The 55887-nt window shown below is 67.3% G+C and carries 55 protein-coding genes (1 of these 55 only partly in view); 22 read left to right on the top strand and 33 right to left on the bottom strand.

Annotation, left to right across the window (positions count from 1 at the left end):
- From gyrB to WFK61_RS11015, 3 genes are all read left to right on the top strand, one after another.
- Positions 1–1035, top strand: partial view of a DNA topoisomerase (ATP-hydrolyzing) subunit B gene (gyrB, locus tag WFK61_RS11025; RefSeq protein WP_336811592.1) — the 3' end only. It extends 1404 nt beyond the left edge of the window; the window shows 1035 of its 2439 coding nt (coding positions 1405–2439); its start codon lies off the left edge, out of view; its stop codon occupies positions 1033–1035.
- A gap of 19 nt (positions 1036–1054) precedes the next feature.
- A complete protein-coding gene (ybaK, locus tag WFK61_RS11020; protein ID WP_336811591.1) occupies positions 1055–1528 on the top strand; it encodes a Cys-tRNA(Pro) deacylase in 474 nt (157 codons plus the stop codon).
- Between the two features lie 236 nt (positions 1529–1764).
- Complete coding sequence (locus WFK61_RS11015) at positions 1765–3387, top strand: ABC-F family ATP-binding cassette domain-containing protein (RefSeq protein WP_336811590.1); 1623 nt, start codon at positions 1765–1767, stop codon at positions 3385–3387.
- Positions 3388–3395: 8 nt separating this feature from the next.
- Here the strand turns inward: WFK61_RS11015 and WFK61_RS11010 are convergent, their stop codons facing one another.
- Positions 3396–4325, bottom strand: coding sequence for a glutaminase (locus WFK61_RS11010; protein ID WP_336811589.1), 930 nt, complete (start codon positions 4323–4325; stop codon positions 3396–3398).
- 136 nt (positions 4326–4461) lie between these two features.
- Between WFK61_RS11010 and WFK61_RS11005 the strand changes: the two genes are divergently transcribed.
- Positions 4462–4977: a hypothetical protein gene (locus tag WFK61_RS11005; RefSeq protein ID WP_336811588.1), complete on the top strand. Its 516-nt coding sequence runs from the start codon at positions 4462–4464 to the stop codon at positions 4975–4977.
- Between the two features lie 3 nt (positions 4978–4980).
- On the opposite strand, the gene WFK61_RS11000 is transcribed toward WFK61_RS11005, so the two are convergent.
- The 3 genes from WFK61_RS11000 to WFK61_RS10990 form a co-directional block, all read right to left on the bottom strand.
- Entirely contained in the window at positions 4981–6174 is a 1194-nt protein-coding gene (locus tag WFK61_RS11000; protein WP_336811587.1) for a GGDEF domain-containing protein, read from the bottom strand.
- 143 nt (positions 6175–6317) lie between these two features.
- Positions 6318–7112: a class I SAM-dependent methyltransferase gene (locus tag WFK61_RS10995; protein ID WP_336811586.1), complete on the bottom strand. Its 795-nt coding sequence runs from the start codon at positions 7110–7112 to the stop codon at positions 6318–6320.
- 122 nt (positions 7113–7234) lie between these two features.
- A complete protein-coding gene (locus WFK61_RS10990) occupies positions 7235–7990 on the bottom strand; it encodes a Crp/Fnr family transcriptional regulator (RefSeq protein ID WP_336811585.1) in 756 nt (251 codons plus the stop codon).
- A gap of 183 nt (positions 7991–8173) precedes the next feature.
- Here WFK61_RS10990 and WFK61_RS10985 point away from each other — a divergent pair, with 183 nt between their 5' ends.
- A complete protein-coding gene (locus WFK61_RS10985) occupies positions 8174–8461 on the top strand; it encodes a hypothetical protein (protein ID WP_336811584.1) in 288 nt (95 codons plus the stop codon).
- A 75-nt stretch (positions 8462–8536) separates the two neighbouring features.
- Here the strand turns inward: WFK61_RS10985 and WFK61_RS10980 are convergent, their stop codons facing one another.
- The 3 genes from WFK61_RS10980 to WFK61_RS10970 are packed head-to-tail and all read right to left on the bottom strand — an operon-like array spanning position 8537 to position 10990.
- Positions 8537–10189, bottom strand: coding sequence for a sensor histidine kinase (locus tag WFK61_RS10980; RefSeq protein ID WP_336811583.1), 1653 nt, complete (start codon positions 10187–10189; stop codon positions 8537–8539).
- Positions 10189–10803, bottom strand: a complete 615-nt coding sequence (locus tag WFK61_RS10975) for a sigma-70 family RNA polymerase sigma factor (RefSeq protein ID WP_336811897.1) — start codon at positions 10801–10803, stop codon at positions 10189–10191. Before WFK61_RS10975 ends, WFK61_RS10980 begins: the two co-directional genes overlap by 1 nt.
- On the bottom strand, positions 10790–10990 hold the full coding sequence (locus WFK61_RS10970) for a NepR family anti-sigma factor (RefSeq protein WP_199084984.1): 201 nt from the start codon (positions 10988–10990) through the stop codon (positions 10790–10792). The genes WFK61_RS10975 and WFK61_RS10970 overlap by 14 nt, the downstream gene beginning before the upstream one ends.
- 257 nt (positions 10991–11247) lie before the next feature.
- On the opposite strand from WFK61_RS10970, the gene WFK61_RS10965 reads away from it, so the two are divergent.
- Both WFK61_RS10965 and WFK61_RS10960 read left to right on the top strand, forming a co-directional pair.
- Entirely contained in the window at positions 11248–12042 is a 795-nt protein-coding gene (locus WFK61_RS10965) for a response regulator (RefSeq protein WP_336811582.1), read from the top strand.
- A gap of 132 nt (positions 12043–12174) precedes the next feature.
- A complete protein-coding gene (locus tag WFK61_RS10960; protein WP_336811581.1) occupies positions 12175–13209 on the top strand; it encodes an extensin-like domain-containing protein in 1035 nt (344 codons plus the stop codon).
- 6 nt (positions 13210–13215) lie between these two features.
- On the opposite strand, the gene WFK61_RS10955 is transcribed toward WFK61_RS10960, so the two are convergent.
- A complete protein-coding gene (locus WFK61_RS10955; protein ID WP_336811580.1) occupies positions 13216–13446 on the bottom strand; it encodes a hypothetical protein in 231 nt (76 codons plus the stop codon).
- Between the two features lie 181 nt (positions 13447–13627).
- Here WFK61_RS10955 and WFK61_RS10950 point away from each other — a divergent pair, with 181 nt between their 5' ends.
- Both WFK61_RS10950 and WFK61_RS10945 read left to right on the top strand, forming a co-directional pair.
- A complete protein-coding gene (locus WFK61_RS10950; RefSeq protein ID WP_336811579.1) occupies positions 13628–14062 on the top strand; it encodes a DUF992 domain-containing protein in 435 nt (144 codons plus the stop codon).
- A 165-nt stretch (positions 14063–14227) separates the two neighbouring features.
- Positions 14228–14608: a response regulator gene (locus WFK61_RS10945; RefSeq protein ID WP_336811578.1), complete on the top strand. Its 381-nt coding sequence runs from the start codon at positions 14228–14230 to the stop codon at positions 14606–14608.
- 10 nt (positions 14609–14618) lie between these two features.
- Here the strand turns inward: WFK61_RS10945 and WFK61_RS10940 are convergent, their stop codons facing one another.
- The 5 genes from WFK61_RS10940 to polA all read right to left on the bottom strand — a co-directional run bounded on the left by WFK61_RS10940 (position 14619) and on the right by polA (position 21267).
- The gene (locus WFK61_RS10940) at positions 14619–16010 is read right to left on the bottom strand and encodes a sensor histidine kinase (RefSeq protein WP_336811577.1); all 1392 of its coding nucleotides are present in this window, start codon (positions 16008–16010) and stop codon (positions 14619–14621) included.
- An 80-nt stretch (positions 16011–16090) separates the two neighbouring features.
- Positions 16091–16516, bottom strand: coding sequence for a hypothetical protein (locus WFK61_RS10935; protein WP_336811575.1), 426 nt, complete (start codon positions 16514–16516; stop codon positions 16091–16093).
- A gap of 2 nt (positions 16517–16518) precedes the next feature.
- Positions 16519–16878 (bottom strand): DUF883 C-terminal domain-containing protein, encoded by a 360-nt coding sequence (locus WFK61_RS10930; protein ID WP_336811574.1) that lies wholly within the window; start codon positions 16876–16878, stop codon positions 16519–16521.
- A 117-nt stretch (positions 16879–16995) separates the two neighbouring features.
- A complete protein-coding gene (locus WFK61_RS10925) occupies positions 16996–18072 on the bottom strand; it encodes an AI-2E family transporter (protein ID WP_336811572.1) in 1077 nt (358 codons plus the stop codon).
- A gap of 150 nt (positions 18073–18222) precedes the next feature.
- Positions 18223–21267 (bottom strand): DNA polymerase I, encoded by a 3045-nt coding sequence (gene polA, locus WFK61_RS10920; RefSeq protein WP_336811571.1) that lies wholly within the window; start codon positions 21265–21267, stop codon positions 18223–18225.
- Between the two features lie 113 nt (positions 21268–21380).
- On the opposite strand from polA, the gene WFK61_RS10915 reads away from it, so the two are divergent.
- Entirely contained in the window at positions 21381–22028 is a 648-nt protein-coding gene (locus WFK61_RS10915; protein ID WP_336811895.1) for a nitroreductase family protein, read from the top strand.
- Between the two features lie 146 nt (positions 22029–22174).
- Here the strand turns inward: WFK61_RS10915 and WFK61_RS10910 are convergent, their stop codons facing one another.
- The 4 genes from WFK61_RS10910 to WFK61_RS10895 form a co-directional block, all read right to left on the bottom strand.
- Positions 22175–23113, bottom strand: coding sequence for an aldo/keto reductase (locus WFK61_RS10910; RefSeq protein ID WP_336811570.1), 939 nt, complete (start codon positions 23111–23113; stop codon positions 22175–22177).
- A 106-nt stretch (positions 23114–23219) separates the two neighbouring features.
- On the bottom strand, positions 23220–23780 hold the full coding sequence (locus WFK61_RS10905; RefSeq protein ID WP_336811568.1) for an AAA family ATPase: 561 nt from the start codon (positions 23778–23780) through the stop codon (positions 23220–23222).
- A 5-nt stretch (positions 23781–23785) separates the two neighbouring features.
- Positions 23786–25609, bottom strand: a complete 1824-nt coding sequence (typA, locus tag WFK61_RS10900; RefSeq protein ID WP_336811567.1) for a translational GTPase TypA — start codon at positions 25607–25609, stop codon at positions 23786–23788.
- Between the two features lie 153 nt (positions 25610–25762).
- Positions 25763–27112, bottom strand: a complete 1350-nt coding sequence (locus WFK61_RS10895) for a TAXI family TRAP transporter solute-binding subunit (protein WP_336811566.1) — start codon at positions 27110–27112, stop codon at positions 25763–25765.
- A gap of 50 nt (positions 27113–27162) precedes the next feature.
- On the opposite strand from WFK61_RS10895, the gene WFK61_RS10890 reads away from it, so the two are divergent.
- From WFK61_RS10890 to WFK61_RS10875, 4 genes are all read left to right on the top strand, one after another.
- Positions 27163–27846: a phosphoribosylanthranilate isomerase gene (locus WFK61_RS10890; protein WP_336811564.1), complete on the top strand. Its 684-nt coding sequence runs from the start codon at positions 27163–27165 to the stop codon at positions 27844–27846.
- Positions 27843–29060, top strand: coding sequence for a tryptophan synthase subunit beta (gene trpB, locus WFK61_RS10885; protein WP_336811563.1), 1218 nt, complete (start codon positions 27843–27845; stop codon positions 29058–29060). Before WFK61_RS10890 ends, trpB begins: the two co-directional genes overlap by 4 nt.
- A 29-nt stretch (positions 29061–29089) precedes the next feature.
- Complete coding sequence (locus tag WFK61_RS10880) at positions 29090–29803, top strand: SIMPL domain-containing protein (protein WP_336811562.1); 714 nt, start codon at positions 29090–29092, stop codon at positions 29801–29803.
- A gap of 135 nt (positions 29804–29938) precedes the next feature.
- The gene (locus WFK61_RS10875; RefSeq protein ID WP_336811561.1) at positions 29939–31855 is read left to right on the top strand and encodes a glycosyltransferase family 2 protein; all 1917 of its coding nucleotides are present in this window, start codon (positions 29939–29941) and stop codon (positions 31853–31855) included.
- Here WFK61_RS10875 and WFK61_RS10870 read toward each other — a convergent pair.
- The 3 genes from WFK61_RS10870 to WFK61_RS10860 form a co-directional block, all read right to left on the bottom strand.
- The gene (locus WFK61_RS10870; protein WP_336811559.1) at positions 31800–32441 is read right to left on the bottom strand and encodes an SCO family protein; all 642 of its coding nucleotides are present in this window, start codon (positions 32439–32441) and stop codon (positions 31800–31802) included. The two genes, WFK61_RS10875 and WFK61_RS10870, sit on opposite strands and share 56 nt — an antisense overlap.
- A 53-nt stretch (positions 32442–32494) precedes the next feature.
- Positions 32495–32671: a hypothetical protein gene (locus tag WFK61_RS10865; RefSeq protein WP_156367053.1), complete on the bottom strand. Its 177-nt coding sequence runs from the start codon at positions 32669–32671 to the stop codon at positions 32495–32497.
- 234 nt (positions 32672–32905) lie between these two features.
- The gene (locus WFK61_RS10860) at positions 32906–34339 is read right to left on the bottom strand and encodes an amidohydrolase family protein (RefSeq protein WP_336811558.1); all 1434 of its coding nucleotides are present in this window, start codon (positions 34337–34339) and stop codon (positions 32906–32908) included.
- Between WFK61_RS10860 and WFK61_RS10855 the strand changes: the two genes are divergently transcribed.
- Positions 34323–34583 (top strand): hypothetical protein, encoded by a 261-nt coding sequence (locus WFK61_RS10855; RefSeq protein WP_336811557.1) that lies wholly within the window; start codon positions 34323–34325, stop codon positions 34581–34583. The two genes, WFK61_RS10860 and WFK61_RS10855, sit on opposite strands and share 17 nt — an antisense overlap.
- Here the strand turns inward: WFK61_RS10855 and WFK61_RS10850 are convergent.
- The 4 genes from WFK61_RS10850 to WFK61_RS10835 are packed head-to-tail and all read right to left on the bottom strand — an operon-like array spanning position 34567 to position 39725.
- A complete protein-coding gene (locus tag WFK61_RS10850) occupies positions 34567–36156 on the bottom strand; it encodes an ABC transporter substrate-binding protein (RefSeq protein WP_336811556.1) in 1590 nt (529 codons plus the stop codon). The two genes, WFK61_RS10855 and WFK61_RS10850, sit on opposite strands and share 17 nt — an antisense overlap.
- A gap of 42 nt (positions 36157–36198) precedes the next feature.
- Positions 36199–37122, bottom strand: a complete 924-nt coding sequence (locus tag WFK61_RS10845) for an ABC transporter permease (RefSeq protein ID WP_336811555.1) — start codon at positions 37120–37122, stop codon at positions 36199–36201.
- Entirely contained in the window at positions 37122–38063 is a 942-nt protein-coding gene (locus tag WFK61_RS10840; RefSeq protein WP_336811554.1) for an ABC transporter permease, read from the bottom strand. Before WFK61_RS10840 ends, WFK61_RS10845 begins: the two co-directional genes overlap by 1 nt.
- A gap of 15 nt (positions 38064–38078) precedes the next feature.
- Complete coding sequence (locus WFK61_RS10835) at positions 38079–39725, bottom strand: amidohydrolase (protein WP_336811553.1); 1647 nt, start codon at positions 39723–39725, stop codon at positions 38079–38081.
- A gap of 324 nt (positions 39726–40049) precedes the next feature.
- On the opposite strand from WFK61_RS10835, the gene WFK61_RS10830 reads away from it, so the two are divergent.
- The 6 genes from WFK61_RS10830 (at position 40050) to WFK61_RS10805 (ending at position 47037) form a co-directional block, all read left to right on the top strand.
- Positions 40050–40628: a cupin domain-containing protein gene (locus WFK61_RS10830; protein ID WP_336811552.1), complete on the top strand. Its 579-nt coding sequence runs from the start codon at positions 40050–40052 to the stop codon at positions 40626–40628.
- Between the two features lie 111 nt (positions 40629–40739).
- Complete coding sequence (locus WFK61_RS10825; protein ID WP_336811551.1) at positions 40740–41603, top strand: helix-turn-helix transcriptional regulator; 864 nt, start codon at positions 40740–40742, stop codon at positions 41601–41603.
- 164 nt (positions 41604–41767) lie between these two features.
- A complete protein-coding gene (locus WFK61_RS10820; protein WP_336811549.1) occupies positions 41768–43960 on the top strand; it encodes a TonB-dependent siderophore receptor in 2193 nt (730 codons plus the stop codon).
- Positions 43961–43970: 10 nt separating this feature from the next.
- Entirely contained in the window at positions 43971–44810 is an 840-nt protein-coding gene (locus WFK61_RS10815; RefSeq protein WP_336811547.1) for an alpha/beta hydrolase, read from the top strand.
- Complete coding sequence (locus WFK61_RS10810) at positions 44807–45919, top strand: ABC transporter substrate-binding protein (protein ID WP_336811546.1); 1113 nt, start codon at positions 44807–44809, stop codon at positions 45917–45919. The genes WFK61_RS10815 and WFK61_RS10810 overlap by 4 nt, the downstream gene beginning before the upstream one ends.
- Positions 45920–45930: 11 nt before the next feature.
- Positions 45931–47037 (top strand): siderophore-interacting protein, encoded by a 1107-nt coding sequence (locus WFK61_RS10805; RefSeq protein ID WP_336811545.1) that lies wholly within the window; start codon positions 45931–45933, stop codon positions 47035–47037.
- On the opposite strand, the gene tam is transcribed toward WFK61_RS10805, so the two are convergent.
- From tam to WFK61_RS10760, 9 genes are all read right to left on the bottom strand, one after another.
- On the bottom strand, positions 47038–47823 hold the full coding sequence (gene tam / locus WFK61_RS10800; RefSeq protein ID WP_336811544.1) for a trans-aconitate 2-methyltransferase: 786 nt from the start codon (positions 47821–47823) through the stop codon (positions 47038–47040).
- Positions 47820–48599 carry a class I SAM-dependent methyltransferase gene (locus WFK61_RS10795; protein WP_336811542.1) on the bottom strand — a complete coding sequence of 260 codons (780 nt, stop codon included), beginning with the start codon at positions 48597–48599 and terminating at the stop codon, positions 47820–47822. Before WFK61_RS10795 ends, tam begins: the two co-directional genes overlap by 4 nt.
- A gap of 3 nt (positions 48600–48602) precedes the next feature.
- A complete protein-coding gene (locus WFK61_RS10790; protein WP_336811541.1) occupies positions 48603–49385 on the bottom strand; it encodes an ABC transporter ATP-binding protein in 783 nt (260 codons plus the stop codon).
- Positions 49386–49388: 3 nt separating this feature from the next.
- On the bottom strand, positions 49389–50432 hold the full coding sequence (locus WFK61_RS10785) for a FecCD family ABC transporter permease (RefSeq protein ID WP_336811540.1): 1044 nt from the start codon (positions 50430–50432) through the stop codon (positions 49389–49391).
- Positions 50433–50467: 35 nt separating this feature from the next.
- Positions 50468–51604: an ABC transporter substrate-binding protein gene (locus WFK61_RS10780; RefSeq protein WP_336811539.1), complete on the bottom strand. Its 1137-nt coding sequence runs from the start codon at positions 51602–51604 to the stop codon at positions 50468–50470.
- 173 nt (positions 51605–51777) lie between these two features.
- Positions 51778–52815 carry a phosphotransferase family protein gene (locus WFK61_RS10775; protein ID WP_336811538.1) on the bottom strand — a complete coding sequence of 346 codons (1038 nt, stop codon included), beginning with the start codon at positions 52813–52815 and terminating at the stop codon, positions 51778–51780.
- 4 nt (positions 52816–52819) lie between these two features.
- Positions 52820–54037 carry an acyl-CoA dehydrogenase family protein gene (locus tag WFK61_RS10770; protein ID WP_336811537.1) on the bottom strand — a complete coding sequence of 406 codons (1218 nt, stop codon included), beginning with the start codon at positions 54035–54037 and terminating at the stop codon, positions 52820–52822.
- Between the two features lie 8 nt (positions 54038–54045).
- Positions 54046–54792, bottom strand: coding sequence for an SDR family NAD(P)-dependent oxidoreductase (locus tag WFK61_RS10765; protein WP_336811536.1), 747 nt, complete (start codon positions 54790–54792; stop codon positions 54046–54048).
- A gap of 133 nt (positions 54793–54925) precedes the next feature.
- Positions 54926–55132 carry a CsbD family protein gene (locus WFK61_RS10760; RefSeq protein WP_336811535.1) on the bottom strand — a complete coding sequence of 69 codons (207 nt, stop codon included), beginning with the start codon at positions 55130–55132 and terminating at the stop codon, positions 54926–54928.
- A 159-nt stretch (positions 55133–55291) separates the two neighbouring features.
- Here WFK61_RS10760 and WFK61_RS10755 point away from each other — a divergent pair, with 159 nt between their 5' ends.
- Positions 55292–55627 carry a GIY-YIG nuclease family protein gene (locus WFK61_RS10755; RefSeq protein ID WP_336811534.1) on the top strand — a complete coding sequence of 112 codons (336 nt, stop codon included), beginning with the start codon at positions 55292–55294 and terminating at the stop codon, positions 55625–55627.
- Positions 55628–55887: the final 260 nt, after the last annotated feature.

The following is a 55887-nucleotide window of genomic DNA, read 5'->3' as shown; positions in this document are numbered from 1 at the left end:
GACAAGATGCTCTCGTCGGACCAGGTCGGCACGCTGATCACGGCGCTCGGCGCCGGCATCGGCCGGGCCGAGGCCGATCAGGGCGGCTTCAACCTCGCGAAGCTGCGCTACCACAAGATCATCATCATGACCGACGCCGACGTCGACGGCGCCCATATCCGGACCCTGCTGCTGACCTTCTTCTACCGGCAGATGCCGGAGCTGATCGATGCCGGCCATCTCTTCATCGCCCAGCCGCCGCTCTACAAGGCGGCCCGCGGCAAGAGCCATGTCTATCTCAAGGACGAGCGGGCGCTGGAGGAATATCTCGTCGACTCGACGCTGGACGGCGCGACCTTCCGCACCAGCGAGGGCGTCGAGCGCGGCGGCGCGGATCTGCGCGTCCTGATCGAGGAAGCCCGCAACGTCCGCAATGCGCTGGCGCAATTGCACTCGCGCTATGACCGCCGGGTCGTCGAGCAGATGGCGATCGCCGGCGTGCTGCATCCGATCAGCGAGGATGACGAAGCCAAGGCGAACGAGGCCGCCGCTTACGTCGCGCGCCGGCTCGACGCGGTTTCCGACGAGCTGGAACGCGGCTGGGAGGGCAAGATCAGCGAAGGCGGCTTCGTCTTCTCGCGGATGATCCGCGGCGTGAAGCAGGCGGCGACGATCGATGCCGGCCTGCTTGCCAGCGCGGAAGCCCGCAAGCTCGACGCAGCCGCGACCTCACTGCAGGAAGCCTATGCCAAGCCGGGCGTGCTCAGCCGCAAGGGCGACACCTTCACCGTCAACGGCCCGAGCGACCTGTTCGACGCGGTCTCGACCATCGGCAAGAAGGGTGTCTCGCTGCAGCGTTACAAAGGCCTCGGCGAGATGAACCCGGACCAGCTCTGGGAGACCACGCTCGACCGCGACGTGCGCTCGCTGCTGCGCGTCAAGAATGACCAGAACGACGAGGCCGACGATCTCTTCGTCAAGCTGATGGGCGATGTCGTCGAGCCGCGGCGCGAGTTCATCCAGACCAACGCGCTGAACGCGACGGTCGATATCTGATCGCCGCGACGACGGGACGATGGCCCAGACAACCCCCGCCACGCTGGCGCTGAAGCAGCTCGGAATCCGTTTCGAGCTGCACAGCTACACCTATGACCCGAATGCCGAGCGCGTCGGGTTGCAGGCGGCGGAGGCGCTGGGCGAACCGCCCCATCGCGTGCTCAAGACATTGATCGCGCAGGTCGACGGCAAGCCGGTCTGCATCGTGCTCGCCTCCGACCGCGAGGCCAGCATGAAGAAGGTCGCGGCGGCTTTCGGCGGCAAGGCGGCAGCGATGATGCCGGTGCCCGATGCCGAGCGCCTGACCGGCTACAAGGTCGGCGGGGTCAGCCCCTTCGGCCAGAAGCGCAAATTGCCGACGATTGTGGACGAGCCTGCCTCGTCCGAGGCGCTGGTCTATGTCAATGGCGGCCAGCGCGGCCTGCAGATCGCGCTCGCCCCCGCCGATCTCCTGAGCGCGGCCAATGCCCGCAGCGCCGTCATCTCGGCCTGATCACGGCCAATAGCCTTCCCCTGACCGCCTTCATCGCGTAGAGCGCTGTCCAATCAATTCATCCATCCCCCCCGTCATCCCGGACAAGCCGCGAAGCGGCGCCGATCCGGGATCCATCGTAGAGCTCCGGCGCCCTTCGATGGATCCCGGGTCAAGCCCGGAATGACGGCGCGGTTCCGCCAATCGCCGTCCAACGGTGGTCATTGGCGCCGCCCCTGCCAAGGTTCCCCATTTCCATGATCCGCCTCGAGAACATCAGCAAGCAGAACGGAAAGCAGATCGTCTTCATCGAGGCCTCGGCCGGGCTCCTGAAGGGCGAGAAGGTCGGGCTGGTCGGGCCGAACGGCGCCGGCAAGACCACGCTCTTCCGGATGATCACCGGCGAGGAAGCGCCCGACGAGGGCGTGGTCTCGACCGATCGTGGCATCACCATCGGCTATTTCAGCCAGGATGTCGGCGAGATGACCGGGCGCAGCGCCGTCGCCGAGGTGATGGATGGGGCAGGTCCCGTCAGCACAGTCGCGGCCGAGCTCGCCGAGCTCGAAGCCGCCATGGTCGATCCCGACCGCGCCGACGAGATGGAGGAGATCATCACCCGCTATGGCGAGGTGCAGGGCCGCTTCGAGGAGCTCGACGGCTACGCGCTCGACGGCCGGGCGCGCGAGGTGCTCGCAGGGCTGGGCTTCAGCGAGGAGATGATGGAGGGCGATGTCGGCGGCCTCTCCGGCGGCTGGAAGATGCGCGTCGCGCTCGCCCGCATCCTGCTGATGCGCCCGGACGCGATGCTGCTCGACGAGCCGTCGAACCATCTCGATCTCGAAAGCCTGATCTGGCTGGAATCCTTCCTCAAGAACTATGACGGCGCCGTGCTGATGACCTCGCACGACCGCGAGTTCATGAACCGCATCGTCGGCAAGATCATCGAGATCGATGGCGGCGCGCTGACCAGCTATTCCGGCGATTACGAATTCTATCAGCAGCAGCGGGCGCTGGCCGAGAAGCAGATGCAGGCGCAGTTCGAGCGCCAGCAGGCGATGCTCGCCAAGGAAATCGCCTTCATCGAGCGCTTCAAGGCGCGTGCCTCTCACGCCGCGCAGGTGCAGAGCCGGGTGAAGAAGCTCGACAAGATCGAGCGTGTCGAACCGCCACGGCGGCGCCAGAGCGTCGCCTTCGAGTTCCAGCCGGCACCGCGTTCCGGCGACGACGTCGTCAGCATCAAGAACGTGAACAAGGCCTATGGCAGCCGCAGCATCTATGACGGGCTGAACTTCCAGATCCAGCGCAAGGAGCGCTGGTGCGTGCTCGGCGTGAACGGCGCCGGCAAGTCGACATTGCTGAAGCTCGTCACCGGCACGACCGAGCCCGATGCCGGCACGGTCAATATCGGCGCCAGCGTCAAGCTCGGCTATTTCGCCCAGCACGCCATGGAGGTGCTCGACGGCGAGCGCACCGTGTTCGAGGCGCTGGAGGACCGCTTCCCGCAGGCCGGGCAGGGTTCGCTGCGCTCGCTCGCCGGCTGCTTCGGCTTCTCGGGCGACGATGTCGAGAAGCGCTGCCGTGTGCTCTCGGGCGGCGAGAAGGCGCGTCTCGTCATGGCGATGATGCTCTACGATCCGCCGAATTTCCTGGTGCTGGACGAGCCGACCAACCATCTCGACATCGCCACCAAGGAAATGCTGATCACCGCGCTCTCGAATTACGAGGGCACGATGCTCTTCGTCAGCCACGACCGGCATTTCCTCGCCGCGCTCTCCAACCGGCTGCTGGAGCTGACGCCGGACGGAGTCCATGCCTATGGCGGCGGCTACACGGAGTACGTCGCCCGCACCGGGCAGGAAGCGCCGGGCCTGCGCAGCTAATCGCTGCGCTACCTGGCGAAAACCGACCAGCCCGTAGCTTCGGTCAGGCGCTCCAGCGCCAGCGTGCCGAGCAGGGAATTGCCGTTGGCGTTGAGGCCGGGTGACCAGACCGCGATCGCGGCCTTGCCCGGCGCGATCGCCAGGATGCCGCCGCCGACGCCGGACTTGCCGGGCAGGCCGACCCGGAAGGCGAAATCGCCGGAGGCGTCGTAATGGCCGCAGGTCAGCATCAGCGCGTTGATGCGGCGCGCCCGTTGCCCTGAGACGACACGTGGCCCGCCGGGCTCGTAGAAGCCGCCATGCATCAGGAAGCGCCCGGCCATCGCGAGCTGGCGGCAGGTCATGGCGATGGCGCATTGGTGGAAATAGACGCCGAGCGTCAGTTCCGGCGGATGGGTGATGTTGCCGAAGGCCTTCATGTAATTGGCCAGCGCGATATTGCGGAAGCCGGTTGCCTGCTCGGCCCGCGCCACCGCCTCGTCGATGATGATCGTGTCGTCATCGGCGAGATAGCGCATGAAGCGCAGCAACTCGCCGATCGCGACGCGCGGCTCATGGCCGGCGAGGTTGATATCGGCGACGACGAGGGCGCCGGCATTGATGAAGGGATTGCGCGGCACGCCCTGCTCGCGCTCGAGCTGGACGATCGAGTTGAACGGCGTGCCCGAAGGCTCGCGCCCGACCCGGCGCCAGAGCGTGTCGCCGACCTTGCCGAGCGCCTGCGTCAGGGCGAAGACCTTGGAGACGCTCTGGATCGAGAAGGGCTCCTCGCTATCGCCCGAGGCATGGACCTCGCCATCAGCCGTGACGACGCAGAGCCCGAACTGGCGGGGATCGATGCGGGCGAGCGGCGGGATATAGGTCGCGACCTCGCCGCGCTCCTCTGCGCCGCGCATCTCCTCGGTGATGTCGCGGACCAGCCGCCCGATATCCGTCACGCTTTTCGCCCCGGCCGTTCCGTCCCGGCGCGACAGCCAAGCCCCAGCCTGCGCCTGCGGTCAAGCGCCGAGCGAAAGCCGTTGCAGCCAATGCGAAACTGCGGTGATCTGAAGCTCCGAAGCCGGAGGCCTCAACATGCACCGCGGCGCCGTCGTTTCCGCTTTGATCCTCGCCGCCCTGCCGGCCATGGCCCGCCCGCTCGAAGGCGAGCTCCCCTTGAAGCGGGACGCCTGCTGGGAGCGCACCTACGACGAGGCCCATCTCAAGGCGCATCCGCAGCAGAAGGTCACGAAGGTCCGCCTCGTCCACAAACCCGGCAACTGGCAGGCCGAGCCGCATGCGGCGCTCTATGTCGCTGTTTATTTCAACCTGCGCCAGCGCACGACCACCGGCCGCTTCGACTACCAGATCGGCGGCTTCTGCAAGCCGCAGGGCAAGGCCCTGCGCTGCGTTCCGGAATGGGATGCCGGCAACTGGCGGCTGGAGAGCGGCCCGCAAGGCGCACTCGATATCCGCAATGGCGGGATCACCGCCAACCCCAATCCCTATGATGCCGAGGAGATCGCCGACAACGCGGTAAAAATCCCGGCCAGGCCCGATGACGGGGTCTGGCGCCTGCTGCCGGTGACGGACGCTTGCGAGATCGAGTAGGTCTTACTGCAATCGCGGGTGGCGCCCGCCCGCGGCACGCGCGTCCAGGACGGAGCGCTGCCCGGCGATGACGCAGAGCGACTTGCCGCGTGATTTCGCCTGGTAGAGCGCCGCATCGGCGGCGGCCATCAGGCTGTTCATGTCGCGGCCGTGCTCCGGCGCGAGCGCGATGCCGACGGAGGCGCCGATATTGAGCTGGTGGCCGCTGTCGAGTTCGTAGGGTTCCGATATCTCCCGGACGATGCGCTCTCCGAAGCGCTGGAGCTGGACCCGCTCGGTCTGCTCGGACAGCACGACGAATTCGTCGCCGCCGATGCGGGCCGCGATATCGCTGCTGCGGACGAGGCCGCGCAGGCGCTCGGCAACGAGCTGGAGCAACGCGTCCCCCGCCATATGCCCGTAATTGTCGTTGACGGCCTTGAAGCCATCGAGATCGAGATAGACCAGCGCCAAGCCGCGCGGCGCGGTCTCGCTCTCGAAGCGGGTGGCGAAGGCTTTGGCGAGGCCCGTGCGGTTCGACAGGCCGGTGAGCATGTCGTGCCGGGCGTGGAAAGCGTTCTCGCGCTCGGCCTGCATGGTCGAGATCAGCATCGCGTTCAGCTTGAAGGCGGCGACCGTCATGCTGAAGAGATAGAGCGGGATCTGCATGAAGGTGACCAGCAGCATCGGCTCGGAGATGAAGGGCGTCGCGAGCACGCAAGGCCCCAGCGTCAGCCCGATCATCACGCCGGCCATGCGCGGCGCGGCGAAATTGCGGAAGCAGATGCCGCCGACCATCGCGGCGGCCGAGAGGCAGGCCAAAGTCGCCGCGACCCAGTCACCGCTGGTCAGGCAGAGGAAGGTGCCGGCCCCGATGCCGGCCGCCCAGGCAACGCCGAGCAGCAGGTAGAGATCGGTCGGCGTCGAGGCGCCGCGCGCGGCCCGGCGGCGGGCATGGATCAGCACGACGAGACGGATGCTGCAGCATATCAGCTCGAAGGCGCACCACAGCATGAAGGGAAGCGTCGGAATGCGCCAGGCGATCAGGAAGGAGACCGCGAGCGAGTTGATCACGCCGCCGGCGAAGATCGGCAGCGTGCCATAGAGGCTGCCGATCAGCGCGACCCGGATTTCGGGCGGGACATCCGGTCCGGCATCCGCCAGCCAGCGCGTCAGGCGCCAACGCGGTAAACTGTAGCGGAGGACTGCGCCACTCATCGGCTGTTAGGCTCCTCACTGGCAGGCCGGCCAGCAAAGAGCCGGCCGCGCGTGCTGCCTAACAGCGAGGTCTTACGATTCCGTGTGGAAACGGCGGCAATTCGCGGGGATTGCCAATGACGCAGCGTCAACCCGGCGAAAAATCAACGAATCTGGCGATAAACCCAAACCCGCGCCGGCGGGATGTTGCGCAGCACCCAATCGGACACGGAGGCCTTGAGCCCCGAGCCCTTGCGCGGAATCGGCGAGATCACCGAGTAGGTGAACTGGATGAAGGGCGCGCCGTCCACGAGCAGCGGAAAAACCTCGCGCACCAGCGCAGAGCGCGCAGCCGGCGGGCGGTTGAACAGCGGCAGGCTGGAGACCAGCGCGATCGCCTTCTCATTCAGGTGGCCGGAAAGCGTCGTCGCCAGGGCATAGGCATCGCCCTGCACCACGGTCGCCCGCGGGAAGCGCTTGCGCAGCAATTCGCAGAATTCGGGGCTGTACTCGACGAGGATCAGGCGGCTTTCGTCGATGCCGCGCTCGATCAGCGCCTCGGTCACCGGGCCGGTGCCGGGGCCGATCTCGATGACCGGGCCGGGCTGCCCGGGATCGACATAGGAGGCCATCCGCCGGGCAAGCGCCGGACTCGACGGCGTGACCGAGCCGGTGCGGCGGGGATCGTCGATCCATGACTTGATGAAGCGCGCCTCGTCGCCCAGCTTCGCCTTGGCCTCGCTGACGCGGTTCTTGAGCTTCTCCGCCTTGCTGCGGACCTCGCCCTCGACCTTGTAGCGGACGGCCGCGACCTTCAGCTTGGCCTCGGCCACGCGGTCGACGAGATCGGCGGCGGTGACGCGCATCTCGCCCTCGATCCGCGTCGCGACACGGGACTGCCCGAGACGGGCGGCCAGCGATGCGGCACGCGGTGGGCGATGGCGGATCGTCGAAGACATGACACCCCTTGAACGCCGCGGAGACGACGCGTCTGACGCAAATCACGTTACCTGCGCGGCATATGGGGTCAAGAGCGGGCTGCCGCCAAGCTTTTATTCCATGTCGAATGCGCCCGGCGCCGTCAGATCAGCGGCCGCGGCGCCATGGTTCGTTCGTAGACCGCCGCCATCCGCGCCGTCAGGTGCGGGTTCAGCAGGGTCAGCCGCCCCTGGGAGAGCGAGAACAGGCCTTCCTTGCGCAAACGCGACCAGGTCTTGCTGGTGTGGACGAGCGAGAGACCCAGCGCATCGGCGATCTGCTGCTGCGAGAGCGGGAAGGCGAAGCTGTCATTGGTGACGAGGCCGAGCGCATCGGCCCGGTGATGGAGCGAGATGATCAGCGCCGCGAGGCGCTCGGCCGCGCTGCGCTGCCCGACCGAGGTCAGGTTGTCGTCGACCATGGCTTCCTCGCGCGAGCCGAGCCAGGCCACCTCATAGGACAGCGTCGGCATGCGCTCGAACAGGTCCCACAGGCGCTTGCGCGGGAAGACGCAGAGCTCGACATCGGTCAGTGCCTCGATGCCGTGCTCGGCCGCGCTGAGCAGCGAAGCCTGCAACCCCACGAGATCGCCCGGCAGCAGGAAATTGAGGATCTGGCGGCGCCCGTCCGGCAGGGATTTGTAGCGGAAGGCCCAGCCCGCATAGAGCGTGTAGAGCTCCGCGTCCTCCTGCCCGGGATGAATGATGTCGAGGCCGGCGCGCACCGTCCGGTGATCGACCTTCATCGTCTGGATGAAGCGAATCTCGTCATCGGTCTTGTCCCGGAAGGCCGGCTTCAGCCGCAAGGGACAGGCAAGGCATGGCGTGCCGAGGCGTGCCGGCCGGTTGGCGATGTTCATGGTCGAATGCGATCCCCCGATAGCCGGCGAGGAGCCGGCTTCAGGACAACGCAGCGATCCGGCTTCGCGTTCCGCAAGGACAGCGCGGCGGCCATTTTCCGGCTTTCAGGGAACCTAAGCGCGGTTTCGGTCGTTTTCCATGCCGAAAGCCGGTCAATCGACCGGCCAGCCCTGGAGACATCCATGCCGAAGTCCAGCCTCGCGCCGGCCATGCGCGCCATCGTCTTCTTCGGCCTCATGGGTACGGCCGTGACCGGCCTCACCCTGGGGGCCGGGCTCCAGATGCCTGAAGACCAGAGTTCGACGAGCGTTGCGCTGGCCAAGGGCGCGAGCGAGCGCGGCTATGCCGATAGCCTGCAGGTCGCCGCCGTGGACCATGCCGATCGTTCGCGCAGCACGGCCAAGCGAGCGATCGCGTCGCCGTCGCAGCAGGCGATGGCGGGCGGACCGGTCACCCATATCGTGCGCTGACGCCGAACCACCCCAACTTGTAAAACGCGCTGCCAGTCCGGATCGGGCTGGCGGCGCGTTTCGTTTAAGCAGGTCTCAGGAGCCGTGGCCGATGCGCCAGCGGCCGAGGCTGCGGCCATGCGGCTCCTGCGCCTGCACGGCCTCGATCTGGGTGAGCAGGCCGGCGAAGAGCCGCGGCGGCGCGCTGTGTTCGATATCGCGATCGACCTCGAGTCCGACCTCGATCGTGGCGGCATCGACATCCAGAACCTCGACGACGATCCGCACGCCGGGCGTGCCCCGCAGGGCGCGGGACGCCACATCGGCGACAAGAAAGCCGAGCGGGATGATCCGGTCGACGGAGAGCGTCGCGGCGGTCTCGATCCGGCTCGTGACCCACTGGTCACGGCTGCGGATCAGGTTCGAGATCATCGTGACCACGTCGTCCAGGAAGAGGTCCACGCGAACGGGCTGCATCTCGCCGTCGGCGAGCGTGAAGCGATAGGCCGCCGACAGCACATGTACGCGGCATTCGGCATCGGCCAGGGCCAGCCGCGCCTCGTCGCGATGGTCGCGCTTGCTCAACCCGATATAGCTCTGCACGACCTGAAGGCTGTTCTTGACCCGGTGATGCAGTTCGCGGACGAGGAACCGGTTGTCATCGAGCGCCGTCTGGAGCCGCCGCTGGCGAACCTCCTGCTCCTCGACCATGCCGTTGAAGGCCTCCGCGACGCTGCGGATGTCGCTCGGCATGCCGTCAGCCACAGCGGCGCGAACCCGGTTGTTGGTGGTGCGCGACCGGGCGGCAAGCTCGATGCCGCGCAGCCAGCGCAGGCAATGCTTCTCGATCGCCCGCATGCAGACGAGGCAGAGCAGGGCGAGCGTCAGAAGCGGCGCCAGCAGCAGCACGATGAATTGCAGCCGCGCAGCCTCGGCCGGCCGGTCGTCGAAACTCGCGACGATGTAGAAATCCGGCTCCGCGACCATCCGGGCGGCGTAGACGCTGTCTTCCCCGCTCCGGCTCGGGCCGGTCCAGCGGGCGTGCTTCTCGGGGATCAGGTCGGTGCGCGGCAGCCAGGACATGTCCCGGTTCTCGCCGCGGCTGGCGACGAGGCCGGCATCGCGCCCGACGAGCGCGACGTTCAGGACCTGGCCGTCCTCGCCGAGGTCGAAGACATTCTCGAGAAGCTCCGGAGAGACCAGCAGGAGTGCCTGCTGCAACCCGCCATTCGACCCCGGGAAGTCCGAGGCGAGGATCGCAAGATAGCGCCGCCCGCCCGCCGTGACCTGATCGTAGCGCATCCGGCCGAGATTGGCGCCGTTCCACATGCCGATGGCCGAGCGGCCGGCAAGCTTGCCGGCGATGCCGTCCAGCGTTTCGGCGGACATGTCGGGATCGAGCGAGCCGGTGCAGAGCTGCCCGTCCGCCCGCCGCAGCAGGAAGGCACGGAACCCTCCGGCCCGCTCCATCGCCCTGACGCCGGCATCGCGGCAGCCGGAGGTGTCGAGGCCGAGCTCGCCGGCGGTGGTGCCGAAGGCGAGCAAGGCGCGCGACATACCGCGATACCAGACGCGGGTACGTACCGCGAAATCATCGACGGCGCGCGCCTGCGCCGCCTCGATCGCGACGATCGCGGCCCGATAAGTCGCGTAGGCCGCGAAGGCGGAGGCGCAGGCGATCGGGATAGCGATCACGACCAGCAAAGCCAGCAGACGTGTCCGGACAGTGCTGAAACGCCGCAAACGCATCAGAAGCCAACTGGTTCGGAACCAACTCTCTGCATCGCCGCCGCGTTGGTACGGCCCGGCCCGAGATCGTCGACGCTGCCGATGGAGAGCAGTTCGGCGAGTTTCGTGCGGGCGCGATTGACCCGGCTCTTGATCGTGCCGATCGCCACGCCGCAGATCTCGGCCGCTTCCTCGTAGGACAGCCCGGTGGCGCCGACCATGATCAGCACCTCGCGCTGCTCCTCCGGGAGCTTCGCCAACGCCTTGCGGAAATCGGCGAGATCGAGATGGCTCTCCTGATTGCCATGCGTCGCCATGCGCTCGGCATAGGTGCCCTCGCTGTCCTGCACCTCGCGGCCGCGCTTGCGGTAGAGCGAGTAATAGGTGTTGCGCAGGATGGTGAAGAGCCAGGCGCGCAGACTGGTGCCGGGTTCGAACTTGTCGGAATTGCCCCAGGCCTTGAGCAAGGTGTCCTGCACGAGGTCATCGGCCAGCTGCATGGAACCGGACAGCGAGGCGGCGAAGGCGCGCAGATTGGGAATCTCGCGGATCAGGCCATCCTTGAAATCTTCGGTCCTGCGTTCCTGCGCCAGAGTCTCGACTTGGCCGGCAGGCGCGATCTCACTGGGACTCATCACGCGACGCTCCAGCTGCACGCTGCTCGGTCGCCTCAAGCTGCGCCAGCAGCACGAGAAACTTGTCGGGCACGGGTGCGTTCACGATGTCGTCGTAATGGGCCTTGAGGGAGCGGCCGATGGATTCCTGCACCTTCGGGTCCAAAACCAGATCGAAACCTTCGTCGGGATCGTCCGGTTCAGTCATCGCTGCATCCAACCTGCTCATATCAGCCCTCGCACCACCACCGGGTCGGCTTTTCCAGCCGATCCCGCATCTCCACGTCCCGTCATACTGGTCTTGCCACGTCCTGCCGGCGGTGCCGAAGCCACGTCGCGCTGGCGACACCAATGCGCCTTAATAACGGGCTCCCCAGCCCAAGGTTCCATCTTCCCGCAAAAATAAATTTCTTGTCTCGGACGCATCCTAAGCCATTATTCCAGCACGTTAAAAGGGACGCGTTCATGTCGATTGCAAAAGAAATTGCGCCTCATCTTCCGTATCTGCGCCGCTTCGCGCGGGCGCTCTGCGGCAGCCAGCCGAGCGGCGACGCCTATGTCGTCGCCATGCTGGAAGCCCTTGTCGCGGACCCCTCGGGATTCCCGCGCGATCTCGACCCGCGCATCGGCCTGTACCGGACCTTCCTCAAGCTGTGGTCCTCGGCCAGCGTCGATGCCGCCGCCCCGGTCGTGGAGCTTTCGCGCGCGCCGGCCGAGCGCAATCTCGAGGCGCTGACGCCGCGCCCGCGCCAGGCCTTCCTGCTGCGCACGGTGGAAGGCTTCCCGCTCGACGACGTCGCCAAGGTGATGGACATCACGGCGCAGGAGGCTTCCGTGCTGATCCAGACCGCCGGGCAGGAAATCGCCGAGCAGGTGGCGACCGAGGTGCTGATCATCGAGGACGAGCCGATCATCGCGCTCGACATCGAGACCATGGTCGAGGAGCTCGGCCATAGCGTCACCGGCGTCGCCCGCACCCAGCGCGAGGCGCTCGCGCTCGTCGCCAAGAAGCGTCCCGGCCTCGTGCTCGCCGACATCCAGCTCGCCGATGGCAGCTCGGGCCTCGACGCCGTCAACGAAATCCTGTCCTCGATCGATGTGCCGGTGATCTTCATCACTGCCTATCCGGAGCGGCTCCTGACCGGCGACCGGCCGGAGCCGGCCTTCCTGATCACCAAGCCGTTCCAGCCGGAAGCGGTGAAGGCGGCGATCAGCCAGGCCCTGTTCTTCGACCGCCGCGCCGGCCGCAAGGCCGCCTGACGCTTCGACGCCGCTCGAAGACGATCAAGGCCCGCGGCGCGATTCGCGGGCCTTTTCTCTTGCCGTCCGGAACCCGAGCGGAAATGATGCGTTCGGCGTTGAATGACAGTTTCGTTTGCAGTTGGGGAGGGCGTGGACCATGGCGACGACCTGCTTCTCGGCCGCGATCGCGGCACTATCGATCGGGACTGCCCTCTTCTCAGGATTCATCCAACCGGGAGCCCCGAGCGCGGAGATCCTCTCCCTCGCGCTGGCGGCTTTGACCGGTCTGGCGATCGCCAGCGCCTCGGCCCTGGACAGCTAGTCAGCCACGACAACCGAGGCGTCTGCGGACGCGAAGCATCGCGCGATGATGGCGCGCGCCATCGCGGCGGCAAGGGCATCGTCGCGCGCATCGCCGCCCTTGGAATCGTGCTCCTGCCGCTAGGCGCCGTCGCGGCGCCGGTCACCGCTCCACTGTCCCAGCAGCGCCCGCCGCCGCGCCCGCCCGAGCTGCGGCCGTCCGTGCCAAGCGCCCCGGCGCCGGCCGAGGCACCTTCGACCGTAGCGGCTCCCTCAAGTGCGACGGATCCGGCACCGCCGCCCGCACAAGCGTCATGCCTCGCCGCGCTGGCAGCGATCCCCGGCAACAAGCTCATGCCGGCCAGCCCCGATCCCAAGAGCACCGACCCGGCCTGCCGGGTCAGCGAACCTGTCCGCGTCGAGGCGCTGGCCATCAGGCGGCCGGGCGGCAGCGCCAGCGTGAGCTTCGATCCTCCGCCCGTGCTGAGCTGCGCCATGGCGAAGACGCTGGCCGGCTGGCTCGACGGCAGCGTGCAGCCCCTGGCGCGCGGCCATTTCGAGCGCGACCTCGTGGCCCTGCGCGTCGGCGGCGGGCATGAATGCCGGCGGCGCGACCGGGCGTCAGCGGGCCCTATCAGCGAGCACGCCACGGGCCAGGCGCTGGATATCTTCGCCTTCAGGCTGGGGAGCAACGGCAACGCGTCGCAGGTCGTGGTGGAGAAGCCGGAAGGTCTGGCGCAAAACCGCTTTCTCGATGCGGTCAGGCAATCGGCCTGCGGCGCCTTCATGACCACGCTGGGGCCGGGCTCGGACGCGGCCCATGCCAATCACCTGCATGTCGATATTCAGGAGCGGCGCTCACGCGCCTCCCGCTTCTGCCAATAGCGGGTTCTAGTGCGGAAATTCGGCCGGGCCGAAGCGCAGAAGGAAGCTCTGCTGGTCATCGCCCGGAGCGAGATCGCCGACCAGCCGGGGGCCGCTGCGGCGCGCGACCATGACGGCCAGCGCAGCCTCCTGATCGAGACCCGTGGCGACGAGATCCTCCAGCTCCCAGAAAGGCGGCAGCGCCGTCAGGGTTTCGGGATCGATTATTGTTGGGATTTCCCCAAGAGGACGACTCACGGACATCGACATTCCCATGCCAAGATGAAACGCCAACGCTACAAACTCTTCCCGGTTCCCTAACCCGGAACTGTGGGTTTCTTGGGGCGTTCGTACCGCCAGTTCACCAGGAGCATTCGAGATGAGCCTTGGGCATTCCCGACCCTGCCTAACCGCCCTTGCCCTCGTTGGCCTCATAGGAATGCATGAGACTGCCGCCGCGCAGCCCGCCGGCCCGCCGACCGGGCGCCTGTCCTGCACCGTCGGCACCAATTTCGCCGCCATCGCCAAGTCGCAGCGCCCGACCGAATGCCGTTTCAGGCCGCGCCGCGGGCCGATCCAGCACTATAACGGGGTCGTCCGCAGCTTCAGCCTGGATCTCGGCTCGGTGCGCACCGCGACCATGGTCTGGCGCGTCTACGGTCCCTATGCGCGCGCGCCGCTCGGCGCGCTGAGCGGCTCGTTCAAGAGCGGCAGCGCGACCGCTCCTTCCACGCCCGGCAACGCGCTGGTCGGCGGCAATGACAATGAAGCGACCCTGCTGCCGCTGCCGCTCCAGGGCAATCGCGGCATCAATGTCGCGATCGGTGTCACCGCGCTCGACCTGACGCTGGTGGAGCCCGGACGGCGGCGCTGACACGGCGATCCCCAGGCAGGCTTACGTTTTACTAACCTTGACCGGTCAAAATCGACTCAAATCCCAGGCTTTCGGCGAGCGTACCGCGTCGAAGCAGGAACATCGCCAATCCTGTCACGTTGAGACGACGTAACAGAATTGCAGTGTGAGTGAGAGAGCCGGTCAATGGCTGATATCCGCGTACTCATCGTCGAAGACGACCCGTTCATCGCGATGGACATCGAGACCGCCGTGGCCGAGCAGCTCGGCGACGGGGTCGAGCTCATCGTCGTAGAATCCGTGGCGGAAGCGCGGCGGATGACCGCGAAGCAGCTGGCCTGCGCGCTGCTCGACATCGATGTCGTCGGCGGCAAGACCTTCGATGTCGCCAGCACGCTTCAGGAAAGCGGAACGCCCTTCGCCTTCGTCTCGGGATCGGCCCCACATGAGGTGCCGGCGTCGCTGCGCGATGTCCGCTTCCTGCGCAAGCCGTTCTCGACGCGCGAGGTCGCGGCCTTCGTGAAGAGCGCGGTGGGCCTTCCCCACCTCAAGGCAGCACAAGGCTGAGGCCGCGCCGTCAGGCCTGAGCCGGAAGGCTCTCCCGCTTCGGGAAGACGATCGTCACCTGCGTGCCCGGGCGCTCGGCCTGCTCGGGGTGAACCGGCTCCGCGGTCATCGTCGCCCGCATGCTGCGCAGCAGGCTCGCGATCACCGTCTGGCCCAGCCCCTTGCTCGCCGTCTCCTGCGGCATACCGACGCCATCATCCTCGATCGACAGCGCAAGCGCCGGCTCGCCTTCATGCTCCGTGGGCGCGAAGCGGATCACGATCCGCCCCGACATGCCCTCGGGGAAGGCATGCTTGATGGCGTTGGTCACGAGTTCGTTGACGATAACGACGAAGGACACGGCGTCCCGGCCGGGCAGGCGGATCGTTTCCATGTCGAGATCGATCCGGATCGGCCGACCTTCCGCCGATTTTCCGATCTCGGCGAGCAGGTCTTCCATATAGGGCCGCGCGTCGATCTCGTCTGTCTCGATGTCGAGGCGCAGGCGCCGCTGGCCGGCCGCGATCGCCTGGATGCGCGACTGCGCCTGTCCCAGGGCCGCCTTGACCGCCGGCTCCCGCGTCTGCCGGCTCTGCACGTTGAGCAGCGCCGAGACCATGGCGAGATTGTTGCCGACCCGGTGATTGACGTCGCGCAGCAGCGCCTCGATGCGCAGGCGCTCGCTTTCCAGCTGCCGCGTGCGCTCGCCGACGATACGCTCCAGCTCGGCATTGCTGACGGCGAGCGCGGTGCTGCGGCGCTGGCGGCTGCGCAATTGCTGCCAGGCGGCGAAGGCGAGCCCGGCAAGCGCGACGACGATGCCCGTGCTGCCCCAGAGGCGGCGGCGCTCTTCCCGGCTGTAGAGCGATCTCAGGCGGATATTCTCGCTCTGCTGGATCGCCTGGACGGTATCGCGCAAGCGATCCATCGCAGCGATGCCGCTTTCGCTTTTGACCAGCGCCAGCGCCTCCGCCCGGCGGCCGGCGCGCTCCAGCGAGATCGTCCGGTCGAGTTCCGCGAACTTGGTGCCCATGTCGGCCCGCAATGTCGCGACCCGCTCCTTCTGGGCCGGGTCGGCATCGACGAGGGCGGTCAGGATGTCGAGTTCGGGGCCGGCCGCAGCGCGCCCCTCGGTGAACGGATCGAGATAATCGGCCTGCCCGGTCAGCAGGAAGCCGCGTTGCCCGGTCTCGGCATCGCGCATCCGGCCGAGGAAGCGCTCGGCCCGCTCGCGAATCTCGATCGCATGCGAGACGCGATCCGCCGTCTGCCGCGCCTGCCAGTTGATCCAGGCCGCCAGCACCACCGCGAGCGCCACCACCCCGATCGCGATGATCGTGGTCGTGGCCGAACGAAAGCGCGCGCCGAAGACCGGGAAAACCGGCAGCGGGAAGCGGTTGCGAGGCCTCACCTGAGCAGACATGCAAGTCTTGTTAAGGGACGCATGCCGACATCCCTATGTAAAAAGACATGCTTCGTCCATGCCTGCCGATTCACGCGGAATCAGGCTTCCGCATCGTCATCTTCGCCGCCCGCAACGATCTGGCGGCCCAGAATCGCTCCGAGCACGACGATGCCGCCGGCAACCGCCATGCGCCAGCTGAGACGCGAGCCGATGAGCTTCGCGGCGATCGGCGCCGCCGCCAGAGCCGCCGTCGCGGCCGGGCGCGGCGGCCGGCGCCGCCCCTTGACGACAAGGGCGATGCAGATGGCGAAAAGCCCGGCCAGGAACAGGCCGCCGGCGACCCAGAGGCTCGCGGCGATCGCGCCATAGCGCTGCTCCAGCACGGTATGCAGGGCATTCAGCGCATAGCCGCCGGCGCAGAGCATAAGCAGGACGGCGAGGCCGAACAGCCCGTAGACGATGACATTGCGCCTCACCACCCCGGAGACCTCCGAGGCGATGAAGGAACCGATCCCCCCGAACATGGTCAGCGCGCCGACAGGAAGCCGACGAACAGGCCGATCGCCGCCGCGACCCCGAGCGCGCGCAACGGCCGCTCGCGAATCTCGTCCTCGATCAGCCTCTGCAGCTCGGTCGCCTGCTCCTTGGCGACATCGACCATTTTGTCGGTATCGACGCCGACGGCGCGCAGGCGCTCGCTGACGGTGGCGGCGATGTCCTCGGCGCTGCGGGTCAGGGTGTCCTCAAGCGCGCTCGCCTGGCGCTTGGCGCGCGCGCCGGCCTGACGCGCTTCGGCCGCGACATCCTCGGCGCCGGCCTCGACCTCGGCCTTCGCGCGTTTGGCAGCGGCGGCAGCCTGACGTTTCGCGGATGTCGTGGTGGCCATGGCAGTGTCGTCCTGTCGCTGTTCGAAGTTTCGATGGTGGCGGGGAGATGCGGCTGCCGCAAGGGCTTCCGCCTGTTTCGGCAACGCATGGGCGGGATTTCAGTTCCGGAAGCGGGATCAGGCGGCCTGTGCCGCGCCGGCCTCCTCGGCATCCGCCTTGGCCTTGTCGCGGCGATAGCGCGCGAATTCCTCCTGCGCGACCATGGCGACGATCACGATCGGCGTCGAGAGCACAGCGCCGACCGGTCCCCAGAGCCAGAGCCAGAAGATGAAGGCGACGAAGACGAGAAAGGGCGAGATCGTCAGCCGGTTGCCGACGAAGACGGGCGTGACCGCGTTGCCCTCGATCAGGTGCAGGACGTAATAGGCCGTCGCCGGCCAGAGCGCCGCGAGGAGCGAGGGCGCGTCGAGCAGAGCACCCGCGAGCAGCAGGATCGCGACGATGATCGGGCCGATGAAGGCGAGATAGTTGAGCAGGAAGGCGAGCGCGCCCCAGAACACCGGGAAAGGCAGCCCAGCAATCCAGGCGATCGCCATGGTGAGGATGCCCATGCCGAGATTGATCGTCGTCACCAGCGCGAAATAGCGGGCGACGCGGGCCTCGATCTCCTCGAAGAAGGAGCCGGCCGAGCGCCGCGCGCCGCGGCCGAGGCAAAGTCGCAGCACCCGCGCCTTTAGATGGCGGCGCGTCGCCAGCCAGAAGTAGATCGTCGCGACGAAGATCAGCATGCCGCCGGCCGCCGTCGAGGACGTCATCGCGATGTCGAAGAGCGGATTGCCCTGGGAGACGCTGAGCTCGGCGCCCTTGCCGGTGATCGAGGCGATGCCGCGCTTGAACTCGTCCATGAAGGCGAAGACGCCGGCGAGCTTGGTCTTGAGCGCCGCCATCATGGCCGGAGCCTGATCGCTCCAGCCGGCGACCGGCACCGCGAGGATGGCGATCGCGGCGAGCAGGAGACCGATGAAGAACAGCACGACCAGCGCGGCGGCCGCATGCTGCGGCACCCGGTGCCGCGCCAGCACGTCGACGAGCGGGCCGAGCACCAGCCCGAAGATCACGCCCGCCACGATCGGCATGGCGATGACCTTGGTCAGGGCCAGCGAGGCCGTCGCGAGAATGACGAAGATGCCGACGATGGCGTAGCGGACGATGAGGTCATGCTCAGAGGGCGTGACCTCCGCATTGTCCTCCACCGGTTCCGGTTCCGCCATGTAACGCGGAAACGGCCTCCAGGCCGATGAGCTGAGCATGTCCCCGATTCCAACGCGCGCCCCGCGCCCCCCTGGCGCGTCGGAGGGATCAACGCCGGAAGGATCGGCCGGGTTCCGGCTGGTCGGAGGCGCTCAGTGCGCCTCGTCCCAGTTATCGGCGGCGCGGGCTTCGACCGCGAGCGGCACCCGGAGCTGCACGGCCGGATGCGGCGCCTCGACCATCACCTTCTCGATGATCGGCAAGGTCTTCTCGACCTCGGCCTCCGGCACCTCGAAGACGAGCTCGTCATGGACCTGCAGGAGCATGCGGGCATTGAGGCGATTGGCGGCGAGCGCGGAGTCCATCCGGGTCATCGCCCGGCGGATGATGTCGGCGGCCGAGCCCTGAATCGGGGCGTTGATCGCCTGACGCTCGACGAAGGCGCGCTCAGACGGGTTCTTCGAGGCTACCGCCGGGAAATGGCAGACGCGACCGAAGATCGTGGTGACCTGGCCATGGGCGCGGACATGGGTCTTGGTCTGGTCCATGTAGTCGCGGATGCCGGGGAAGCGCTCGAAATACTTGCGGATATAGGCGCTCGCCTCCTCGCGCCCGATGCCGAGCTGGTTGGCGAGGCCGAAGGCCGAAATGCCGTAGATGATGCCGAAATTGATTGCCTTGGCGCGGCGGCGGACCTCGCTCGGCATGCCCTGCACGGGAACGCCGAACATCTCGGAGGCCGTCATCGCGTGGATGTCGATGCCATCGGCGAAAGCCTGCCGTAGCTGCGGGATCTCGGCGATATGGGCGAGCAGGCGCAATTCGATCTGGCTGTAATCGGCCGAGACCAGCTTGTAGCCCTTCTCGGGCACGAAGGCGGTGCGGATCTTGCGGCCGGCCTCGGTGCGGATCGGGATGTTCTGGAGGTTCGGCTCCGACGAGGAGAGCCGGCCCGTCGTCGTCGCCGCCAGCGCGTAGGAGGTGTGAACCCGGTTGGTCTCGGGGTTCACATAGCCCGGCAGCGAGTCGGTATAGGTCGATTTCAGCTTAGCGAGCTGGCGCCATTCGAGAATCTTCGAGGGCAGCGCATGGCCCTGCTCGGCGAGATCTTCGAGCACGCCGGCACCCGTCGCCCATTGGCCGGTCGCGGTCTTCTTGGCGCCTTCCAGGCCCATCTTGCCGAACAGGATGTCGCCGAGCTGCTTGGGGCTGCCGATCGTGAATTTCTCGCCGGCGAGCTCGTAGATCTCGTCCTCCAGCCGGGCCAAGCCTTGCGCGAAATCGCCGGAGAGCCGCGAGAGGATCTGCCGGTCGATGGCGATGCCGCGGCGCTCCATCTTGGCGAGGACCTCGACCATCGGCCGTTCCAGCACCTCGTAGACCGCCGTCTTCTTCTCGGCGACGAGGCGCGGCTTCAGCGCCAGCCAGAGCCGGAGCGTGACGTCGGCATCCTCGGCGGCGTAGTCCGTCGCCTTGTCGAGCGGCACCTTGTCGAAGGTGATCTGGTTCTTGCCGGTGCCGGCGACCTGCGCATACGGAATCGTCTCGTGGCCGAGGTGCAATTCCGAGAGCTTGTCCATGCCGTGGCTGTTGGTGCCGGCATCGAGCGCATAGGAGATCAGCATCGTGTCCTCGATCGGGGACACGGAGAGACCATGCCGCTCCAGGATCAGCAGATCGTATTTCAGGTTCTGGCCGATCTTGAGCACGCCGGGATCGGCCAGAAGCGGCTTCAGGGCGGCGACGGCCTGCACCAGCGGAATCTGGTCGGCCAGCAGCCCCTCGTCGAAGAGCCCGCCATCGCCGCCGCGGTGCTGGAGCGGGATGTAGCAGGCGCGACCGGGCGCAACCGCGAGCGAGATGCCGGCGAGATCGGCCTGCATCGCGTCGAGCGAATTGGTCTCGGTATCGAGCGCGACATGGCCGGTCTCATAGGCCCAGCCGATCCAGCGTTCGAGATCGGCCAGCGTGCGCACGCATTCGTATTTCGAGCGGTCGATCTTGCCGGCGATCGCCTCGTTCTTGCGGGAGGCGGCGAGATCGGCCGGCTTCAGCCAGCCGTCTTCGCCTGCGGGGGCTCCTGAGGCCGCGGCTGCAGGCGCGGGAGCGGCGGCAGCTGCGATGCCAGTGGCCGCATCCCCAGCGGCATCGGCGCCGGCATAGAGCGCCTTGAGCTCGGCCGCGCGCGCGCCACCCGGCGCCAGATCCGGGTCGGCATCGACGGCGCCGACATCCGCCTCATAGGCCTCGGCGACGCGCTTGGTGATGGTGGTGAATTCCATCGCCTTGAGGAAAGCGATGAGCTTCGCCGGATCGGGCTGCTCCAGCGTCAGATTCTCCAGCGGCGTCTCGACCTTCACATCGTCGACGAGGCTGACGAGCTTGTGGGAGATGCGGACCTTCTCGATCACCTCGGGATTGGTCAGCGTCTCCCGGCGCTTCGGCTGCTTGATCTCGCCGGCACGCGCCAGCAAGGTTTCGAGATCACCATATTCGCCGATGAGCTGGGCCGCCGTCTTGATGCCGATGCCCGGCGCGCCCGGCACATTGTCGGTGGCGTCGCCCGCCAGCGCCTGCACATCGGTGACCTTATCCGGCATCACGCCGAAATATTCGACGACCTCGGGCTCGCCGATGCGGCGCTCGGCGCGGAAGCCCGCGCCCTTCTTCTGGTCGCCGGAGGCTGGATCGTACATGGCGACGCCCGGCTTAACGAGCTGCATCAGGTCCTTGTCGGCCGAGACGATCAGGACGTCGGCGCCGGCCTCGCGGGCCTGTTTCGCATAGGTCGCGATCAGGTCGTCGGCCTCGTAGACATCCTGCTCGACCGGAATGAGCCCGAAAGCCCGCACCGCCTCGCGCATCAGCGGGAACTGGGGAATGAGATCGGGCGGCGGATCGGAGCGATTGCCCTTGTAGGCCGGGTAGATCGCCTTGCGGAACGAGTTCTCCGACTTGTCGAAGACGATGGCGAGATGGGTCGGCCGGACACCGAGCACGCCCTCGCGCACGAACTGGAACAGCTTCGTCGCGAAGAGCCGGACCGCGCCGGAGGGCAGCCCGTCCGAACGGGCATTGTATTTCCGGTCCTGGTTGATCGACTGGAAATAGGCCCGGAAAATGAAGTTCGAACCATCGACCAGGAAGAGATGGTCGCCGGGCTTCAGGGCGGGGGCGGTCGTGGCTTTCTCGCTCATGGCGCGGACCATAAGCGGGCCGGCGCAACGGGTCCATTGCATCCGGGCCGCGATTCGCAGCAAGCTGACCAAATTGCGTCAGGAGCGAAGCGCCCGTGAGTCCCTATGTCACCATGCCCCTCGTGTTCGAGGGGGTTCCGGAAGCGGAGATGCAGGGGCGGGCCGATGCCTTCCTCGCCCGCATGCGCAAGCGCCGCACGGTGCGCGACTTTTCGGACAGGCCGGTGCCGCGGGAGCTGATCGAGACGGCGGTGCGCGTCGCCGGCACTGCGCCGTCCGGCGCCAACCAGCAGCCCTGGAGTTTCGTCTGCATTGCCGACCCGCAGCGCAAGAAGCTGATCCGCGAGGGCGCTGAAGAAGAGGAGCGCGCCTTCTATGCCGGCCGCGCCGGCGAGGAATGGCTGGACGCCCTCGCCCATCTCGGCACCGACGACCAGAAACCCTTCCTCGAGACAGCCCCCTGGCTGATCGCGATCTTCGCGCAGCGCTGGGGCCACGATGCCGAGGGCAACAGGATCAAGCACTATTACGTGCCGGAATCGGTGGGCATCGCCACCGGCTTCCTGATCGCGGCGCTGCATGATGCGGGGCTCGCGACGCTGACGCATACGCCGGCGCCGATGAACTTCCTCAACGAGCTCTGCGGGCGGCCCGACAACGAGAAGGCGCTGATCCTGCTCGTCGTGGGCTATCCCAAGGAGGATTGCCTCGTCCCCGCCATCGGCAAGAAGCCGCTGGAGGAGATCGCGACCTTCCTTTGAGGCCCGGTCTTGGGGTCCAGAGCGTCATCCCGGACAAGCTGCGCAGCAGCGCCGGTCCGGGATCCATCGTAAAGCTCCGGAGCCCTCCGATGGATCCCGGGGCAAGCCCGGGATGACCCGGTGGTTCCGAGAAAACTCAGCACGCCTTACGCGGTGATCTTGTCGATCTCGGCGAGGTCTTCCGCGCTCAGCGCCCAGTCGGCCGCCTTGACGTTGGCCGCGACCTGCTCCGGCCTGGTCGCGCCGGCAATCACGCTGGAGACGACGGGTTGAGCCGCCAGCCATGAGAAGGCGAGCTCGACCAGCGTATGGCCGCGCTGCTCGGCGAAGGCGGTCAGGCCCTCGATGCGGCGCCAGTTATCCGCGCTGAAGATCTCGTCGGCGCGCTGCGGCAGCTTGGTCAGGCGTGCGCCTTCCGGCATCGCCGCGCCGCGCTTGTACTTGCCGGTGAGGGCGCCGTTGGCGAGCGGGAAATAGGGCAGCAGGCCCATGCCATAATGAGCGATGGCCGGGATCAGATCCTTCTCGGCGCCGCGCTTCAGCAGGCTGTACTCGTCCTGCGCCGAAGCGAAGCCGGGGATGCCGAGATCGCGCGCCGTCCACTGGGCATCGGCGACCTGCCAGGCGACGACGTTCGAGCAGCCGATATAGCGGACCTTGCCCTGGCGGACGAGGTCGTCCATGGCGCGCAGCGTCTCCTCGATCGGAGTCAGCGGGTCGGGCCGGTGGAGCTGGTAGAGATCGAGCCAGTCGGTCTTGAGGCGCCGGAGCGAATCCTCGACGGCGTTCATGATGTAGCGACGCGAGCCGCCCTTCTTCACGCCCTCGGCATCCATGTCCATGCCGAACTTGCTGGCCAGCACGATCTGCTTGCGCCGCGCGCCCAGAACCTCGCCAAGCGCCGTCTCGGAGCCGCCCCGCTCGCCATAGATGTCGGCGGTGTCGAACAGGGTGATGCCATGCTCGATCGCGGCATCGACGACCTTACGCGTCGCGTCGAGATCGATGCGGCCGCCGAAATTGTTGCAGCCCAGCCCGACGAGCGAGACGCGCAGGCCCGAGCGGCCGAGATTGCGGAATTGCATGGTGGTGATCCTTCCCCTGAGACGGCGGCAGAGGATCAGAGCCGGCGCGGCGAGACAATGGCGCCCGGCGCAAGGCGGACACGCGGCAGCCGAACAGGCCGCGGCTTCAGGCGGGGTTGAGCCAACCTGTTCGGGCAAGGACGAGGCGGGCCAATTCGGCCGGCGACTGCCCGTCCGTATCGATCACGAGATAATCTTCGGCGGCCTCGCTCGCCATCCGCCGGGACTGGCGCAGGCTGCGCTCGATCTGCGCATCCCGGCCGGCGCCGTGCTCGCGGCGGTCGAGGCGCGCCAGCAAGGCCTCGTCACCGGCGCGCAGGCGCACGATGCTGATCCGCGCCTCAGGGATGGCCGCGAGAATCCAGCGCCGGTCGAAGGCGGGATGGAGGATGACGCCGGACATCAGAAGGCGCCGGTGCCCGAGCGCGCGATAGGTCGCCCAGAGCGCGGCCAGATTGAGCTGGCTGACATCGCGCGCACCCGGTGCGAGCGAAGCAAGCTCCTCCGCGCCGGGCTTGGGGAAGACGCGATCGAGCTCGTCGCTCTCGATCGCGGCATGCGGGATGCCGGCCTCGGCCAACAATCCGCTCGCTTCCCAGCACAACGTCGACTTGCCGACCCCTGCGGGGCCGGTGATCAGCAGGATATCGACGTCTGTGCCGGACAAGCCGCTCAGGCCACTTCGGCCTTCTGCTTCTGCGAGCGCTTGCGCTCGTTCGGGTCGAGGATGCCCTTGCGCAGGCGGATCGACTTCGGCGTGACCTCGACGAGCTCGTCGTCGTCGATCCAGGCGAGCGAACGCTCCAGCGTCATCCGGATCGGCGGCGTCAGGCGAACGGCCTCGTCCTTCGAGGTCGTGCGGATGTTGGTGAGCTTCTTGCCCTTGAGCACGTTCACCTCGAGATCGTTCTCGCGGGTGTGCTCGCCGACGATCATGCCCTGGTAGACCCTCCAGCCCGGCTCGATCATCATCGGGCCACGATCCTCGAGGTTCCACAGCGCGTAGGCGACGGCCTCGCCGGTCTCCATCGCGATCAGCACGCCGTTGCGGCGGCCGGCGATCTCGCCCTTATAGGGCAGATAGGCGTGGAACAGCCGGTTCATGATCGCGGTGCCGCGGGTGTCGGTCAGCAACTCGCCCTGATAGCCGATCAGGCCACGGGTCGGGGCGTGGAAGACGAGACGCAGGCGATTGCCGCCCGACGGACGCATCTCCAGCATGTCGGCCTTGCGCTCGGCCATCTTCTGCACGACGACGCCGGAATGCTCCTCGTCGACGTCGATCACGACCTCCTCGATCGGCTCCAGCAGCTGGCCGGCCTCATCGCGCTTCAGCACGACGCGGGGACGCGAGACGCCGAGCTCGAAGCCTTCGCGACGCATGGTCTCGATCAGGATCGCGAGCTGGAGTTCGCCGCGGCCGGAGACGATGTAGCTGTCCTTGTCGGTGGCTTCCTCGATCTTCAGCGCGACATTGCCCTCGGCCTCCTTGAACAGGCGGTCGCGGATGACGCGGGTCGTGACCTTGTCGCCTTCGGTGCCGGCGAGCGGGGAATCGTTGACCGAGAAGGTCATCGACACGGTCGGCGGGTCGATCGGCTGGGCCTTGATCGGCTCGGTGACGGAGGGGTCGCAGAAGGTGTCGGCGACGGTGCCCTTCACCAGGCCGGCGATCGAGACGATATCGCCCGCGACGGCTTCCTCGATCGGCTGGCGCTCGATGCCGCGGAAGGCGAGGATCTTCGAGATACGGCCGGTCTCGACAGTCGTGCCGTCGCCCGAGAGCACCTTGATGGTCTGGTTCGGCTTGGCCGTGCCGGAGGTGACGCGGCCGGTGATGATGCGGCCGAGATAGGGGTTCGCCTCCAGCAGCGTGCCGATCATGCGGAACGGGCCGTCCTCGACCGCCGGGGCCGGGACATGCTTGAGGATGAGGTCGTACATGGGCGCGAGGCCCTGATCCTGCGGGCCTTCCGGCGAGTCGGCCATCCAGCCCTGCTTGCCCGAGCCGTAGAGGATCGGGAAGTCGAGCTGCTCGTCGGTGGCGTCGAGCGCGGCGAAGAGGTCGAAGACCTCGTTGATGACCTCGGTGGTGCGGGCGTCGGGCTTGTCGACCTTGTTGATCGCCACGATCGGGCGAAGGCCGAGCTTCAGCGCCTTGGAGACCACGAACTTGGTCTGCGGCATCGGGCCTTCGGCGGCATCGACCAGAACGATGGCCGAGTCGACCATGTTCAGGATGCGCTCGACCTCGCCGCCGAAATCGGCGTGGCCGGGGGTGTCGACGATGTTGATGCGCGTGTCCTTCCAGACGACCGAGGTCGCCTTGGCCAGGATGGTGATGCCGCGCTCCTTTTCGAGGTCGTTCGAATCCATCACGCGCTCGGCGACGCGCTGGTTCTCGCGGAAGGCGCCGGACTGCTGCAGCAGCTTGTCGACGAGGGTCGTCTTGCCATGGTCGACGTGCGCGATGATGGCGATGTTGCGCATGGACATGCGGGTAGGGCCTTGCTTTCAAGGCCACGAGCCGGTCTGGAGCGATGCCCCGCCGGCGCAGCCTGTTTCACGTGAATCTGGAATTCGTTGCGCTGCACATAAACGCTGACGGGCTTTTCGGCAACCGCCGAGCCTGCCGAAAAGTAAATGCGCTCAGGTCTCCGCCAGCGCGCGCTGCCGTTCCGCGACCGCCCGGCCGACCTGATCGATGGCGAGGCGATAGGCGGCGAGTGCGGCCGTGTCGAGATCGCCTTTGGCGTAGTCGGCGAGCACGCGCGTCAGGATCTGGTCCGCCTCGCGGCCGAGCCGCATCAATTCCGCCTCATCCTCGCAGGCGCGGATGGTATTGAGCAGTTCCAGCAATTCGTCGAGGCCGGCCATCGCGCGCCGGCGCCGGTTGGCGCTCTCGCGGCCGAGCAGGGCGGCGCCGCCCGTGCCCACCGCCGAGAGCGCCATGGCGCCGATATAGAACCAGTCGCCATAGCGATCGAAGAAGCTCTCCTGCTCGCCATCGATATAGGCGGCCGCGCCGGAATGCACCGGCAGCGGCGCGTCCTTGTCGGTCGAGGGCGTCTCCAGGGCCTGCACGGCCGGCAGTTCCGAGGCCAGCGTCAGGCGCAGGCCCAGGATGTCCTTGGTTAGTTCGCCGACGAGATTGTCGTCGAGGCTCTGCGCCGCGACGAGGCGCGAGGTGATCGAGATGGTCTGCAGGCTCTCGGCCGGGCGCGGCGGGTCGCCGCCCAACGCGCCGCGCACGATCTCGCCGGATTCGATCGCCCGGTAATGCGCCGCGAGCGCATCGGCCTCGCGGACCGGGATCAGCACGGGATCGTTGCCCCAGGCCTCGCGCAGACGACGCAGGCCGTCATTATTGGTGTGGGAGCCAACGGCGTTGATCGAGAAGAAGACGTCGATGCGCTTCTCCTTGGCCGCAGCCACGATCTCCTCCTGGCTGAGCTTGACGATCTCGACCTCTTCGGGCCGTACCTCGTATTGCGCCAGTACCCGTTTCAGCAGGGTGATGTTCCCCAGCGGATTGCGGGACACGCCGATCCTGCGGCCGCGCAATTCGGCGATGCGGCCGATCGCCGTCTCGGTCGTCGTGATGAAAAACGGAAAGGTCCGCCGCGTGATCAGGACCGTGTCGGCCGTCGAGGGCATGGCGATGTCGGCGCGCAGCATGGCGAGATCGGCCTGGCCGGCATCGATCTTCTTGGCGCTGTCCTCGGAGCCCTCGGTCAGGACGAGGCGCAACCGCACGGAGGCCTTGTCGCGGTTGAGCCCCTGCACGAAGGCCGCGGCCATGCGCGCATCGTCCGAGCCGAGCGGCCCGACCGCAAGGCGCAGGGTCCGCGGCTGGCCGATATAGTAGAACACCGCCACGACGAGGCCGGAGATGGCGAGCAGGCCCGCCATCATCGTCAGCCCGCGCCTGCCCATGCCCAGCCGGATCACCCCGTCCCCCTCTTCGCCCTGTCCGAACATGGCTTCCTTCGTCATCATGTCGCAAGTACGGCATGCGCCAACGCACGGACCGTGCTAAACGCCGGGCCATGTCCAATGGTTCGCCCTTCCTGATCAAGATCTGCGGCCTCTCGACCCCCGAGACGCTGGAGGCCGCGCTCGCGGCCGGCGCCGATATGATCGGGCTCAATTTCCATCCGAAGAGCCCGCGCTACGTGACGCTGGAGCGCGCCAAGCAGTTGGCGGCGATCGCGCGCGGCAGGACGCAGATCGTCGCGCTCGTCGTCGACTGGAGCGAGCAGCAGGCGGCGGAGCTTGCCGAGGCACTGAAGCCCGACTGGTTCCAGTTCCACGGCCGCGAGACGCCCGAGCAGACGGCAGCCCTGCGCCGCGCCGTCGGCCGGCCGGTGATGAAGGCGCTCGGCATCGCGACGGCCGAGGACCTCAAGGCCGTCGCAGGCTATCGCGACGCGGCCGACCTTATCCTGCTCGACGCCAAGCCGCCGAAGGACGCAGCCTTCCCCGGCGGGCACGGCAAGCCCTTCGACTGGGGCCTGCTCGCCAGCCTCGACCCCTCGCAACGCTTCATGCTATCGGGCGGGCTCGATCCGGCGAATGTCGCTGAAGCCATCGGCATCACCAGGCCGGCGGGTGTCGATGTCTCCTCGGGCGTCGAAAGCGCGCCGGGGGTCAAGGACCCCGCGCGGATCGCGGAATTCATCGCATCGGCCCGCAAGGCCGCGGCGGCAGGACAGGAAAGCTTGAGCGCATGAACGCCCCCTCCAGCCCGAACAGCTATCGCAACGGCCCGGACGAGAACGGCCGCTTCGGCCTGTTCGGCGGCCGCTTCGTGGCGGAGACGCTGATGCCGCTGATCCTCGAGCTGGAAGAGGCCTACACAGCCGCCAAGGCCGACCCGGCCTATCACGCCGAGATGACCAGCGGGCTGAAGCACTATGTCGGCCGGCCCTCGCCGCTCTATTTCGCCGAGCGCCTGACCGAGCATTTCGGCGGCGCCAAGGTCTATCTGAAGCGCGAGGAGCTGAACCATACCGGCTCCCACAAGGTGAACAACGTGCTCGGCCAGATCTTGCTGGCGCGGCGCATGGGCAAGAAGCGCATCATCGCCGAGACCGGCGCCGGCCAGCATGGCGTCGCCACCGCGACGCTCTGCGCGCGTTACGGCCTGGAATGCATCGTCTACATGGGCGCGGTCGACGTCGCCCGGCAGGCGCCGAACGTGTTCCGCATGCAGATGCTCGGCGCCACGGTCGTGCCGGTCGAATCCGGCACCAAGACCCTGAAGGACGCGATGAACGAGGCGCTGCGCGACTGGGTGACCAATGTCGCGACGACCTTCTACTGCATCGGCACGGTCGCAGGTCCCCATCCCTATCCGGCGATGGTGCGCGATTTCCAGTCGATCATCGGCAAGGAAACCCGCGAGCAGATGCAAGAGGCCGAAGGCCGCCTGCCGGATTCGCTCGTCGCCTGCATCGGCGGCGGCTCGAACGCGATGGGGCTGTTCCACCCCTTCCTCGACGACCCCTCGGTCGAGATCTACGGCGTGGAGGCCGCCGGCCACGGCATCCCGAGCGGGCTGCATGCGGCCTCGCTCACCGGCGGGCGACCCGGCGTGCTGCACGGCAACCGCACCTTCCTGCTGATGGACGATGACGGACAGATCAAGGATGCCCATTCGATCTCGGCCGGGCTCGACTATCCCGGCATCGGCCCGGAGCATTCCTGGCTGCACGATGTCGGCCGGGCGACCTACCTCTCGGCCACCGACGAGGAGGCGCTGGAGGCGTTCCAGCTGATCTCAAGGCTGGAAGGCATCATCCCGGCGCTGGAGTCGGCGCACGCGCTCGCACGCGTCGCTGATCTCGCCCCGCAGAAGCCGAAGGATCATCTGATGGTGGTCAATCTCTCCGGCCGCGGCGACAAGGACATCCCGCAGGTCGCGGAGATCCTGGCGGCGCGCTGAACACAGGCCGGAACGACCGGGGGGCGGAAATGAAGCGGTTGCTTGCTCTCGGCTTGTTGCTTTTCTCTACGCAGGCCGCGTTGGCCCAAGCGGGCGAAGCCACTCATCAAGGCCTCTCGATCGTTTCGACAGGTCGCGTCCAGGTCGCTCCCGATATCGCAATCATCGACGCCGGGGTCGTCACCGAAGGCAAGACGGCCGAAGAAGCGCTTGCGAAAAACCGCCCTGCAATGAATCGCATGAGGGAGACGGTGACGCAGTACGGCATCGCTCCGGGCGATATGGCGACCTCCCAGCTCAGAATCGGCCCCAAATTCTCAGCACCTGCAGCGCTTCCGAGCGGAATCCGTCCGCCACGGGAAATCATCGGATACGAGGCTCAAACAGCTCTCACGATTACTGTGAGAGATATCGGCAAAGCAGGCGCGCTGGTCGACACGCTCGTCAAGTCGGGATCGAATTCGATTTCGAATGTCAGATTCGGTCTGACCGACCCCGCAACAGCCAAGAATCTCTCCCGGCGAAAGGCTGCACAGGACGCGCGGGCGATGGCCACCCTTTACGCTGAATCGCTCGGAGTTCAGCTGGGCGATCTCGTGTCGGCCAACGAAGTGGATGCACCGCATGGTGAGGCCGATCTCCCCAGCAGGAGGAAGGTGTCCGGCGAAATGCCAACCGTGGTGGAACCGGGCGAGATCGAGGTGGCAACCTCGTTGAAGACGATCTGGCAAATCAAGAAGTGACGGCGCGCTGACGCCGCCGGGCCTCGCCCAAAGTTCTAGGCGAGGCCTCTCGACTCCCGCTACGTCAACGACAAGCATAGGTTGTTCCCGGCGCAGCCGCGCCGGGCATTGTCGCGTGGAGCGGGACCGGGGCCAGTGGGGGGCAGCGGTAACGACGACAGTCCGATCGTGGTCGGGCCCGGCTCAGCCGGCCTGCCGGTCGAACTCGCCTTCCTGACGCGACATGGCCTGCCGCCTTCCGTCCTCGCAGGCGTGGCCGAGACATCCCGGCGCAACCGCACCGAACCGGCCCGTGAAGCGATCGCACGCGGCCTGATCGACGAAGCCCGCTTCTACCGGGCGCTGGCAGCCGAGATGGGGCTGGCCTTCGTTGCGCAACCTCCGCCGCTCAGGCCCGGCGGCGGGCACGAGGCTATCCTGCGTCAGGGCATCGCGCCAACCGACGGCGACGCGCGCTTCCGCTTCATCCTGGCGCCCGAAGGGCCGGCGCTGCGACAGATGATCGAGGTCGGCCCGCGCAACCGCGACGATATCGCGGTGACGACCCCGCGCCGCTTCGCCGACGCCCTTCGTCTCAGCAATGCCGGCGCGCTGGCCGAGCAGGCTGCCGGACTCGACGCCGCCGGGCTCGTCCGCGACAGCGCCCGCACCGGCGCAAGCCGGGGCCAGGTGATCGCCGGCGGCCTGGGCGTCGCGATTGCCGCGGTCGGCGGCGTCTTCGCGCCATTCGAAACCTTCTTCTGGTTGGCGCTGCTGCTCGGCCCACTCTTCCTCGGTCTGATCCTGCTGCGGCTGGCGGCCGCGATCGAGCGCACGGCGCCCGATCTCTGGCGCAGCCACCGCTGGCGGATCGACGATGCCCGCCTGCCCGTCTACACGGTCGCGGTGCCGCTCTATCGGGAGCTCGCCGTGCTCCGGCAATTGACGGATGCGCTCGGCGCGCTCGACTATCCTGCGTCCAAGCTCGATATCCGCCTGCTGATCGAAGCCGACGACACGGCCATGCGCGACGCGCTGGCGCAGATGGCGCTGCCGCCGCAATTCTCCGTCACCGTCGTTCCGCCGGGTTTTCCACGCACCAAGCCCCGCGCGCTGAATCTCGCCCTGCTCGAAGCGCGTGGCGCGTTCTTCACGATCTTCGATGCCGAGGACATTCCCGACCCGCAGCAACTGCGCATGGCGGCAGCGCGCTTCCTCGGCGGCCCGAAGGAACTCGGCTGCCTGCAGGCGCGGCTCGTGATCGACCATGCCGAGGAGGGCGTTCTGCCCGGCCTGTTCGCGCTGGAATATGCCGGGCTGTTCGAGGTGCTCAATCCAGGCCTGCTGCAGTTCCAGCTGCCGATCATGCTGGGCGGGACCTCCAACCATTTCCGCACGGAGGCGCTGCGCATTGTGGGCGGCTGGGACGCCTGGAACGTGACCGAGGATGCCGATCTCGGCTTCCGGCTGGTGCGCGCCGGCTATCGCATCGGCGACCTGCCCTCGAACACCCGCGAGGAGGCGCCGGTTTCCGTTCCGGCCTGGCTCAAGCAGCGTTCGCGCTGGATCAAGGGCTATATCCAAACGCTGGTGACGCATTCGCGCGCGCCGATGCGTCTGGCGCGCGAGGCGGGGCTGGCCGCGACCTTCGCCTTCCTGTCACTGGTCTTCGGCACCGTCGCGACGGCACTCGGCTATCCCGCCTTCGCCGTCGCCACGCTGATCGCCTATTGGGAGGGATCGCTGTTCGAACCCGTGGGCACCGCCGCGACCCTGACCTCGATCATCGCGCTCGCGGTCTGGCTCCTGGGCAGCGTGGCCCTGTTCGTGCCGCCCATCGTCGGGGCGCTACGCCGCGGGGCGCCGGATCTCCTGCTGCTCGTCCCGCTGCTGCCGCTCTATTACGCGCTGGTCTCGGTCGCTGCCTGGATGGCGTTCTACGAATATCTGAAACGCCCCTTCGCCTGGAACAAGACCGAGCACGGGCTGGCGCGCCGGCGCGCGCCGGTCGCTGACGCTACGAGTGACGCAGCCATTCCGCTGCCGCCTGCGCCGGAGGCTGCTCGATATTGAAGGCGCCGACGAACTTGCCGTCCGTGCCCATCAGATAGACCAGCGCGGTATGGTCCATCGTGTAGTCGCCGTCTTTCAGCGGCACCTTCTTGGCATAAGCGCGATAGGCCTTGACCACGGCGTCGATCGCCGGCCGGTCGCCGCTCAGGCCCACGATGCGCGGATCGAAGGAGCCGAGATAGCTCTTCATCGCGTCTGGCGTATCGCGCTCGGGATCGACCGTGATGAAGAGCGCTTTAAGCCCCTTCGCCTTGGCGCCGTCACCGGCCGCGCGCAGGGCCTCCGAGATCTCGAAGAGCTTTGTCGGGCAGATATCCGGGCAATGGGTGAAGCCGAAGAAGACCAGGAAGGGCGAGCCCTTCAGGTCGGTATCGGAGAGCGGCTTGCCCTCCTGCGTCGTCAGCGTGAACGGGCCGCCCACGCTGGCGACGCCGCTGCCGCCGCTTCCCTGGCGGCCGGGCGAGAAGGTCAGGATCGCGGCTGCGGCGAGCGCGAGCGCCCCGGCCAGGAAGACGACGAGGGGCAGGACGAGACGGCGGTTCACGGAGAGTTTCCCGGGCAGGCGGCCGCAGCCGCGATAGATCATTTTCCGTGCATCGGCTGGGTCCGAAAACCGGTTCCCACTTTTCGGGCCGATGCCTAGAAGCAAGCCACGATGGCGGCGATCAACCCGTCGGTGAAGAGCCGGTCGCCTTCGCGCCACCAGAGCAGCAGGCCGGTGAGGAACAGGGCGAAGAAGCCTCCGCCGATCAGCATGAGGCCGAGCCGGCTCGAAGAGCCGGCCTCCGTCTGCGTTGTCTCGTCTGCCTGCGACATGGGCATAACCTATCGCCGGATCGCGCCGACCGAAAGCGGGCGGCGTGACGCAGGGGGCTCACGATACGGCGATGGGTCCAGCACGTTGCATCTCATCACGCGCGTCATCCCGGACGCAGCGAAGCGGAGATCCGGGATCCATTCCTGAACTTTGATCGGGAAGCGCTCCGGCATGGATCCCGGGTCAAGCCCGGGATGACGCCGTGTTTCCGCGTAAAATGAGCCCGCTCCCGCCTACTTCACCGGGAAGGTCAGCGGCGAGTAATCCGTCACCGGGCGCTTGATCCAGTCATTGCCGGGCGCCGCCGCTTCCGTGCGCTTCTGGCCCTCATGGAGGCGCAGGGCCGCGGCCGGATAGTCCATGGTCAGGACGGTGCCGTCGCGGACGACGAGCTTGCCGTCGACATAGACGCGGTCGACCGCGCGCTCGGCGGCGGCATAGACCATGCTGCGCACGGGATCGCGGCGCGGCTGCATCATCGGGTGCTTGAGGTCGACCATCACGAGGTCGGCCTTGCAGCCGGCTTCGAGGCGGCCGATATCGTCGCGGCCGAGCGCGGCGGCGCCGGCCGTGGTCGCTGTCTCGAAGATGTCGGTGGTGGTGAGCGTGCGCGGGTTCTCCGCCATCAGCCGGGCGACATAGCCGACATGGCGCATCTCCTCGAGCATGTTGTGCGGATAGGTGTCGGTGCCCATGCCGATGCGGATGCCGGCGCGGCGATAGCGCCCGAAATCGTCGAGCGCGATGCCGCGGCGCATGAACACCGTCGGGCAATGGGCGACCACCGTATCGGTCTCGGCCAGCAGCGCCAGATCGCGTCGGCTGTGCCAGCCGAGGCGCGGATAATCATCGAGGAAGATGCCGTGACCGACGATGCTGGTGCTGCCGAGCACGCCGAGTTTCTCCAGCCACTGGATCGGCGTCACGCCATGGCGGCGGGTGATCTCGTGGAACTCGACCGTCGACTGGGCCGCGTGAATCTGCCAGGGCAGGTTGCGGCGCTTGGCTTCGGCGTGGCTGTCCTTGATCAGGCCTTCGCTGCAGGTGTCGATCTGCGCCGGGCAGACCATGCCGAAGAGCCGGCCGGACGGGTGTTTCTGCGCCTGCTCGATGACGTCGAAGGCGGTCTCCATGGCGGCGGCGCCGGCCTTCTCGTCCCACTCATATTCGACGACATGGCCGTTCTTCGTGTACCAGCGGGCCGAGCGGAACATCGGCGAGACGCAGACACGCAGACCGCTATTGGCCGCGAGGTCGATCCAGCCGGGATGGGCGACCGAAAGGTCAGCAAGCGTGGTGACGCCGGAGAGCAGCAATTCCGAATAGGCGACCTGCACGCAATCCGGCACCGTCTCGGCATCGGGCCGCAGGATCGGCATGAACTCGTAGAGCGAGGAATTGTAGAGCGCGGGCGAGCCGAGCTCGTCGAGGAAGCCCTTGTTCAGCGCCTCGCTCGAGGGATGCGAATGGATATTGACCAGGCCGGGCATGACCATGCGCCCGCTGCCGTCGACGGTCTCGTCGGCCTGGCCCTCGTAGCGCGGCCCGACATAAAGCAGCGTGCCGTCCTCGAAGGCGACATCGGCGCCGTGCAGATAGACATGCCGGGAGGCTTCCGCATCCCAGGCGACAACGACTTCGGCGTTCTTGATGACCGTGATCGTCATGATTTTTGTTTCCTCCGTCTTGGTGGTCTTTCTCGGAACCACGGCGTCATCCCGGGCTTGCCCCGGGATCCATCGGAGGGCTCCGGAGCTCTACGATGGATCCCGGATCGGCGCGGCTTCGCCGCTTGTCCGGGATGACGCCGTGGTTCCGAGAAAAATCACCGGGTTGGAGCAACCAGACATAGAAAAAGCGCCGCGCGGTTCTCACCGCGCGGCGCTGGAAACGCTCAGCGCTTCAGCTTGAGGTCGAGCCCCTTGTAGAGGCCGGCACCGTAGATGCCGTGGGCGCGCACGCCCTCCAGCCGGTCGCCGGCGACGACCCAGAGCGGCTGCGAGGCCAGCGGCACCCAGACATTCGCCTCGGTGAGCTGGGTCTGGACCGCGCCGATCGCCTGCTTGCGCTTGTCGGCATCGACGGCGGTCGCCGCGGCCTTCAGGAGCTCGTCGGTCTTCGGGTCCTTCCAGTTCATCCGGTTCGGCGTCGGGGCCTGGCGGCTGGCGAAGTAGAGGTTCAGCGCCTCGGTGGCCGTCACATAGGGATAGGCCATGTAGAAGGCGTCGAATTCCTGCGTCGCGAGCTTGCCCCAGGCGACGGTGGCGTCCCAGAGCTGGATCTTGAGGTCGATGCCGACCTTGCGCAGGTCCGCCTGCATCGCCTCGGAGATGCGCGGGTTCACGTCGTTGCGGATGCCGTAGACAGTGAAGGTCGCCTTCTGGCCGTCCTTCTCGCGGATGCCGTCGGCGCCCGGCTTCCAGCCGGCCTCGTCGAGCAGCTTGATGGCGCCGGCCGGGTTATGCTTCGGCATCTTGCCGGCGGAATCCTTGTCGTAGTCGAGCACGGCCGGATTCAGGAGCGAGGGCAGGACCTGGCCCTTGCCGAAGAAGATCGCCTTGGCGATGGCCTGCTTGTCGGTCGCCATGTTGACGGCCTCGCGGATCACCGGATCCTTCGACACGGGCTTGTCGATCTTGAAGCCCATGAAGATGTCGTAGATGTAGTTTTCCTGGCGCTGCACCGTCATGCCGGGAATGCGCTGCATCGTGTCGAGCGCGATATAGGGCATGTAGTAGGTCACGTCGGCCTGCTTGGCCTGGATCGCGGCCATCAGCGTGTTCGACTCCGGGATGACCTTCCAGACGATCTCGTCGATCTGCGGCTTCGGGTCCTTGTAGATCGGCGGGCCCCACGAGTAGTGCGGGTTCTTCTTGAGCACGAGCTCCTGGCGCGGGGTCCATTTCGACCAGCAATAGGGGCCGGTGGCGTTGAAGCCCTGGACGCCGAAATTCGGCCCGAGCTTCTCGACGGTGTTCTTGTCGACCACCGAGGCGAAGGACAGGGCGAGCTGGAACATCAGGTCGCTATAGGGCTCCTTCAGCTCGTAGATCAGCGTGGAATCGCCGTCGGCGCGGATGTCCTTAACCGGACCGCCGCGGAAGGAGACCGGGGACTTGTTGGCCGGGTCGGTCCAGCGCTTCAGCGAATAGACGACGTCATCGATCGTCATCGGCCGGCCATCGCAGAACTTCACGTCCTTGCGGATCTTGAAGGTGTAGGTCAGGCCATCCGGCGAGATCGTCCAGCTCTCGGCGAGGCCGGGCTTGATCGTCTTCATGTCGAAATCGACCGTCACCAGCGTGTCGGCCAGCATGTACATGACCTCGGCCGCCGCCGTCGCGGTGGTCCGGATCGGGTCGTAGTTGTCGGCGTCGATGACGCGCAGGATCGAGAGCGGCGCCTTCTGCTGGGCGACCGCGGGCACGACCGCGAAACTCGCGGCTGCGGCGCCGGCGAGAAGCAGAGTTGAGAGTTTGAACATCGAGCAAGTCCCCTTTTTGACGCTTCTTGGTTGATGTCGGCGCTATTTGCGCAGCTTGGGATCGAGGGCGTCCCGCAGGGAATCGCCGAGCACGTTGAAGGCCAGCACGACCGCGAAGATCACCAGACTCGGCAGGACCGAGACATGCGGCGCGAAGAACAGGAAGTTGCGCCCGTCCGCCGCCATGGCGCCGAGCTCGGCGGTCGGCGGCTGGGCGCCGAGGCCCAGGAAGGAGAGCGCGGCGCCGAGCAGGATGACCTGCCCGAAGCGCAAGGTGACGAAGACGAAGATCGCCGAGAGGCAGTTCGGCAGGACATAGCGCAGGATGATGCGCAGGTCGCTCAGGCCCAGCGAGCGCGCCGCCTCGATATAGCCCTGCTGCAGCACGACCAGCGCCGAGCCGCGCACGACGCGCGCCATCAGGGGCACGGTCGCGATCGAGAGCGCGATGATGACCGCGAGCAGGCCCGGGCCGAAGATCGCAGCGATGGCAAGGCCGAACAGGATCGCTGGGAAGGACAGGAGCACGTCCATGAAGCGCATCAGCACGCCGGACACCTTCGGATAATAGGCCGCGGCGAAGCCGATGATGCCGCCGATCGCGCAGCCGAAGAGGACCGAGGCCGAGCCCATCAGCAAGGTCGTGCGCAAGCCATAGAGCAGGCGCGTGATCATGTTGCGGCCCTGCCCGTCCGTGCCAAGCAGGCCGGCCTCGCCCGGCGGCTTCAGCGTGTTGGCGAGGTCGTTGCCGAAAGGATCGGTCGGCGCGAGCCAGGGCGCGAAGACCGCGCAGAGGATGGCGAGGACGACGAGCGCCAGCGCGATGCAGGAGCCGACATCGGACATCAGCATCCGGAGCACGGTCTTGCGGCGGACCGGCGTGGCGGCGGCGACGCTGACGGCCGCCTCGACCGTCTTGGCGCCGGGCTGGAGCGCATTGCGATCGAGCTTCATGGGGGAGCTCATCAGGTGCCCCTCACGCGTGGATCGAGCACGGCATAGAGGACGTCCACCGCGAGATTGACCAGGATGAAGCCGAGCGAGAGCATGATGATCGTGCCCTGCGCCATCGGCAGGTCGCTCGACAGGATGGCGCCGACCGCGAGCCGGCCGATGCCCGGCCATGAGAACACGGTCTCGGTGACGACGGCGCCGCCGAGCAGGAAGCCGATCTGCAGGCCGATCAGCGTGACGACCGGGACGAGCGCGTTGCGCAGCGTGTGGCGCAGCACGACCGTCGCCTCGCCGAGGCCCTTGGCGCGGGCGGTGCGGACATGGTCGGCGCCGAGCTCGTCGAGCACCGAGGTGCGAGTCATGCGGGCGACCGGGCCGACGAACACGCCGCCCAGCGTGACCGCCGGCAGGATGATCCCCTGGATCCCCTCCCAGGTCCAGAGCGGGCCGGTGCGGCCGGTGAAGGGCAGGATCGGATAATAGAAGCCGAAGAGCCAGATCAGCCCGAGGCCGAGGAAGAAGACCGGCAGCGAGACGCCAGCGACCGAGAAAGCCATGATCGCGCGGTCGATCAGCGAGCCCCGGTAATAGGCGCCGACGGTACCGAGGAACATGCCGAGCGGGATCGCCCAGATCAGCGAGGCGAACATCAGCTCCAGCGTCGGGCCGATGGTGTTGCCGAGTTCCTGCGTCACCGGGACGTTGTTGATAATGGAGACGCCGAGATCACCTTGTGCGAGGCGCCCGATATAGATCGCGAACTGCTTCCACAGGGGCTGGTTCAGCCCGAGTTCCTGGCGGATCGCCTCCACCACGTCCTGCGTCGCGGTCGGACCGGCGCGGACCTGGGCCGGATCGGTCGGCACGACCTGCATCAGCAGGAAGCCGATCAGCAGCACGCCGAGCATCACCGGCAGGACCAGCAGCAGCCTTTGCAGCGTATGTTTGAGCATTGCGGAGGTCCCGGCCTATTGCGCCGCAGCCGCGAGCTGGCCGTGCCGGTCGAAGACAACCTCGCCGCCGAGCAGGGTCAGGTCGCACCGCACCTCGTTCTCGACCGCCTCGACGGGGATCGCGAAGATGTCGTGCGAGAGCACGGCGATATCGGCGAGCTGGCCGGGCACCAGCCGGCCGAGCTTGTCCTCGGCGAACTGGGTATAGGCGCCAAGCAAGGTATAGGCGTGCACCGCCTCCTCCATGCTCAGCTTCTCGGCGCCGCCGATCTCGGTATGGCGCTTGGTCTGGCGGGTGACCATCGTGAAGAGGTTCTTGAACGGGTCGGTGGCGCAGACCGGAGCGTCCGAGCTCGCCGCGGCATGCAGGCCGCCATCGAGCCATTTGCGCATGGGGTAGGAGGCGCCGGCGCGCGCTTCGCCCAGATTGATCACGTAGAGATCGCCGAACTCGTAGATGAAGGCCGGCTGCGGCACCGGGTCGATGCCGGCGGCGGCCATGCGGGCGAGCTGCCCGTCGGTCAGGAAACCGCAATGCTCGATGCGGTGGCGGCGGCCCTTGATCGGATGCGCGGGGCTGTCGGCCTTCTCCATGCCGGAGAGCACCTGCTCAATCGCCGCGTCGCCGATCGCGTGGATCGCGAGCTGGTAGCCGAGCTCGTGGTAGTGCCGGAGATAGCGATGCATGTCGGCATCGGAATAGATGAAGATGCCGCGATTATCGGGGTCGCCGACGCGGTAGGGCTCGCTCATCGCGGCGGTCAGACCACCAGCGCTACCGTCGCCGAAGACCTTCATCGCGCCGTAGCGCAGGAGGCCGGTCTCGCGGCCGAAGCGATAGCCCGCCGCATGGGCCTCGTCGCCGATGCCGTCGGCATTGCCGTAAATGCAGACCCAGGTGCGGACCGGCAGCGTGCCGGCGCGCGCGACCTCCTCATAGGCCTCGATCTCGGCCATGCCGGCGCCCATGCCGACGCCGGCATCCATGACGCTGGTGAAGCCCTGCGCGAGCATGTAGTGCCCGGCCTTCTCGATCGCGGCCTTCAGCTCCGCGATGCTCGGCTTTGGCATCGCCTCGACGATCAGGCGCATGGCGCTCTCGGCCAGCAGGCCGGTCAGCTTGTTGTCGCGACGCTCGATCAGGCCGCCATCGGGGCTCGGCGTGTTGTGGCCGATGCCAGCCGCCGCCATCGCGCGGCCGTTGACGACGCCGACATGACCGCAGGTGCGCTTGATATAGACGGGATTGTCCGGCGCGACGCGGTCGAGTTCCTCGGCCGTCGGATGGCGCGCCTCGGCCAGCTCGTTATGGTCGTAGCCGCGGCCGGTGACCCATTCGCCGGGCTTCTTGCCCTTCACGGCGGCGGCGATGCGGCGCAGGATCTCGTCGATGCTGTTGACGCCCTCCTCGGGGCGCAGGTTGACCTCGCTCATGGCGAGGCCGAGCGGCAGCAGATGCATATGTGCGTCGTTCAGCCCGGGAATGGCGACGCGACCGGCGAGATCGACGACCTTCGTCGCGGGCCCCTGCAAGGCGGCGATCTCGGCGGCCGGGCCGGCGGCCAGCACCTTGCCATCCCCAATCGCCAGGGCTTCGACGAAGCCTTCCGCCAAGCCGCAGAAGATGCGGCCATTCAACAAAACGGTCTCGGCTTGCGTCATCGGCCCGGATTACCCTGCTTTCCCTGTTGAATTCTCGCCGCGAGGCATTGGCGAGGCGGTCGTCTTCGGCAAGCATCTCCCGTGCCATGCGCGGGACAAACCGCGCGCATGCAGCCCTATCGTATCGAATGGGGATTTAGTCTGGACGGCGTGCTTTGAACGCGAAAACTATTCCACTCCGCCGGTTCCCCATGACACTATTTTCTTATTGGCTTTCCGGCAGCATTGCTCAGAATATTGAACATGGCAAGGGCCGCCGAGCAGGCGGGCCCTGCACGACGCGCAGGCACGACAAGGCGCGCAGGATGGGGAAACGGAGCAGCCATGAGCTTTGACGTCGGCGGTAGGCTGAAGGAAATCAGGGTTGCGGCCGGGCTTTCGCAACGCGAGCTCGCGGCACGCTCCGGCGTGACCCATAGCCTGATCTCGCTGATCGAGCAGAACCGGAACAGTCCGTCGGTCGCCTCGCTGCGCAAGATCCTTGACGGCATTCCGATGACGATGGTGAATTTTTTTGACGAAGAACGGACACCGCGCGACAAGGTGTTCTTCGAGGCCCCGGACCTGCTCGACCTGACCTCGCGCCTGCATCAGGTCAATGGCGGCGAGAGCCGGGGCCAGATGTCCTTCCGCCAGGTCGGGGATGCACAGGCCCATAACCTGCAGATCCTGCATGAATCCTACGATCCCGGCGCCGATACCGGCGCTGCGATGCTCAAGCACGAATCCCACGAGGGCGGCGTGGTGCTGGCCGGCGAGCTCGAGATCACCGTCGGCGACCAGATCAAGGTGCTGAAGCCCGGCGACGCCTATCTCTTCGACAGCCGCATCCCGCATCGCTACCGCAATATCGGCACCGAGCGCTGCATCGTCGTGAGCGCCTGCACGCCGCCCTATCTTTGAGGAAACGCTGGCAGGGCTGCGCCGCCAAACCTTAGAACTCATTTAAACTATTGATATTATTTGATTTTTACTCCAGCGTCGGATAAACATCGCCCCCTCACAGAGGTCGTGATGCACGCCAGTTCCAGCCCCGTCCGGAAATCTGCCACGAGCCTGGAGCTGTTCTCGCGCAATCTCTCGCTCTCCGCCGGAACCTTCCTGATCCAGGAGGGCGAGCGGATCGTCGGCCCGATGCGGCCGGGCCTCAAGGTCGCAGTCATGCTGGAGGGCCGGCAGGCGCTGGAGCTCGACGACCGCCCGGCCGTCGTTCTCGACGGGCCGACCGTCCTCGTCGCCGCCAATGGCGGCGAGCATATGCAGCAGCGAACCGGCCTCGCCGACGGCGCGCTGCGCTGCGCGCTGATGCAGTTCGATTTCGATTTCGTCGCCCGCGAGTTCGGCCCGGATGTCGCCAAGGCGGCCCGCCTCGCCTGCTCCGACGATGCCGGCTTCTGGGTGCGCCCGGCCGATGCGCCGATCCGCTCGCTTGCCCTGCGGATGGCGGAATGTCCGGTCGGCGAAGCGCTGCGCCCGCTCTATCTTGCCGGCAAGGCGCTGGAACTCGGCGCGCTGGTTCTGGACCGGATGCTCGGCGAGCGGCCCGTCCGCCCGGGAAGACTCAGCCCGCGCCTGCGCGAGCAGGTTCATGCGGCGCGCGACCGCCTGCTCGAAACCTTGCAGGAGCCCCTCAGCCTGGCGGAGCTGGCGCGCGAAAGCGGACTCAACCCGACCAAGCTCACCTCCGCCTTCCGAAGCGAGTTCGGCGCCAGCGTCTTTGAATACCTGCAGGAGCAGCGGCTGCAGCGGGCCTACGCGATGATCGCGAGCGGGGAGGCCAGCGTCGCGGTCGCCGCCTTCCAGGTCGGCTACAGCCCGGCGCATTTCTCAGGGCTGTTCCGCAAGCGTTTCGGCGTCGCACCGAGCTCGCTGCGCTGATTCAGGCCATGTTCCTGCCCTCCCGTTCTTGCTTGGACGCGTTCGAAACGCGACCGAAAGAAATACTGCCGCGATCGAAAGCCAAGCGCGTTGCCGGCTCGGCACCCTTCCTGAAAGAACCCCGAAGACGAGGGCGCGCAGGCGCCAGGGGCAGGAATGCAGGCATGACCGGGATCAACAGCAGCAATCGCGCGATGGGGCGGGCCGGCGTGGCGCTGGCAGCGCTTCTCGCCGGCGGAGCGGGCACGGCGCTGGCGCAGAGCGCCCAGCCGCAGCCGGCCGGCACGACGCTTGGCCTCGACACGATCGAGGTGCAGGGCGAGCGCGCCAGCGGACCGGTCAACGGCTATGTCGCCCGCCGCAGCGACACCGCGACCAAGACCGACACGCCGATCATGGAGACGCCGCAGTCGATCACCGTCGTCACGCGCGACCAGATGGACGCCCAGGGCGCGCAGAATGTCAGCCAGGCGCTGCGCTACACCGCCGGCGTGCTCGGCGAGACCCGCCTCTCGATGGGCCGCTATGACAGCGTCTTCATCCGCGGCTTCGGCGGCTCGGGCGGCACGGCCGGCTTCGTCAACAATCTCGACGGGCTGCGCTATCAGCGTGGCATCAACTTCCTCGTCCCGACCTATGAATCCTGGGGCCTGGAGCGGGTCGAGGTGCTGCGCGGCCCGTCCTCGGTGGTGTTCGGGCAGGTCAAGCCCGGCGGCATCGTCAACATGGTCAGCAAGCGCCCGCGGGAGGAGCGGCACGGCGAGGTCCAGCTCCAGTTCGGCAGCCATGACCGCGCCCAGATGGCCTTCGATTTCGGCGGGCCGATCGATCAGCAGAAGACCTGGCTCTACCGCGTCGTCGGCCTCGGCCGGGCGGCGGACACGCAGGTCGACTATACCCGCGAGGAGCGCATCTTCATCGCGCCCTCGCTGACCTACCGACCGAATGCGTCGACGAGCTTCACCCTGCTGACCTCGTTCCAGCGCGATCCGGAAACCGGCTTCTACGGCTTCATCCCGGCAGTCGGCACCGTTCTGCCGAGCCGCGCCGGCCGCATCCGCAGCAATTTCTTCCCGGGCGAGCCGAATTTCGAAGGCTATAGCCGCAACCAGACCAATGTCGGCTACGCCTTCGAGCATCGCTTCAACGACGTCTTCACCTTCCGCCAGAACGTCCGCATCTCCGATCTGGAATCGCGCAACCGCACCGTCGCGGTCGGCGGCATCGGGACCGACCAGAAGACGCTGACGCGCCGCGCCACGATCTCGAACGAGCACGCCCGCACTGCCGGCATCGACAACCAGCTCCAGGCCGATTTCCGCACGGGGCCGCTGACGCACAAGGTGCTGTTCGGCGTCGACGGCTACTGGACCGATGCCAAGGCCGCCACCGGCGCCGGCGGCACGGTGCAGTCGCTCGACTTCACCAATCCGATCTACGGGCGCCTGCCCTTCGTCCCGCCGACCGTGCCGCGCACCAAGCAGACGACAGCCCAGTACGGCATCTACCTGCAGGACCAGATCAAGCTCGACCGGCTTTCGCTGCTCGTCGGCGGCCGCTTCGACCGGGCCGAGGCCCGCACCCGCGCACTGTCCACCGGCGTGCTGACCAAGCAGGACGACACGGCGCGGACCGGCCGCGTCGCGCTGATGTACAATTTCGACAACGGCTTCGCGCCCTATGCCAGCTACTCGACCTCGTTCGAGCCGGTCGCCGGCACGGCCTTCGGCGGCACGCCGTTCAAGCCGACCGAGGGCGAGCAGTACGAGGCCGGCTTCAAATACGAGTTGCCGGGCACCAACGCCTTCCTGCAGGCCTCGGTCTACGAATTGACCCAGACCAATGTCACGACGACCGACCTCGCCAACCCGACCTTCCAGACCCAGACCGGCGAGATCCGCGCCCGCGGCGTCGAGGTCGAGGCCCGCGCCAGCGTCTACGACAATCTCGATCTCGTCGCGGCCTATACCTATACCGATGCCGAGGTGACCAAGAGCAACGGCGTCGACCTCGGCAAGCGCCCGCCGGTCGTGCCGCGGCACACCGCGTCGCTCTGGGCGCATTACACCTTCCGGACGGGCCTGCTCTCCGGCCTCGGGCTCGGCGCCGGCGTGCGCTATGTCGGCGGCGGCGCAGGCGACCCCGGCAACACCTTCTCGACCTCGGACTACACGCTGGTCGATGCCGCGATCAGCTACGATTTCGCCGCGGCCAACCCGGCACTCAAGGGCTGGAGGCTGCAGGTCAACGCCCAGAACCTGTTCGACAAGGAATATATCTCCGGCTGCTACGGCACGACGCAGTGCTCCTTCGGCCTGCGCCGCACGGTGCTCGCGACCTTGTCCTACCGCTGGTAAGAGGATCAGCGTGCAACCGGTCAGCCCTCCCGATCCCGCATTCGCCCCCGTCGCGCTGCCGCAGGCCTGGCAGCGCGATTTCGAGGCGCGGGACGGTTCGCGCTACCGGCTGCTGGTTTCCGTGCCGGAGGGGCCCGCTCCGGCACGCGGCTTTCCCAGCCTTGTGCTCGTCGACGGCCACGCGCTGTTCCCGGTCGCGGCGACCGCCGCCCGCCTGCAGGCGCAACGGCCCGAAGCGACAGGGGTCGGCGCCGCCGTCGTGATCGGAATCGGCTATCCCGGCGAGCAGCCCTTCGATGCCGAGCGGCGCCAGCGCGACCTCCTGCCCGTGCCTGACGGAGCCGACCGCTTCCTCGACATGATCGTCGACGAGATCCTGCCGGCCGTCGCCAGAATCGCACCGCTCGATCCGGCAAGGCGCGCGCTCGCCGGCCATTCCTATGGCGGGCTGTTCGTGCTGCACACGCTGTTCACCCGGCCCGGCCTGTTCGAGGCCCTCGTCGCCGGCAGCCCGTCGATCTGGTGGCAGGACCGCGCCATCCTTGCGAGCGAGGACGCGTTCCGGCGCGCCGGCTCCGCTCCGGCCGGGCGATTGCTGATCACGGTCGGCGGCCATGAGCAGGAGCCCGTGCTCGCCGTCACTCCGCAGCGGGCCGAGCGCCTCGCGCGGGCCCGGATGTACGACAACGCCGCCGAGATGGCGGAGCGCCTGTCCGCCTCCGACCGCCTCGATTGCAGCTTCGCCGCATTCCCCGGCGAGAACCATGTCTCGGTGATCCTGCCGATGCTTGCGCGCGCCGTGGCCTTCACGCTCGCCGGCACGGCCCAGGACAAGGCGGCAGCCGCATGATGCTCGACAGGCGTTCACTGATCCTGGCCGGCCTGAGCCTGCCGGCGCTGCCCGCCAAGGCCGCCGATCCGGTCGTCGCGACCGACGTGCTCGGCCGCACCGTCAAGCTCGCGGCCCCGGCCAAGCGCATCGTGCTGGCGCAGGGCCGGCAGCTCAACGCGCTCGGCCTGATCCACCCCGACCCCGTCAGCATCCTCGCCGGCTGGGGCAGCGATCTCGAACGCCAGAACCCCGACGGGCTTGCCCGCTACCGGGCGCGCTTCCCGGCGATCAATGCGCTTCCCCTCGTCGGCGATGGCGGCACGGCCGCCGGCTTCTCGCTGGAGCGAGCGATCGCGCTCGGCCCCGATCTCGTCGTGCTCAGCAAATCGCTCGCCGGCACGCGCCGCGGCCCCGGCGATCTCGTCGAGAAGCTGGAAGCCGCCGAGATTCCCGTCGCGGTCGTCGATTTCTTCCTGGAGCCATTGCGCGACACCGTGCCGAGCCTCAGGGCGCTCGGCATCCTCACCGGCCAGCAGGAGCAGGCCGAGCGGCTGATCGCCTTCTACGAGAGCCGCATGAAGCGGATCGCGAGCCGGGTCGCGGATGCGAAGCGCCCCTCCGTCTTCATCCACGCCCATGCCGGCGGCTACGATTGCTGCATGACGGCCGGGCAGGGCACGTTCAACGAGTTCATCCAGGCTGCCGGCGGGCGCAACATCGCCGCCGCGATGCTGCCGGGCGCGACCGGGCAGATCGGGCTGGAACAATTGATCGGCGCCGATCCGGACGTCTATGTCGCGACCGGCGGCACCCATCTGACCAAGCTCGGTGGGCTCGTGCTCGGCCTCGGCGTCAGCGAGACGGACGCCGCCGCGAGCTTCGCCAAGCTTTTGGCCACGCCCTCGCTCGGCTCGCTCAGCGCCATCGAGAAGCGCCGCGCCTTCGGCTTCTGGCACCTGTTCAACGACACCCCCCTGCATGTCGTCGCGATCGAGGCGCTGGCGAAATGGCTCCACCCGGAGCGTTTCGCCGATATCGACCCGGCCGCGACGCTTGCCGAGGGCGCCCGCTTCTCGGCGATCCAGCTCGACGGGACGCTCTGGATCGCGGCGGCGCCGAAAGCCTAACGGAGACCCTCATGCTCGCTACCTCGACCCGGATCGCGCTCGCCAACCCGGCAGGCGTCCTGAAGCCGCTCTGCGAACATCTCGTCGAGCACGAGGCCGTCATCACCGAGCAGGACGGCACGACGATCATCGCCCTCGACGGCAGCCGCGCACGGATCGAGCTCACCACGGCCGCGCTCGATGTCCATGTCGAGGCGCCGGACCTGTCCACGCTGCTCGGCATGAAGCGCGCCATCGCGAGCCATGTCATCGAGTTCGCCCCGAAGGACGCCGCGCCGGAGATGCGCTGGACAGGCGACGGCACCGGCCCCGCCCTGCCGCCCGAATTCCGCATCCTGACGGTCACCGGCGTCGAGCGGATCACGCCGCATATGGCCCGTATCCGCTTCACGGGTGAGAACCTCGCGCGCTACGACCATATCGATGCGCTGCATGTGCGCCTGTTCATCCCGCCGGTCGGCGTTGCCGAACCGAGCTGGCCGATGGTCGGCGATGACGGGCTCCTGCTGCCCTCGCCGGCGGAAACGAAGCCGCTGGTGCGCAAGTACACGATCCGCGAGATCGACGTCGCTGCGGGCACGCTCGCGCTCGATTTCGTGCTGCACGAGGATGCCGGGCCGGGCTCGGCCTTCGCCTTCCGGGCCAAGGCCGGCGACCGGATCGGCATGGCAGGCCCCGGCGGGCGCGGGCTCAAGCCGGCCGAGCGCTATGTCTTCCTCGCCGACGAGACCGGCCTGCCGGCCGCGGCGCGCATGCTGGAGAACCTGCCGGCCGAGGCCGTCGGGCAGGTTTTCATCGAGGTCGCCGACGCCGGCGAGGAACAGCCCCTGCGCCACCCGGCCGGCATGACGCTGACCTGGCTGCATCGCGGGGACGCCGCGCCGGGCAGCCTGCCGCTGCTGCAGGATGCTTTCGCGACGATCGACTGGCCGGCGGACGGGCCCTCGACCTATCTCTGGGCAGCGGCGGAACATGCCGCGTTCAAGGCGATCCGGGCCGCCTCGCGCGGCAAGCTGCGCCCGGAGCGCGACCAGAACCTCGTCGTCAGCTACTGGCGCGCCGGGGCCTCCGACGAGGAGCATGTGGCCGCGAAGAAGGCCGAAGCCGCGAAGGGCTGATCAGCCTTCTCTAACGGCGACCACGAACAGGCGCGGGAAGCGCAACAGCACCTTCCCGTCGCTCTCGGCCGGGTAATGCGGCGCGATGCGCTCGAGATAGCGCGCGAGGAAGCCCGCCTGCTCCCCGGCCGTCAGGCGGTCGAGATAAGGCTTCAGGCCGGTGCTCTTGAACCATTCGGCGATGGCTTCGAGATTGGCCAGCGCATGGACATAGGTCGTCTGCCAGATATCGACGCGGCAGCCGGCCGCGATCAGCCAGCGCCGGTAATCGCCGAAGGAGCCGATCGCCGAGCGCTCGGCCTTGGCGTTCGCGAGCTTTTCCGCCCAGGGGCCTTCCGCCGCAACCTCGCGCATCGCCACATGCGAGGGCTCGTTGAGGTTGTTCGGCATCTGCACTGCGAGGCAGCCGCCTGATGTCAGCGAGCGGGCCAGACGCGGGAACAGCCCCTCATGATCCGGCAGCCATTGCAGCACCGCATTGGCGAAGATCAGGTCGTAGCCGGCAGCGTCCGACCAGCTGTTCACGTCGCCGAGGACGAACGAGAGGTTCGGCAGGCGCTTCCTCGCCTTCTCCAGCATGTCCGGCGAGGAATCGAGGCCCTCGGTGACGGCACCGGGGAAGCGGGCCGCGACCAGCTCCGTGCTGTTGCCGGGGCCGCAGCCGAGATCGATGCAGCGCTGCGGTTCGTTCAGCGGCACGCGGGCGAGGAGATCGGCAGGCGGGCGCGTCCGCTCATCCTCGAAGCGCAGATATTGCGCGGCGTCCCAGTCCGGCTTGACGGTCATGCCGCAGGCTTCCGCGCGAGCAGGGCGAAGCGGGTCGAGGAGGACAGCCGGATCGCATCATGCAAGGGGGCGGCGCGCTGCTGCTCGCGCACGACCTGATGGTAATCGGCCGGGACGATGTCGACGAAGCCCGCAGCGGTGAGCATGTCTTCAAGGCGCCGGCGGCTGAGCCCATCCTTGAAATAGAAGCGGCTGGTGATCGAGGCATGGGTGTCGGCATCGATCTGGTGGACGGCCGCGCCGCGCTTCTCGCGCAGCCAGTTGCCGAAATTGTTCACCAGTGCCTGCCAGCGCGTGCGATTGATCCAGTCGCCGTCGATAATCAGCATGCGGCCACCAGGGCGCAGGACGCGGAACCATTCGCTGAGCGCAGCTTCCGGGTCGGTCAGCGTCCAGACGAGATGGCGGGTGATCGCTGCGTCATAGCTCGCGTCTTCATCGAGCAGGCGCTCGGCATCGCCGAGGCGGAAGCGCGCGGCCTGGCCGTGCTTGGCGCGGGCGCGCTCCAGCATTGCCTCGGAGAAGTCGAGCGCGGTGACGCGGTGGTTCAGCGAGAGCAGCGCACGCGTGATTTCGCCGGTGCCGCAAGCGAGATCGAGCACGTCGAGCGGCTGGGGGCCGAACGAGTCGCCGATCAGGCGCTGGAAGGCCTTCAGTTCGCGATCCGACTTGATCGCGTGGCCGAAGGAGAGATCGAAACTCTCCGCCCGCGCCGACCAATAGGCGCGGATCTCTTCCTTCAGGGTGAAATTGTCATGCGAGGCAGGCGCGGACATCGCTTAGACCTGGATATAGGGCTCGACCAGAAGCGTGCCCCGGACCGAACGCTCCAGATGCACGCCGACCGCATATGTCTCCGAAACCGCGGGATGCGCAAGCACATCCGCAGGCGCGCCGGCTTGCGCGATGCGCCCCGCATTCATCACCAGCACCCGGTCGGCGAAGCGCGCCGCGAGCGAGAGATCGTGGATCGCCACCACGGTGACGATGTCGCGCCGGCGCGTCGCCTCGCGGATCGTCGCCATGACGTCGAGCTGGCGGCGCACGTCGAGCGCGCTGGTCGGCTCGTCGAGCAGCAGCACGTCGGGCTCGCGCACCAGCGCCTGTCCGATCGCGGCGAGCTGGCGCTGGCCGCCGGAGAGCGTCGCGATATCGCGCGAGGCGAAAGGCGCAAGACCGAGTTCCTCGATCACCGCCTCGACGGCGCGCGTATCCTCGGGCGAGGCCGCGAGCGCATAGCCGCGATGCAGGCTCTTGCGGGCGAGCAGAATGATGTCGAAGACCGAGAGCGCGACACGCGCGCCGGTATCCTGCGCGAGATAGAAGACCTTGCGGGCGCGCTCGCGCTGCGAGAGAGACGAAAGATCGTGGCCGTCGAGCGCGACCGTGCCGCGCTCGGGGCGCAGCAGGCCGGCAGCGCAGCGGAACAGCGTCGACTTGCCGGAGCCGTTGGGACCGACCAGGGCGGCGAGCTCGCCGCGCGGCAGGGCTTCGGTGCCGAGCCCCTGCAGGACCGGCGTCGTGCCATAGCGGAAGTCGAGATCGCGGATCAGCAGCGCCATCGCTCAGACTCCCCGTCCGCGGATCGACATCACCAGGCTGATGAAGAAGGGCACGCCGATCAGCGCCGTGATGATGCCGATCGGATAGATCACGCCCGGCGTGATGACCTTCGAGACGGTGGAGGCTAGCGAAAGCAGCACGGCGCTGGCGATCGTCGCGGTCGGCAGGAAGAAGCGCTGGTCCTCGCCGACGAGCAGCCGCGCGATATGCGGGCCGACGAGGCCGATGAAGCCGATGCCGCCGACGAAGGAGACCGAGACGGCAGCGAGCAGCGAGGTCGCGACGAGGATTTCCAGGCGCAGGCGGTCGACGCGGACGCCGAGGCTTTCGGCCCGTTCGTCGCCGAGGCGCAGCGCCGTCAGCGCCCAGCCGCGCATCAGGAAGAACGGCAGCGCAAGCGCGATCAGCAGCGCGGCGACGCCGACCTTCTCCCAGCTGGCACGGGCGAGGCTGCCCAACGTCCAGAACACGATCTGGGTGAGCTGCACCTCGTTGGAGCGGTATTGCAGCAGCGCGGTGATGGCATTGCAGGTGAAGAGCAGGGCGATGCCGACCAGGATCATCGTCTCGGCGCTGACGCCGCGCAGCTTGGTCATGAAGAACAGCACGAGCGAGGCGGCCAGTGCGAAGACGAAGGCATTGGCCGTGACGATATAGGGCCCGGCGCCGGGAATGACGCTCCAGCCGAAGACGATCGCCACGGAAGCGCCGACCGTCGCGGCAGCGGAAACGCCGAGCGTGAAGGGATCAGCCAGCGGGTTGGCGAGGATGGTCTGCATGCCCGCGCCGCTCAGGCCCAGCATGGCGCCGACGGCCATCGCCATCAGCGCGATTGGCAGGCGCAGGTCCCAGACGATGACGGAGAGGCGCGGCGTGGCCGATTGCGGATCGACCAGCGTGCGCAGGACGTCAGCGAGCGGCAGGTTGCCGGGGCCGATCGAGACATCGAGCGCCAGCGCGACGGCGAGCGCGACGAGGCCGAGCAGGACGAGCTTCAGCCGGCGCGCATTGCGCCGGCGATAGTCCCCGGTGGCATTTGCCGTCATGGGCAGGGTCGCGGCCATCGTCGCTCAGGCCATCGTCACTGGAGCTTGGCCCAGAACACGCCGGAATAGGGGATCGGCAGGAACTTCTCGTGGAATTCCTTGAAGACCGCCTCGGGGTCGATGTCCTTGAACCGGTCCGGATAGAACTCCTTCGCCATGGCGAGCTCGGCGATGAAGTAATAGGGCGCGTCGTAGAACTGGTGGTAGAAGGCCATCACCTTCTTGGCCTGCACCGCCTTGAGCTGCTGGAAGCCCGGGCGGTTCATCAGCGCCGCCATTTCCTTCTGCACCTTCTCGGGCGTCGCGTCGTAGCCAAGGCTGACGGCGCTGCTGCCGGGATTGCTGCCGTACCAGTTGGCGCCGGTGAGGAAATAGACGTCCGGATTGTCGGCGAGCACCTTCTCCTGCGCGGCCTGCGCCTGGAAGGCGGAGAAGAACTGGCTGCCCCAGTTGCGCCCGCCGGATTCCTCGATGAAGCGGCCGAAATTGAACGGGCCGAACGTGGCGCAGCAAGGCAGCAGGCCGGCGGCGCGCTCGACGAAGACCATCGGCTTCTGCTTGTCGGGCACCGCGCCGACGCGGGCATAGATGCTGCGGGTCTGGCGCATGTAGTAGTCGGCGAAGGCGTTCGCCTCCTTCTCGCGGCCGAGGATGCGGCCGAGGAGCTGCACGCTCGGCAGCACGTTCTGGGTCGGGTCCTGGCGGAAATCGACGAAGACGGTGGTGATGCCGGCCTTCTCGAGCTTGGCGAGCAGGCCCGTCTCCTGCGCCTTGAAATAGTTGGACAGGTCGAGGATGTAGACCTCGGTGCCGAGCGAGGCGATCTTCTCCATGCTGACATCGGCGGCATAGGGGTTGCCCATATTCGCGACGTCCTTGGCCTTGGGGAACTTCGCAAGGTACTTCTGCCAGGCGCCCGGATCGTTCTCGATCAGGTCGTTGCCCCAGCCGACGACGCGCTTGAACGGGTCCTCGCGGTCGAGCATCGCGAGCGTATAGAGCTGGCGGCCTTCGCTCAGCACAATCTTCTGGGGGTCGCGGGTGACGTTGACGACGCGGCCGGCGAGATCGGTGACCTCGATCGTCTCGGCGCTGGCGGCACCCGCCAGCAAAACGGAAGCGCCGAACAAGACGGCGGAGGAAAGACGGGCAAGCCAACGGGGAGCGGGCATGGGAATGCATCCTGCCGGGGAAAGATACCCTCGCGCTAACACAGCCCGTCTTGGGACGGCAAAGCAATTCTACCTGTTTTGAATCGATCTAAGTTGGATCTATTCTAGAATCCTGCCAGACTACGCCAGTCTTCGAAAACAACCCTCAGTCGAATCCTGGCATCGTCTTGCGGTCAGCCCAGGAGACCGAGGCCATCCATCGCCTCGCGCGCCCGCATGGCGAAACGCCGGGCGAGCGGCGCGACCTCGGCCGCATTGGCCGCGGCGGCCGTGCCGGCGCGGACCCGATCCGCGATCCCGACGAAGATCACCGCGAAGCGAAACAGCGCGAAGACGAGATGGAAGCGCAGGAGCGGCGCCGTCGGCACGGCATGAGCGTAATAATGCGCGAGGAACTCGTCCTCGGTGGGGATGCCGAGCGCGGCCCGGTCGAGCCCGAGGATGCCGCCATATTCGTCCGGTGCCGTATGCCAGGGCATGGCGCAATAGCCGAGATCGGCGAGCGGATGGCCGAGCGTCGACAATTCCCAGTCGAGGATGCCGATCACCTCGGGCTTCCCGGGGTGGAAGAGCAGGTTGCCGAGCCGGAAATCGCCATGGGCAATCGCGACATGGCCGTCATCATCGGGCAGGTGTGCCGGCAGCCAGTCGGCGACGACTTCCAGCTCGGGGATCGGCTCGCCCGGCGATTCCCGCAACTGCCTGGTCCAGCGCGCGATCTGGCGTTCGAAATAATTGCCCGGCCTCCCGAAATCACCGAGGCCAACCTCATCAGGCCTGACCGCATGGAGCTTCGCCAGAGCCTCCGCCATGCCGAGATAGAGGCCACGGCGCTCCCCGGGCGCGAGACCGGGCAAGGCGGCGTCATGAAAGACGCGGCCTTCCAGCCGCTCCATCAAGTAGAAGGGCGTGCCGAGCGCTTCGGGATCGGCGTGGAAGAGCACGGCGCGCGGCACCGGCACATTGGTCTTCGACAGTGCTTCGAGCACACGGAACTCGCGGTCGATCGCATGGGCGCCGCGCAGGATCGGCCCGACCGGCTGCTTGCGCAGCACAAGGCGGCGCGAGCCCCAATCGACGAAATAGGTTGGATTGGACTGGCCGCCGCCGATGCGTTCGAGCGTGAGTTCACCGGCGCCGAACCGCGCGCGCAGGATGTTCGCCAGAGCGGCCGGCTCGAAATCGATGGCGGCGGGCGCGGGCGCTGCCATCGCCTCAGCTCTGCGCCGCGCCGGATACGGGCCAGTGCCAGAAATCACGCCCCTCCTGCGTGAGGAAGCGGTTCAGCACCATCTTGTGGACCTCGTCGGCGCCGTCGACCAGTCGGGCCTGACGGGCATAGCGGTAGATCCATTCGAGCACGGTGTCCTTGGAATAGCCGCGGGCGCCATTGATCTGGATCGCGACATCGGCGGCATCGTGCAGGACATTGGCGACCTGGACTTTGGCCATCGAGACCTCCTTGCGGGCGAAGCCGCCGCGATCGAGTTCCCAGGCCGCCTTCATCACCAGCAGGCGGCCGATCTCGATGCGCATGGCGAGATCGCCGAGCTTGAGCTGGATGCTCTCGCGATCGGCGAGGCGCTGGCCGAAACCGTAGCGCTCGGCGGCATAGGCCTGCGCGATCTCGATGCAGCGCTTCGACAGGCCGAGCCAGCGCATGCAATGGGTCAGGCGGGCCGGGCCGAGGCGAACCTGCGTCACCTTCATGCCCTTGCCCTCGCCGGCCAATACATTCTCGACGGGGATTTCGAGCCCGTCGAACTCCAGCTCGCAATGGCCGCCGTGTTCCTCCGGCCCCATGATCTCGATGCGGCGCAGGATGCGCCAGCCCGGCTGGTCGGCATGGAAGAGGAAGGCGGTGAGGCCGTTGCGTGGATCGTCCGAGGTGCGGGCAACGAGGATGAAGTGCTTTGCTTCCTCCGCGCCGGTGATGAACCATTTGCGGCCGCGGACGATGTAGGTGTCGCCGCGCCGTTCGGCCCTGGTCTGGATCATCGAGGGATCGGAACCGCCACCGGGATGCGGCTCGGTCATGGCGAAGGCGGAGCGGAGCTTGCCCTCGACGATCGGCTTCAGCCAGCGCTCCTTCTGTGCGGGCGTGCCGAGCGCCTCCAGCACCATCATGTTGCCGTCGTCGGGCGCCGCCGAATTGAAGATGACCGGGCCGAAGATCGAGCGGTTCATCTCCTCGTAAGCGACAGCCATGCCCATCTTGCCAAGGCCTGCCCCACCGGTTTCGGGCTTGAGCTGCAGGCACCAGAGCCCCTCGGCACGCGCCTTGGCCCGCATGGTGTCGAGCAGGGGCAGCGCAATATTGCCATGCGCGTCGTAGGAAGCCCGGTCGGCTTCGAGCGGCAGGATCTCGCGCTCGACGAAGGCGGCGATCCGCGCGCGATAATCCTCGATGCGGGGAGAGATCTCGAAATCCATGGCGATGCTCACAAGGAGGAAACGAGATGGCCGCCATCGACCTCGATGGTCGCGCCAGTGATGTAGCTGCCGGCGGCGGAGGCGAGCAGCAGCAAGGCGCCGTCGAGCTCTTCCGGTTGACCGAGCCTTCGCTGCGGGATGCGCCTGATCAGGTTCAAGCCGGCTTCGGTCGCGAAGAAATCGCGGTTGATGTCGGTTTCAATATAGCCGGGACAGAGCGCATTGACGCGGATGCCGTCTCGCGCCCATTCGAGCGCCAGCGCCTTGGTCAACTGGATCACGCCCGCCTTCGAGGCCGCATAGGCACTGACGCCGCCAGCGACGCGATGGCCGAGGATCGAGGCGATATTGACGATGGCACCGCCCTTTCCGCTCTCGCGCATGCCGCGCCCCACGGCCTGGGCGACGAGGAAGACGCCCTTCAGGTTGGTGTCGAGCACCGCATCCCAATCCGCTTCGGAAAGGTTAGCCGCCGGGCCGGCGCCGCTGACGCCGGCATTGTTGACGAGAATGTCGAAGGACCGGCCGGCGAGCGCCTCGGCAATCGAAGCGGCATCAGCCACGTCCAGCTGGATGCTTTTCGAGGCGCCGCCTGCTGTGGCGATCTCGTGCCTTGCCTGATCCAGGGCTGTCTGCCGACGCGCCGCGAGCGTGACTTCCGCGCCGCGGCGCGCGAGCAGCTTGGCGAAATGCAGCCCCAGCCCACCAGACGCACCTGTGACCAGCGCGCTCTTTCCTGAGAGATCCTCGAACATCAGGCATCCTGCTTCGACCACGGCCAAGTCTCGGCCGGCCGCGCTCCGGGATCAAGGCGCCCAAACGTCGAAGAGCCCCGGCGCGAGGCGCCGGGGCTCCCTGATTGATCACCGCCGATCGGCGGCTGCCTGGTCACTGCCAGTTCTGGCGGCCATACCAGGCATCGACATCGCTGCGGGCCTTGTCCTTGGCGAGGCCGTAGCGTTCCTGGATCTTGCCTTCGAGCTGGTCGCGCTTGCCGGCGATGACGTCGAGATCGTCATCGGTCAGCTTGCCCCACTGCTCCTTCACCTTGCCCTTGAGCTGCTTCCAGTTTCCTTCGACGCGGTTCCAGTCCATCGGGACCTCCTCGTGTGAGAGTGGATTCGAGGAAACAACGCGCCAGCCGAGCCATTGTTCATCAAAAAATCGCCCAAGACATAAATTACCCGGATAAAATCTTGCCTTATTAAAATCCGGGTATTATTTAGCACCCATCGAACAGAACGGGTTGCACCGATGCAGAACGCGGACAGGAAGGCGGCGACGGCCGCCTACAAGGAACGGAAGACGGTGGCGGGCATCTTCGCCTTCCATTGCGCGGCGGCAGGGCTGATTTGGGTCGGGCGGGCACCCGATCTTTCGACGATCGAGAACCGGCTGCGCTTTACCTTGCGCCATGGCAGCCACCGCCAGCGCTCCCTGCAGGCGGCGTGGAACGCGCATGGCCCCGAGGCCTTCCGCTTCGAGGCGCTGGAAAGGCTGGAAGAGGAAGATATCGCCTATATCGTGGATCGCGTGCTGAAGGAGCGCCTCGCCCATTGGCAGGCGAAGCTCGGCGCGGAAGCGCTCTAGGCACTCAATTGCGATCGCCGGGCGCTATCCTTGTCATTCCGGAGCGCGCCATGGGCGCGAACCCGGAACCCACGACCGGGTTAGACATTCAAGACGTCGTTGCGAGCCGCTCACCCAGTCGTGGCTTCCGGGTTCTTCGCTTCGCGAAGCCCCGGAATTGTCTGTTTGAGTTTTGGTATTGTTGTGTGGTTCCGCGGAAGCGGTATGCCTGGTCCGGCTGGCCGGCCGGACCAGGCGCGGCCCGCCGACCGTCCCGGAAC

This window comes from Allobosea sp. MMO-172, from assembly GCF_037147855.1.
In the GTDB taxonomy this organism is placed as follows: Bacteria; Pseudomonadota; Alphaproteobacteria; order Rhizobiales; family Beijerinckiaceae; genus Allobosea.
This window is presented reverse-complemented; position numbering and strand designations above follow the sequence as displayed.

Coding starts and splice junctions, on each gene's coding strand:
- WFK61_RS10890 (WP_336811564.1), top strand. CDS start 27,163: ATGTCCAATGGTTCGCCCTTCCTGATCAAGATCTGCGGCCTCTCGACC.
- WFK61_RS10910 (WP_336811570.1), bottom strand. CDS start 23,113: ATGCAATTCCGCAATCTCGGCCGCTCGGGCCTGCGCGTCTCGCTCGTC.
- WFK61_RS10985 (WP_336811584.1), top strand. CDS start 8,174: ATGCCGAAGTCCAGCCTCGCGCCGGCCATGCGCGCCATCGTCTTCTTC.
- WFK61_RS10945 (WP_336811578.1), top strand. CDS start 14,228: ATGGCTGATATCCGCGTACTCATCGTCGAAGACGACCCGTTCATCGCG.
- WFK61_RS10845 (WP_336811555.1), bottom strand. CDS start 37,122: ATGAGCTCCCCCATGAAGCTCGATCGCAATGCGCTCCAGCCCGGCGCC.
- ybaK (WP_336811591.1), top strand. CDS start 1,055: ATGGCCCAGACAACCCCCGCCACGCTGGCGCTGAAGCAGCTCGGAATC.
- WFK61_RS10825 (WP_336811551.1), top strand. CDS start 40,740: ATGCACGCCAGTTCCAGCCCCGTCCGGAAATCTGCCACGAGCCTGGAG.
- WFK61_RS10780 (WP_336811539.1), bottom strand. CDS start 51,604: ATGCCCGCTCCCCGTTGGCTTGCCCGTCTTTCCTCCGCCGTCTTGTTC.
- WFK61_RS10870 (WP_336811559.1), bottom strand. CDS start 32,441: ATGATCTATCGCGGCTGCGGCCGCCTGCCCGGGAAACTCTCCGTGAAC.
- WFK61_RS10895 (WP_336811566.1), bottom strand. CDS start 27,112: ATGATGACGAAGGAAGCCATGTTCGGACAGGGCGAAGAGGGGGACGGG.
- WFK61_RS10785 (WP_336811540.1), bottom strand. CDS start 50,432: ATGACGGCAAATGCCACCGGGGACTATCGCCGGCGCAATGCGCGCCGG.
- WFK61_RS11005 (WP_336811588.1), top strand. CDS start 4,462: ATGCACCGCGGCGCCGTCGTTTCCGCTTTGATCCTCGCCGCCCTGCCG.
- WFK61_RS10810 (WP_336811546.1), top strand. CDS start 44,807: ATGATGCTCGACAGGCGTTCACTGATCCTGGCCGGCCTGAGCCTGCCG.
- WFK61_RS10940 (WP_336811577.1), bottom strand. CDS start 16,010: ATGTCTGCTCAGGTGAGGCCTCGCAACCGCTTCCCGCTGCCGGTTTTC.
- WFK61_RS10760 (WP_336811535.1), bottom strand. CDS start 55,132: ATGGACTGGAACCGCGTCGAAGGAAACTGGAAGCAGCTCAAGGGCAAG.
- WFK61_RS10840 (WP_336811554.1), bottom strand. CDS start 38,063: ATGCTCAAACATACGCTGCAAAGGCTGCTGCTGGTCCTGCCGGTGATG.
- WFK61_RS10765 (WP_336811536.1), bottom strand. CDS start 54,792: ATGTTCGAGGATCTCTCAGGAAAGAGCGCGCTGGTCACAGGTGCGTCT.
- WFK61_RS10830 (WP_336811552.1), top strand. CDS start 40,050: ATGAGCTTTGACGTCGGCGGTAGGCTGAAGGAAATCAGGGTTGCGGCC.
- typA (WP_336811567.1), bottom strand. CDS start 25,609: ATGTCCATGCGCAACATCGCCATCATCGCGCACGTCGACCATGGCAAG.
- polA (WP_336811571.1), bottom strand. CDS start 21,267: ATGAGCGAGAAAGCCACGACCGCCCCCGCCCTGAAGCCCGGCGACCAT.
- WFK61_RS10865 (WP_156367053.1), bottom strand. CDS start 32,671: ATGTCGCAGGCAGACGAGACAACGCAGACGGAGGCCGGCTCTTCGAGC.
- WFK61_RS10835 (WP_336811553.1), bottom strand. CDS start 39,725: ATGACGCAAGCCGAGACCGTTTTGTTGAATGGCCGCATCTTCTGCGGC.
- WFK61_RS10980 (WP_336811583.1), bottom strand. CDS start 10,189: ATGCGTTTGCGGCGTTTCAGCACTGTCCGGACACGTCTGCTGGCTTTG.
- trpB (WP_336811563.1), top strand. CDS start 27,843: ATGAACGCCCCCTCCAGCCCGAACAGCTATCGCAACGGCCCGGACGAG.
- WFK61_RS10855 (WP_336811557.1), top strand. CDS start 34,323: ATGACCGTGATCGTCATGATTTTTGTTTCCTCCGTCTTGGTGGTCTTT.
- WFK61_RS10880 (WP_336811562.1), top strand. CDS start 29,090: ATGAAGCGGTTGCTTGCTCTCGGCTTGTTGCTTTTCTCTACGCAGGCC.
- WFK61_RS10965 (WP_336811582.1), top strand. CDS start 11,248: ATGTCGATTGCAAAAGAAATTGCGCCTCATCTTCCGTATCTGCGCCGC.
- tam (WP_336811544.1), bottom strand. CDS start 47,823: ATGACCGTCAAGCCGGACTGGGACGCCGCGCAATATCTGCGCTTCGAG.
- WFK61_RS11015 (WP_336811590.1), top strand. CDS start 1,765: ATGATCCGCCTCGAGAACATCAGCAAGCAGAACGGAAAGCAGATCGTC.
- WFK61_RS10930 (WP_336811574.1), bottom strand. CDS start 16,878: ATGGCCACCACGACATCCGCGAAACGTCAGGCTGCCGCCGCTGCCAAA.
- WFK61_RS10915 (WP_336811895.1), top strand. CDS start 21,381: ATGCCCCTCGTGTTCGAGGGGGTTCCGGAAGCGGAGATGCAGGGGCGG.
- WFK61_RS11000 (WP_336811587.1), bottom strand. CDS start 6,174: ATGAGTGGCGCAGTCCTCCGCTACAGTTTACCGCGTTGGCGCCTGACG.
- WFK61_RS10795 (WP_336811542.1), bottom strand. CDS start 48,599: ATGTCCGCGCCTGCCTCGCATGACAATTTCACCCTGAAGGAAGAGATC.
- WFK61_RS10860 (WP_336811558.1), bottom strand. CDS start 34,339: ATGACGATCACGGTCATCAAGAACGCCGAAGTCGTTGTCGCCTGGGAT.
- WFK61_RS10995 (WP_336811586.1), bottom strand. CDS start 7,112: ATGTCTTCGACGATCCGCCATCGCCCACCGCGTGCCGCATCGCTGGCC.
- WFK61_RS10790 (WP_336811541.1), bottom strand. CDS start 49,385: ATGGCGCTGCTGATCCGCGATCTCGACTTCCGCTATGGCACGACGCCG.
- WFK61_RS10850 (WP_336811556.1), bottom strand. CDS start 36,156: ATGTTCAAACTCTCAACTCTGCTTCTCGCCGGCGCCGCAGCCGCGAGT.
- WFK61_RS10820 (WP_336811549.1), top strand. CDS start 41,768: ATGACCGGGATCAACAGCAGCAATCGCGCGATGGGGCGGGCCGGCGTG.
- WFK61_RS10975 (WP_336811897.1), bottom strand. CDS start 10,803: ATGAGTCCCAGTGAGATCGCGCCTGCCGGCCAAGTCGAGACTCTGGCG.
- WFK61_RS10935 (WP_336811575.1), bottom strand. CDS start 16,516: ATGTTCGGGGGGATCGGTTCCTTCATCGCCTCGGAGGTCTCCGGGGTG.
- WFK61_RS10805 (WP_336811545.1), top strand. CDS start 45,931: ATGCTCGCTACCTCGACCCGGATCGCGCTCGCCAACCCGGCAGGCGTC.
- WFK61_RS10950 (WP_336811579.1), top strand. CDS start 13,628: ATGCATGAGACTGCCGCCGCGCAGCCCGCCGGCCCGCCGACCGGGCGC.
- WFK61_RS10990 (WP_336811585.1), bottom strand. CDS start 7,990: ATGAACATCGCCAACCGGCCGGCACGCCTCGGCACGCCATGCCTTGCC.
- WFK61_RS10970 (WP_199084984.1), bottom strand. CDS start 10,990: ATGACTGAACCGGACGATCCCGACGAAGGTTTCGATCTGGTTTTGGAC.
- WFK61_RS10770 (WP_336811537.1), bottom strand. CDS start 54,037: ATGGATTTCGAGATCTCTCCCCGCATCGAGGATTATCGCGCGCGGATC.
- WFK61_RS10775 (WP_336811538.1), bottom strand. CDS start 52,815: ATGGCAGCGCCCGCGCCCGCCGCCATCGATTTCGAGCCGGCCGCTCTG.
- WFK61_RS10755 (WP_336811534.1), top strand. CDS start 55,292: ATGCAGAACGCGGACAGGAAGGCGGCGACGGCCGCCTACAAGGAACGG.